Origin of the sequence: Stenotrophomonas sp. HMWF023, from assembly GCF_003060985.1 — a bacterium.
GTDB classification, from domain to species: domain Bacteria; phylum Pseudomonadota; class Gammaproteobacteria; order Xanthomonadales; family Xanthomonadaceae; genus Stenotrophomonas; species Stenotrophomonas lactitubi.
In genome coordinates, this window is record NZ_QAIJ01000234.1 from 1 (window position 1) to 42,831 (window position 42,831).

The 42,831-nt window shown below is 64.5% G+C and carries 27 protein-coding genes and 1 pseudogene; 11 read left to right on the forward strand and 17 right to left on the reverse strand.

Translation table 11 applies throughout. From position 1 onward, the window contains the following. From DBR20_RS12725 to DBR20_RS12770, 8 genes are all read right to left on the reverse strand, one after another. A partial coding sequence (locus DBR20_RS12725) for a hypothetical protein (protein WP_219927809.1) occupies positions 1-1,380 on the reverse strand: 1,380 nt, incomplete at its 3' end. A gap of 36 nt (positions 1,381-1,416) precedes the next feature. Beyond that, entirely contained in the window at positions 1,417-2,907 is a 1,491-nt protein-coding gene (locus DBR20_RS12730; RefSeq protein ID WP_108266424.1) for a hypothetical protein, read from the reverse strand. 17 nt (positions 2,908-2,924) lie between these two features. Next, positions 2,925-6,404, reverse strand: a complete 3,480-nt coding sequence (locus tag DBR20_RS12735) for a hypothetical protein (RefSeq protein ID WP_146187001.1) — start codon at positions 6,402-6,404, stop codon at positions 2,925-2,927. A 2-nt stretch (positions 6,405-6,406) separates the two neighbouring features. Then, positions 6,407-9,658 (reverse strand): hypothetical protein, encoded by a 3,252-nt coding sequence (locus DBR20_RS12740; protein WP_108266426.1) that lies wholly within the window; start codon positions 9,656-9,658, stop codon positions 6,407-6,409. Between the two features lie 75 nt (positions 9,659-9,733). After that, on the reverse strand, positions 9,734-11,560 hold the full coding sequence (locus DBR20_RS12745; protein WP_108266427.1) for a Hint domain-containing protein: 1,827 nt from the start codon (positions 11,558-11,560) through the stop codon (positions 9,734-9,736). 858 nt (positions 11,561-12,418) lie between these two features. Beyond that, positions 12,419-12,847 carry a DUF4124 domain-containing protein gene (locus DBR20_RS21900; protein WP_146187002.1) on the reverse strand — a complete coding sequence of 143 codons (429 nt, stop codon included), beginning with the start codon at positions 12,845-12,847 and terminating at the stop codon, positions 12,419-12,421. Between the two features lie 254 nt (positions 12,848-13,101). Beyond that, entirely contained in the window at positions 13,102-13,437 is a 336-nt protein-coding gene (locus tag DBR20_RS12760) for a hypothetical protein (protein WP_108266430.1), read from the reverse strand. Between the two features lie 616 nt (positions 13,438-14,053). After that, complete coding sequence (locus DBR20_RS12770; RefSeq protein ID WP_219927810.1) at positions 14,054-15,760, reverse strand: ABC transporter ATP-binding protein; 1,707 nt, start codon at positions 15,758-15,760, stop codon at positions 14,054-14,056. A gap of 172 nt (positions 15,761-15,932) precedes the next feature. Between DBR20_RS12770 and DBR20_RS12775 the strand changes: the two genes are divergently transcribed. From DBR20_RS12775 to DBR20_RS12790, 4 genes are read left to right on the forward strand one after another with little or no spacing between them, the layout of a single operon-like run. Next, complete coding sequence (locus tag DBR20_RS12775) at positions 15,933-18,317, forward strand: TonB-dependent receptor (protein WP_258223346.1); 2,385 nt, start codon at positions 15,933-15,935, stop codon at positions 18,315-18,317. Positions 18,318-18,327: 10 nt separating this feature from the next. Further along, on the forward strand, positions 18,328-19,791 hold the full coding sequence (locus tag DBR20_RS12780) for a DUF3526 domain-containing protein (RefSeq protein ID WP_108266432.1): 1,464 nt from the start codon (positions 18,328-18,330) through the stop codon (positions 19,789-19,791). Continuing rightward, positions 19,788-21,146 carry an ABC transporter permease subunit gene (locus DBR20_RS12785; RefSeq protein WP_108266433.1) on the forward strand — a complete coding sequence of 453 codons (1,359 nt, stop codon included), beginning with the start codon at positions 19,788-19,790 and terminating at the stop codon, positions 21,144-21,146. Before DBR20_RS12780 ends, DBR20_RS12785 begins: the two co-directional genes overlap by 4 nt. Positions 21,147-21,158: 12 nt before the next feature. Next, positions 21,159-21,869, forward strand: coding sequence for an ATP-binding cassette domain-containing protein (locus tag DBR20_RS12790; RefSeq protein WP_108266434.1), 711 nt, complete (start codon positions 21,159-21,161; stop codon positions 21,867-21,869). On the opposite strand, the gene DBR20_RS12795 is transcribed toward DBR20_RS12790, so the two are convergent. From DBR20_RS12795 to DBR20_RS22145, 3 genes are all read right to left on the reverse strand, one after another. Then, complete coding sequence (locus tag DBR20_RS12795; RefSeq protein ID WP_258223347.1) at positions 21,866-23,341, reverse strand: asparagine synthase-related protein; 1,476 nt, start codon at positions 23,339-23,341, stop codon at positions 21,866-21,868. The genes DBR20_RS12790 and DBR20_RS12795 overlap by 4 nt on opposite strands. A gap of 378 nt (positions 23,342-23,719) precedes the next feature. Then, positions 23,720-24,421: a lasso peptide biosynthesis B2 protein gene (locus DBR20_RS12800; protein ID WP_108266436.1), complete on the reverse strand. Its 702-nt coding sequence runs from the start codon at positions 24,419-24,421 to the stop codon at positions 23,720-23,722. 84 nt (positions 24,422-24,505) lie between these two features. Then, complete coding sequence (locus DBR20_RS22145) at positions 24,506-24,658, reverse strand: hypothetical protein (RefSeq protein WP_181393079.1); 153 nt, start codon at positions 24,656-24,658, stop codon at positions 24,506-24,508. Between the two features lie 192 nt (positions 24,659-24,850). Here DBR20_RS22145 and DBR20_RS12805 point away from each other — a divergent pair, with 192 nt between their 5' ends. Both DBR20_RS12805 and DBR20_RS12810 read left to right on the forward strand, forming a co-directional pair. Continuing rightward, positions 24,851-25,777 carry a hypothetical protein gene (locus DBR20_RS12805; protein WP_108266437.1) on the forward strand — a complete coding sequence of 309 codons (927 nt, stop codon included), beginning with the start codon at positions 24,851-24,853 and terminating at the stop codon, positions 25,775-25,777. An 889-nt stretch (positions 25,778-26,666) separates the two neighbouring features. After that, on the forward strand, positions 26,667-28,175 hold the full coding sequence (locus DBR20_RS12810) for a S1 family peptidase (protein WP_181393075.1): 1,509 nt from the start codon (positions 26,667-26,669) through the stop codon (positions 28,173-28,175). A gap of 124 nt (positions 28,176-28,299) precedes the next feature. Here DBR20_RS12810 and DBR20_RS12815 read toward each other — a convergent pair whose 3' ends face one another. Continuing rightward, positions 28,300-29,283, reverse strand: coding sequence for a LacI family DNA-binding transcriptional regulator (locus tag DBR20_RS12815; RefSeq protein WP_108266439.1), 984 nt, complete (start codon positions 29,281-29,283; stop codon positions 28,300-28,302). 123 nt (positions 29,284-29,406) lie between these two features. Here DBR20_RS12815 and ptsP point away from each other — a divergent pair, with 123 nt between their 5' ends. The 4 genes from ptsP (at position 29,407) to DBR20_RS12835 (ending at position 36,024) form a co-directional block, all read left to right on the forward strand. Continuing rightward, on the forward strand, positions 29,407-31,950 hold the full coding sequence (gene ptsP, locus DBR20_RS12820; RefSeq protein ID WP_181393076.1) for a phosphoenolpyruvate--protein phosphotransferase: 2,544 nt from the start codon (positions 29,407-29,409) through the stop codon (positions 31,948-31,950). Beyond that, positions 31,947-32,903, forward strand: a complete 957-nt coding sequence (locus DBR20_RS12825; RefSeq protein WP_108266440.1) for a 1-phosphofructokinase family hexose kinase — start codon at positions 31,947-31,949, stop codon at positions 32,901-32,903. Before ptsP ends, DBR20_RS12825 begins: the two co-directional genes overlap by 4 nt. An 85-nt stretch (positions 32,904-32,988) precedes the next feature. After that, the gene (locus DBR20_RS12830; RefSeq protein WP_108266441.1) at positions 32,989-34,689 is read left to right on the forward strand and encodes a fructose-specific PTS transporter subunit EIIC; all 1,701 of its coding nucleotides are present in this window, start codon (positions 32,989-32,991) and stop codon (positions 34,687-34,689) included. Between the two features lie 78 nt (positions 34,690-34,767). Then, positions 34,768-36,024, forward strand: coding sequence for a carbohydrate porin (locus DBR20_RS12835; protein ID WP_108266442.1), 1,257 nt, complete (start codon positions 34,768-34,770; stop codon positions 36,022-36,024). A 194-nt stretch (positions 36,025-36,218) separates the two neighbouring features. Here the strand turns inward: DBR20_RS12835 and DBR20_RS12840 are convergent, their stop codons facing one another. Beyond that, entirely contained in the window at positions 36,219-36,986 is a 768-nt protein-coding gene (locus DBR20_RS12840; protein ID WP_108266443.1) for a hypothetical protein, read from the reverse strand. Positions 36,987-37,243: 257 nt separating this feature from the next. On the opposite strand from DBR20_RS12840, the gene DBR20_RS12845 reads away from it, so the two are divergent. Next, a complete protein-coding gene (locus DBR20_RS12845) occupies positions 37,244-38,491 on the forward strand; it encodes an arsenic transporter (protein WP_108266444.1) in 1,248 nt (415 codons plus the stop codon). 24 nt (positions 38,492-38,515) lie between these two features. Here the strand turns inward: DBR20_RS12845 and DBR20_RS12850 are convergent, their stop codons facing one another. The 4 genes and pseudogenes from DBR20_RS12850 to DBR20_RS23155 all read right to left on the reverse strand — a co-directional run. Beyond that, the gene (locus DBR20_RS12850; protein ID WP_108266445.1) at positions 38,516-39,865 is read right to left on the reverse strand and encodes a chloride channel protein; all 1,350 of its coding nucleotides are present in this window, start codon (positions 39,863-39,865) and stop codon (positions 38,516-38,518) included. 231 nt (positions 39,866-40,096) lie between these two features. Further along, positions 40,097-40,594 carry a hypothetical protein gene (locus DBR20_RS12855; RefSeq protein ID WP_146187003.1) on the reverse strand — a complete coding sequence of 166 codons (498 nt, stop codon included), beginning with the start codon at positions 40,592-40,594 and terminating at the stop codon, positions 40,097-40,099. A gap of 306 nt (positions 40,595-40,900) precedes the next feature. Then, positions 40,901-41,236, reverse strand: coding sequence for a hypothetical protein (locus tag DBR20_RS21905; RefSeq protein ID WP_146187004.1), 336 nt, complete (start codon positions 41,234-41,236; stop codon positions 40,901-40,903). Between the two features lie 440 nt (positions 41,237-41,676). After that, positions 41,677-42,831: pseudogene (locus tag DBR20_RS23155) on the reverse strand (excinuclease ABC subunit A); the annotation flags it as partial.

Sequence of the window (42,831 nt, forward strand, 5' to 3'; positions counted from 1 at the left end):
GTAGAAGCTCGGGATCGACATGCTGATGTCGATGGTGACGCTGCCGTCGTCCGCCTGCACGCGCGGCAGCAGTTCCGCCATCAGCCGCGACGGCTGCTGTGGCGCAGGGGGCGGCAACCCCAACAACGCACTGTCGCCGCCGAACTGGATGGAGCCGAACACCGAGCCCGTCAGCAGGTAGCTGTTCACAAGCTGGTTGGTGACCGGGCTGATGGTCTGCGTCGAGCCCCATACCCAACGGATGCCGACGTCCTTGAACGTCACGTAAGGCACGGGAGGAACCCAGGGCCTGTTCGAGGTAATGGTGAGGGCGAAGGTGACCAGCGAGAACGAGGGTGTCCGGCCCGCTTCGGCATCGTTGCGGAACTCCGCGTCCACCTCGGCGAAGTGGAACTCGCTCAACAGCGGGAAGTCCATCGGAATCGGCAACTCGACGCCGAACATCCGGGTGAGTGATGCCAGGCCCTGGGTAAGCGACGATGTCTCCGGGTCGAACTGGGAACTGAACACCCAATGGGTCCATGCGGTCAGTATCTGCGTCTGGAGGATGCCCGCCAGGCCGCCACCAATGGTGAACTGGCCGCCGAAAGCCAGGGAGCTCTGCCCGGTATTGCCGAAGATGGGCTGGATGAGCCGCTGGACAGTAATCGTGAGGAACAGGCCATCCACACTCAGGGGGGCGGGCCCCTGAACCCCTGGCACCGTGCTTCCACTGAAGGCGTTGCTTGGACTGCCCTGTGCAGTCAGCGCCAACAACGGGAAGTCATCAGCGCTGGCAGGCATTACCACGGTGCCACCCAACCGGAGCGGCCACGGTGACAGCAGCCCCAGCTTGCCGTCGATGTCCGGGTCGGCGAACTCCGGCAGCAGGCCTTCCATGCGCAACAGTTCGTCTTTGCCGCTGCGCGCGGAGAAGGACACGGACTTGACCACCACCGCATACGCGGGCTTGGAGCCGATCAGGTAGGAGGTCGTCCAGCGGATGCCAAGTATCCCGCGCTGGTCGACTGTTGCGCGCTCGCTCGCGGGCAGCGTCGGAAAGAATGCGGCGAAGGTCCACGGTTTGGAGTCAACCACGCGCAGGTTGAGCGAGAACAGCGCGCCGCTCACATACGTAAGTGTCGCCGCTACGGTGTATACGCCATCGGGCGTGCCACCTGGCACGCCGAACCGGCCCGACGCCGTCATTAACACACGGCTGTTGTCGCCAGACAACGTGGCGTTGTTCAGCGTCCATGACTGTGTGATGCCGAACAGGGCCAGCACCGGACGCAGTGCTGCCAGCGACGCGGATCCCTGCGCGGCCTGCCAGAGATCGATGGACTTGTCGTCGCCGTTGATGGCGTCGTTCAGTGCGGAATAGACGTCGCTGGCGGCCATGTGCAGGTCACGATGGGAAGGAGGTCTGGAGCGGGCTCATCGGAAGGTGCGCAGTCGACGTGCTGCGCCTGCGCCGACGACGCGTGTTGACAGCACGGCTGCCGACAACACAGGCGGAGAGAGCGGGGTCGCTGGGTGCGCCGGCGTTGACATGTGCGGCGGCGCTGTCGACTGTGCTTCGCCGAACACAACGTCCGCGCTCCGCAACGATCTGGACTCTGTGTCGAGAATGGGCCCATGACCGGTCACATCCGCGGCGACGGTGGTAGGTATCGCGCCGGGGCCCGCGAAACGATTGTCGGACGTTCGGGGCATGTACTTGTAGCCCGACATGGAATTCCCGCCGGTCCCCGATGTGACGAAGGACCAGCAGGCGTGCTGACTGACCCACGATGCCCCAGTTCGAATGAACGATGCTGCTGCCGATACCGTCGTTCCGGTGAACTGATACGAGAAACCGGGCAGTCCTCCGTAGTAGTAGGTCGTATAGACATTGGCCTTGGTCGTGAACGTGTGGTACCCGCGCGGAACACTCGCGCTGGTCGCCGCGTGGATCAATCCGATGTCCACGTTGAAGAGTGAAAAGTGGCCATCCACAAGATTCTCGTCATCAACAACCTCGCCGGTTGCCAGTGTCGGAAGAAAGTAGTTCACAAGTTCAAGCGACGGATGAGAGTGCTTCTGGAACGAACTAATGGTCGCGGTTTTTGCATTCGCTACCTTCACGAAGTCCTTCACTACGTCGATTGCCCTGTCGTTGGCAGCATTTCCGGACGCCACAGACAATCCCGTGGAGCGACTGCCATGGTGCGGAACGGTCACCATCAGGTTCTTTGCAAGCATGCGTGTTCCGAACGCATCATTGACCCAGGCCATGGTTCGATTGGTGGCATCGCCGCAGATAAGCACGGACTGATCACCATGGATCAGTGCGCATACAATCGAGACGCGATTCTTCAATTCGGCAATGGTTCCGAATCCGGTTCTGAAAAAAAAGCCAGGCTCATCATCGATGACATTGCCAATTAGCATGCCTACGTAAATGTTGGGTGCTACAGGATCGTCGGTCCAGATGATGCTTTTCCAAGTGCCGTCGGCCTTGTTGAACTGTGTCCCGTTGAAGGCAGGCGTGGTGAAGCTGGTGCAATAATTGTGCAAGTAGTTGAGTATGTTGAAGGAGTTCTTGGTGTAGAAGAACGAGCTACCTGCATACCATGTGTCCTTGATGGCGAGGGGTACCGTGGTTCGTGCAGCGTAGGCCTTGAGCACGAAGTACATCAGGCTGATGTGATCTCTATCACTATGCGAGAACACCAGAAGGTCGAGCGTCGGAGTATCCATCAACGCCAGCCTGCTGGCGATGTAGTCGATGTTGGTCTCGGTGTTGACGCTTTCTTTGTCGGTTCCGCAGTCGAACAGCAACGTGTGGATGATCTTTGCCGGCGTGCTGTCGTCATAAACGCAGGTGAACGTCGACTGTCCCTGCCCCACATCCAGAACCGTGGTCACCACGTTCCCGATCGCCATGCTCTGCTTTCCTTCTCTCAGGCAACCGGCGGGGTACGCCGGCTGTTGGCCAGGTGCCGGTCCATGGGAATGGCCAGCGCATCGGCCGCTTCATGCTGCAGCGTGGCCGCGTCCGGCTTGGCGTCGTAGGCCGCGTACCAGCCCAGCGACCCCTTCGCATCGTTCGGTGCGCCAAACAGCACCAGGTCGGCGTTGCCGGGCGGAAAGCTCCAGCACAGCACCGACAGCGCAAAGCGCCGCATCCAGAACTGGAACCCCGGCACGCCACCGCCGGCGTCGTACTGGATGAACTCGAAGCCGCGGAAGCCCAGCTTCAGCACTCCCTGCAGAGGCAGGCTGCCCCCGCCTGGGACGAACGAGGGGAAGCGGATCCCCACATACACCGGCGGGCTGTCCCCTGGGCCCGTGGACCAGGCGGCCAGCACGGTCATGCTCATGCCGATGCTGCCGGACAACGCGCCCAGCGAGCCCAGGTCCACCGTGTAGGTCAGGCCGTACCAAGGGGCGTTCATGGGCGTCTGGTCGAGGGGGCAGCCAATCGATACGAAGCCCATCTGTTCGGGCGTCAGCCCCTTCCCGTCCGCGCCGACGGTCGCGATCTCCAGGCCGCCGATGCGCAGCGGAAAACCGGAGGCCACGGCGCCCGCACGCGGCACGCTGTTGGCTGGATCCAGCGTGGTGGCGCTCTCGAACGCCGTGAACACCTGCTCGGTGGGTGCCGACAGACGGAACTGCATGCGCACGGACAGCCCGGTGAAGCGCAGATAGCCATCGTTGCCCTGCATATCAGGACCGTAGCCGAAGATGTCGAACGCGGTGTATTCCCTGAAGCGCAGGTTGCCCTGCAGGGTGAAGCTCGAGGTCACCGCGTCATCGTCATCGGCCGTGACGGTGTCGATGCGGACCGACTGCACCTGCACGCTGGTCATCGCCGATCCCTGCGCGTTGAACAGGTTCTGGCCCACCAGCGCGAAGCTGTACGCAGGCACGCCTGCCACGCGCTGGCAGGTTCCGTCCATGATCAGGTTGTTGCCGCGCGTTGTGTTCTGCTTCCCCAGCGGCGCACCGAACAGCGTGTTGACCATCAACTGACACTGCGCAGCGAAGTCTGCGATGCGTGCATTCGCGAAACGAAGCTTCAACTGCAACGTCTTGAAGCCGAATGGCACCGTGGTGGAAGGAATCAGATCACTCGGATCTTCATAGTCGATCAGCCCGAACGCCGCTGTCTGGCCGGGTTCGATGGTGCCGCTGCCGCCGATGGGGGTCACCGAGAACCCCACATGATGTGCATAGAACTTCTTCGGGTCGATGCCGGCGGCGAGGAAGCGCAGCTCGCTGGGCATCTTGCCCAGATCGACCGGGGCGTTGAAGAACAGCACGCCATTCCACAGCGGATTGTTCACAACCTCGTTGTAGAAAATCACGTACGGGTCACCCGGCACCGGCGGCACCGCCGACGCGCGCGTACGCAGGTCGTTCAGCAGAGCCTGCAACTGCGCCTGGGTCTGCCGTACGTCTCCAGCGGCCTGGCGCCAGCCCCATGCGCTGGTGTCGTCCACCAGATCTGCCAGGCTGCGATCGCAGTACTTGAACAGCATCAGTGTCGGGTCGCCCTGCGCTCCCGTCCGCCAGTCGGCGGGGTCCAGCCGGAAGGTCCAGCCGTCCAGCGTGCAGTCCAGCCCGTCGGGACCGGCGCCGCTCTGCTCCAGGAACTCCTGTGTGTCGGCCACCACGAAGAACAGCTGGTTCGACTGCAGCGCCTGTGCGAAACGCTGCTTGACCGGCGTGAACGACAGCGCCTGCGACGATGCAGGCAGATTGGCGAACAGCACCCCTGACCAGGCGGCACCGTCCCCGGAGAGCTGTGCAAGCAGCCCTTGCGGAGTGACAGCAAGCGCAGGCGCTGGCGGTTCTGCAGCCGTGCCCGCAGGCCCAGGCTCGGGTCCGACTGAAGTCGCGTTGGCTGACGGTGCCCCCTGGATGACGGCGCGGCGCACCGGCGCGAGTACCGCAGCCTCCAGTTGTCTGGCGAGCTCGATGTCCCTCGGCGCCAGCCAGCGATACGCGCCTGCCGGAAGCCACTGGCTGGAAAGATCACTCGCCGGGTCGTTGACGGGCAGCGTGCCCGACGGCATGGCGTGGAAGTCCAGGAAGCCCGCGCCCAGGTCGCTGGCGGCGCGGAACAGCGGGGCCTGCAGTGGTTGCGCGAAGTAGGTCAGGCCCGGCGCGGCCGCTGCTGGCACCAGGGTCATGTAGGCCGTGGTGGCTGCGGTACGCAGCGGTGACGTGCCGTCGGTCGGCGCCGGCGGCACCCACGCAGGTTTGCCGGCGGCGAACACGGCGACCTGGCCACCGGGAGCGAGCGAGGCATACTCGGCACCCGAGTTGCCGAACATCCACAGGTCCTGCTCGGCAGCGGCAGCTGCGGACGTGGCGCTTTCGGAGGTGGCGCTTGCGGCGAGCAGCGCCGCGCGGCGCTGCTGGACGCGCACGGGCACCACGACGTTGACCGAGAAGCTTCCGTCCGGTGTCAGATGAAAGACCTCGTTGCCTGCGCTCGGGCCTTCCACCGCGTAGACCGGGCTCCTGCCGAAGGCCAGCCGGCCCGACGGTACGCCCATCACCCCGCTGCGCGGTGTCAGCGTGGTGGTGTAGCCCAACGTGGTCATGAAGGCGCTGGCCAGCGCGTAAGGGGCGCCGCCCGCTGGATTGAGGTCGAGGTACGTGCGGCGCGCGTCCAGCAGCGCCGAAGGATCGAAGCGCAGCGCCGTCGTCAGCGTGCCCGATGCCAGGCGCAGCACCGGCATGGACAGGTACCGTGCCAGGTTCTGTGCCACGGCCTCGGCGTCGTCCGCAGCGGGCGTGGTGGCATAGCGCATCATCGCGCCGAGGCGATCAAACGGATCGGGCTGCTGTGCCCGCAGCTGCAGCGGCACACCCAAGGCACCTGCCGTGGGGCCGGCGAGCGCGAGTGTGGGCGTACCGGACGCGGTGAGGCTGAAGTCGCCATGGCTGAAGTTCACGCCCGCGGCGGGCAGCGACATCCCATACCCACTGGCGGAATTCTGCAGCGTAAGCCGGCTGCCCGCCGGGATGCCGACGGCGTAGTCGCCCAGCCTCCAGCGCACAGGCGTCACCGTGGCCCACGGGCCCTCTTCGGCGCCCTGGGGCAGTGCCGTCAGCGTCGCGATGGTCCAGTAGTTCCAACTGGTGTCCGCATCATTGGCCAGCCACGCAACCTTGACCAGCCCGGTGGGCGAAATCCGGGGTGCCAGCTGGGCCAGTTGTGCGGCGAACTGGCCGAGGTCAGCGGGTACCACCTGGGTGAACACGTAGAACCCCCCCCTGTCGGCCCAGGTCTGCGCCAGCGTGGCAGTGCCCTCGAACGCGGCGGACGCGCTGCACCAGTAGCCTGCAAACCTGCCGTCGGGCGCGGCACTGGTGACGTAGAGCCGGGATCCGCTGGACACCGCTGTGTAGACCGGGGCATCCATGATCAGCACAGGGTAATGCGGTCGCCGGGCAGCAGCGGCAGCGCGCTGAAGCCCCATCCCGGTGCGTAGACGGCCGCCGACTTTGCCTGCCAGTCGAGCATCACGGGGGCCGACAGCGCGGGCGTGGCTGCAAGCGGATCAAGCACGGCGCCGCCGAGTCCACGATCGAGCCGCACGCCGGTCAACGGTGCGGGGGTGGCCGCACCCAGCCGTCCGTACTGCTCGAGCAGATTGCCCAGCGTCGTCCCCACCGGCACCACCCGCTCAACGCCATCGAAGGTCACGCGCAGGCAGGCCTTGAGCACGGCGCGGCCACGGAAGTAAGCAACGTTGGCACTGGCCGATGGCGCGCTGGTGGCACTGCTGATGCCTGCGTAGCTTGGCGCGGCGGCGAGGACGAAGTTGTCGGTTGCCACCACGCTGCCCGGCCCACTGGGGGAAAGCAGTGCCTGCGGCACGAACAGGCGGTAGAACGATTGGGCGAAGGTGGGAAAGTAGAGGTCCGCCGCTTCGGCAACGCCCTGCTCCAGTCCGTCGGTGGGCCTGGCCACGGGCGGCGTCACGCTCAATGCACCGTTGCCGACCAGTTGGCCGAGGAATGCATCGAAACCTGCACTCCACGCGCCGTTCGCGCTGATCACGCTGCCGATGTCGTAGTCGATGGAGGCAGCGCCGACGTAACCGCTCAGCCAGGAGGCCTGGGTCTGCCCGGGCACGCTCTGGTACGGATTGGGCACGACGCGGAGCACCATGCCGGGGCGCAGGTCCACATATCCCTGTGGCACGCCCGCCTGCGGGAACGCGAGGCCGAATGCGTAGTACAACTGCTCGGCGAACGTCTGCGGGAACGCCCTCCCCAGCACCTGCTGCAGCTGCACGATGCCCCATGGCACGGCACCTGCGGACTCCACCTCCTTGAGGAAGGCGGCGACGTCGCCGGCCAGGCCGGTGCGTACGGTCTGCGCGGGTGCGAATGCCCAGGGGTTGTTCGTGCCTGACGTGTTGGAAATCGTCAGTGTGTACGGATACGCAGCGCTGTTCCTCGCCGGGTCGGTATTGGCGCCGAGGGTGAATGCTCCCTTCTGCGGCAGCGGCGTGGTCAACGGCGTGCCTGCGCCGATATCGGGCAGGTAGAGCGTCACCTCCTCGCCGACCATCGGGAAGCCTGCGGTGGTCGTAGTGGTGACGGTGGTTGCTGTGGTGATGACGGTGGCCGGATAGACGAACGGCGGAGCGGTCGTGGCGGCGTCTGCCGACAGGTAGAACCCTGCGGAGAAGATCGGAGGATGATTTGCCTGCAGGCCACTGTCGCCGTTCCACAGCCCCTGCACGACCGCGCGATAGGTGGTCGTGCCGACCAGTTCGAAATCCGCCGGAAACGCGACCGTGCCGGTCGTCGCACCGGCCGGGGCGCTGGCATGGCTGACCTCGGTGCAGGTGCCACCGGCGTCGGCCATGATGGCGATGCGGTACCCGGTAGCACCTGCCAATGCAGCCCAGTTGACCGTGACCTGCATCGTCGCGGCGTCGAACTGCGCGCTGACGACGGTGGCGCGCTGTGTTGGCAGTCGGTGTGGCGCGGGCGTCGGACCTGCGATGCGGCTGCCCGCCGAGACGATCAGCGGCGTCACCGCCACGGCGAGGTCGGCACCTCCGGGCAGCGCGGAATCAAACGTGTAGGTGGTGCCCGCCTGGGTGATGGGCGCGCCGTTGCCGGAATCGATGCTGTAGCTGGTGGCGTTGGTCACCGCGCTCCACGATAGCGTGCAGCGCTGGGATACGGCATCGGTCACGGCGGTCAGGCCTGCAACCTGGGCGACCAGCACGGTGGTCGCGGCGCTGGACGGCCCCACCGCGCCCTCGGGCCCCACCGGCGACACGCTGGCCGTGCAGCTTTTGCCAGGGTCGGCCACAAGCACCCTGCCCTGCGCGGCCTGCCCGCCCGCCACCTGCACGCTCGCGACCACGCTGTCGGCCGATGACAGCGAGAGCACATAGGCAGCCGGTACAGGGGCGCCGGCGGCCAGTGTCCACGCGACGTCGAGTGCATTTCCCTCGCAGATGGCCGCCGTCACGGTGGCCGGCGCGACCGGAAGACGCCAGGGTGCGCCCAGCGCGGGTGCCGTGCCCTGCGTGCCGGTTGCGAGTACGCGGATGTTCCAGGCCTTCGTCGGATCCAGGCCTGCGGCAGGCAGTGCGCTGTAGGTCGCCTGACGCGCGCCTGCTCCGGCGAACGTCTGCGGATACGAGGTGGACGGGTTGGCCGCGTCGTACACCTCGACGGTGAACCCTGTAACGGCTGGGTCTGTCGCAGTGCTCCATGCCACCGCGATCGTCGCATTGCCCGGAGCGAAGGCTGCGCTGGTGAGCTGCGGCGGTGACACGACGACCGGGCTGGCGGGCGTGGCCACGCCTACACCCGCGTCGCTCAGGGCGAGGATGCGCAGGGTCGAGCCGGGCGCGAAACGATCCTCGAGGTACAGCACGCCGGACGTGCTTGCTGCGCCAGGCACGTCGACGTACCTGTCCGGATTGCCCTCGGGGTCGTAAGCCTGCACCCGATAGTGGGTGACGCCGGTGGACGCGGCCAGCGCCGTCCAGCCCGCACGGATGATCCCGCCCAGCGCGTCGCTTTCGTAGCTGGCCACCGCACCTGCCAGCGTCGGCTGGGGTGAGGCCAACAACGGTACGGCGGAGCGTGCCGCATACAGCGCATCGCCGTCGTCACTGGACACCGTCCCCGTCGCAGCGACCTGCAGGTTCCACTGCTGGCCAGTGGCCAGATCCACGCCGGGAATTTTCGTCCACCAGGTGGACGCATCCGGCACCGTCGCGGTGAATGGGCTGCCTGCGCTGCCATACACCTGCAGGAAGTAGCCCTGGCTGGCCTGGTCACTCGGCTCCCATTCCACCAGCATGTCCGTTCCATCGAAGTAAGCTGCCTGCAGGACCGGCACGCGGGTAATGAGCGGCACGAACTGGCTGGTCTGGCCCTGCCCCGGCGTGTTGCCCCACATCGTGGACACCTGCACGAAGTAGCTCGTGTTGGTGTCCAGCGCCCCGCCGGGCAGGTTCAGGCTGCCGGTCTGGGTTGGCGTCCCCGTCGGCGTGAAGCTCGCGGTGATGAACGGTGTCTGGGTTCCGAAATACACCGTCACGACGTAGGCCGTGATGGAGGCGTCGCTGACGCCTGACCAGGTCACTCTGAGCGTGGCGCCGTTGAGGTAGACGCTCTGGATAGTGGGTGCGGCCATGCTTCCGGTTCCTGCAGGTACGAGGAAAGAACGAAGGCCGCGCCCAGCACGGACGCGACCATGGCTGGCGTTACGTCACTTGCCGATGAATCGCCTGTATTCTGCGCGCCACTTGTCGTCGGGCAGCCGGCGCTCCACTTCGGCCTTGTCGGCCTTCAGGCGCTGGAGTTCATCACGCTCCATCTGCCACTGCGAGATCGAGTCGCCCACGAAGATGCCGCCGGCGGTATGGGTGCGACCGTCCGAGCGCGCTTCGTCGAACCACCCAAGGCGCAGGCTGTAGACCTTGCCCGTGTACTCTTCAGTGGTCGCCGATACGATCCGGGCTTCGCCCTTGTCGGTCCGCACGACATCGCCGACCCGCACATCGCGCGACATCACCAGGCCTTTGGTGGTGAGCACTGGGTGTGTGCCGGTGATCAGCAGGTCATGGCCGCTGCTGGTCTTCAGTCGCACCATCGGGCGCAGCTCGACACCGCTGGCCGTGCCGAGCACGGTGCGCACGTCGCCGGTGGCGGTCCTGATCTTCGGCTGGTTGTCCGCGGTGATGCTCTCTACCGGCACCTGTTGGCCATCGGCCAGTTGCACCAGGGTGCCTGCAGCCAGGCAGCTGTCTTCGAGGAAGATGCCGGGAATGCCGAGGTTGCCCGGTGCCATGGGCGGTGAGTAGGCGCTGCTGAAACTGAGGAAGCCGGTGTTCGGCCCGGAGGTCGTCTGCAGCGGCGTCTCGATGTAGAACATGTAGTTCATCGGGCGGCCGCCCGTGTACCGTGTGCAACTGCTGGGATCGACCATGGACAACTGGGCCAGATTCCACTGCAGGGTGGACTTGTCGGCCGATACAGACCAGCCGGTGCCAAGCGGTGCGTTGTTGCTGAACACGCAGCCACCGCCACCCACGGGGTCGTTGATGGTAGCCGTGAACCTGCCCTCCGTGGCGTAGGAATCGCCGACCGTGTTGCTGCCGAAGACCGCCGTGCCCGCCGATGGGAAGAACACCGTGCTCGCCGGGCGCAGCGTGTTGTTGTAGTAATCACAGGACTGAGCGCTGCCGCGCTGGAAGCAGATCTTGATCGGCTGCGGGTTGGGGACGAGCGTGGTGCTGCCCGTCAGATACTGGGTCGTACCGTCGCTGTTGAGGACGCAGCTGGAGTTGGGGTCGCTCTGGTTCGTGCGGACACAGTAGTTCGGCGCGGTCATTGTGCCGGTGGAGGCGGGCACCATCTTCGTGGTGGTGACCAGCGTCGTGTTGCTGGTGTCGCCCTGGCTGGTGACGAAGGTCGCCACGGCCGCCACGTTGGCGTTGGCTGGCAACTGGCCGGTTACTGACACGCTGAAGTCGGTGCCACCGGCATATTGTGCGTTCGTGTTGGTCGCATAGACGATGTTGTTGGCTGTATCCACCAACTGCATGGTGATCGTGGTCTGCGTGGTACCGCCGATGACGGACGAGTATCCGGTGGCGGTGTAGACGTTACTGCCTTCGCTGCCGAAGTTGCTGATGATCTCGATGTCCTGCGGGCCGCCAGCAACGGTCGCCAGCATGGGTTGGGCGAGCATGTCCACTGAGCGCGTGCCACGGAGCTGCTTTTTTGAGCGCACTGCCGCGGCGTTCACGGAAGACAGCGTCTGCGGCGCGGTGCTGGCGGTGCGGCCCGCTGTGGCGAGTGCCAATTGCGTGAAGGCAAGCTGCTGTGGGTCTGCGAGATTGAGCCTGTAGGGCTGGCCCGGCTTGACCATGCCCATTACGTGAGCAAAGGCTTTTGCCTCTTCGTCGCTCATCTTGCGCGGTGCTTGCGCGGCTGGCTGTTGTGCGGATGCGGGCTGCGCGGACGCGGAGCCCGCGGCGCAGAGCACGCCGAGCATGCCCAGCGCGAAGCAGGACTTCAGACTGATTCCCATCGTATTCCCTCCTGGATTCCCCTGAAGAAGGCGCTGCCGTACCTCGCGTGACGACGCATGGCGGCCTTCCGGCAAGCTGCTTGATTGCTGTCTAGACAACCCCTGGAACGCGATCCTTCGCGCACTGCCGTTACACCGCCCCTTGACGCGAGGTTATCGTGTGGTCAGCAGCAGGAAGGACAATGCCATCAAAGCCCGGAACGGTGTTTCAGCAGACCGCAATGACGACCCCTGGGCGGCGGACATCGCCCGTGACCCTCAGCTCTTCACGGACGCGCCAATCATTCTGGTGCCGATGAAGAGGCGGTTGGGATGACGAGGTACGAACAGCGTTGTGCAGCCCCAGCAACGAATCTCATCGCCCTTGCAATCTTCATGCCATGCACATGTTCCGGGGAAAGAACATTCCCGACTCTTGTGCGCGGGCGCCTGCTGCGCGGAATCCAATTAATAATGAAAATAATCTCAGCGTCAACCACTAAAACGTGGGCGCGTCACATTTCGAGTTTGTCATGCGGGTGTTTGATGTCATCTCGACGCCATCTATGGGGATGCAATTGGTCCTTGATGGACCGGCCCCGCGTGAGGCGGCGACGGGGTTCGGCTATGGATCATGCGAAGAGCGCGAGATCGAAGATCTGGCCCACCACATAAGGAACCGCGCTTGGGTGACCGTCTGATTCTGTCAGCCCCGCGCGCGAGCCCAGGACAGGAAGCCAATGATCTGTACTTCGGAAACACACTGCTTCATGTCCAATCTCTGTCCTCTTGGAGATCGAGCGCCAGATTGCCGCACTACTCAAAATCGGGGAGCGTCACCGCTTTCGTAGGGCCACCGCCGCTATGCACCCAGCAGGGTCATTTGCACGCTTCATAGACCATATCGTCCATTCGACGACTGAGCATGAAAGTGCGATGCAATCCGACCTGTCGGTAGACGCGCTCCCGCTCGACCTTGGCGTTCTCGCAGCGTTGACCGTCGCGGTACTGCGAAATGTGATGCAGCTGGCCGCCGCCGTTGCTACTACGATAGGTCTGCAGCGGCGGAGGCCGGGTGGTGGCGGCGTTTTGCTGCCGCATGGCATCTATGCGCCGCTCATTTGCGATGACCGCATCTGACCTGGGCGCAACTTCAGCATTCCACGTCTTGACCGGAGCACCATCGGCGCATGGCATGGACTGATATTCAGTCCCAGCCTTGGCGACGCACTTGTATATCTGCTGCTGAGCGCCGACTGAGCCAGCAGCCGCAGTTAGCAGCAAACCTGCTGAAACCCTTTTGAGCATGAGCTCCCCCTTGTAGCCGGGGAAAGCTTACCGCTTCCGCTGTGTCGCTGGCGAGCGAACGCCCGATCCCATGATCCCTGGTGGCCGCAATAGCGATTCTGGACCGACTCAGGGAGGTTTCCCATGGGGTGCGATGCCCTCCCCTGTCCGTTGGATCACGATCCGCTTCCGGCCAGGAGTGGACATCCAGAAATTTCGAATCAGCTGTATGCATAGCGCTATCACGTCACTTCTCTTCAGAAGCACACCACCCTTCACTCCTCCGGCCCCAAGTCATGCCTCCTGATTGCTTGTTTTTCAAACAACCCGGAAATCGCATCCGTCAGGTTTCCCAGGCAGTTACCAAGCCTCATTAGCGCGATTCTTAGATCTATGATCGCTGCCACTACTGAATCGTCGTCCTTGCTCTCCAAGGCTTTCTCAGTCCTTGACAATGCATCGACAAATCCACGGATGTCGGTCTCCAAGTCCGAGTTTGCTTCCTTGGCCTCATTCTCCAGATCGCCCACCTCCTGCTCTGTATACCTTGGGCACTTCTCGGCAAACTGCAAGACAATCTGGTAAGCGCGCGACACATTCAAGCTCATCATTTTATATTTATCCTTCGCCCTTCCTGAAGGGCGGTTTCCGTTTTCGATTGATTGAGTGAGCCATCCAGATTCAGGACGCCCTTTGCCTTGCCGTTGCGATCAAAAACCTCGAGATGATTCCTGTGCGCGGCATCGAGGCAAAGATAGTCATCCTAAACCGTTACCCGACTGCGCTGTCGCTCTTTCGTACATTCACCATTGAGGGGAACAAGAGCGCCTGTGCTGTGGCGATGACGGATGACGATGGTGAATTCGTAAAACCGCCCGCCGAGGCGGCCAGCACGGGTCACGCCACATCGCGCCGGGCCCGCTCATCAGCTTGGGACTGCGCCGCGTCTGCAGATGCATCAGTATCTCCTGCCCGGTGGTTGCCAGATTCACCAATGGCAGCGCCGGGCACAGCGCGGTGCCCAGCCACAATTGCTGGATCCAGGCCCGGCGCGGTGGACGCAATAGCGCGTGTACCACCGATCCACGTTGAAGGCTTCCAAGCACTGCTAGATGCCCGCCGTGGCAGCGCAAAACTCATGCTCACTGTACTGGCGCCGCTTGGGAGAGCGACAGCAGCGTGCCAATGGCGATCCGAGAGAGTATTTATACGCAACTGCATTGAGAGTCATTTGAGATTGGAGGCTGCATTCGCGCAGCCCTGTCGCCCCGACGAAACGTGAGTTCGATCGCTCGCGAGGTGGATGACATGGTCGGTGGCGGTCACGACGCTCCATCGATGTGTGATGGCCAGTACAGTCACCTCCTCGGCCAATTCGCGGATGTGGGCAATGATCTCTCGTTCGGTGACCTCATCCAGCGCCGAGCTCGCTTCATCCAGGAACAGGATCGCGGGCTCTCCATAGAGCGCACGCGCGATGGCGATGCGCTGCCGTTCACCGCCGGAGAGTTTCAGGCCGCGCTCGCCCACCGTGGTCTCAAAGCCTTCGGGAAGGGAGTCGATCAATGCCAGGATCGACGCCTTGTGGGTGGCGTGGCGCAACCGGGCGTCGTCACGCGGGCGCCCCAGCAGGATGTTGTCGGCCAGGCTCTCGTTGAGCAGGATCACATCCTGGGGAACGACGGCGACGGCGGCGTGCCACGCGGCACGATCGATGTGGGCCAGGTCAGTGCCATCAACCAGGATGCGACCTGCCTGGGGCTCGATCGACTTCAGTGCCAGCTTGAACAGCGTTGACTTCCCTGCCCCGGTCTCCCCCATCAGGAAGTTGATGCCACCGCGCTCTGCATGGAAGGATGCATCGCGGACACCGCGGCCATTGCCGTAGCGATGGCTGACATGCTGGAACTGGATCCGGCCGCATTCTCCCTGGAATCGGCCGGCGTTCGCTGCCTGCCGTTCTTCGGGTGCCGCCCACAAGGCCGACAGTGGCGCCAGCAGGGTCCAGGAACGGGCAACGTCATCGATCGAGCGCGCGATCATCTCGAAGGGCATGTTGAGCTGCAGCAGCAGCAGATTGAACAGCACGATGTCGCCGACACTCAGGTCACCGCTCTGGTAGCGCGGCAGCAGCAGCGCGAAGGTGACGATGAACTCGACCGCCAGGCCAATGCCCAGCAGCGCGATGAAGCCGATCCGCTGCAGCACATAGGCGCGCCAGCTGTCGCGGACCTCCTGGGCCTTCTGTTCGAAGCGCTGGATCATCCACGCGCTGCCGCCGAACTGCCGCAACGTCTCCATCGCGTTCATCGCATTGCCGACGAAGCGCGCATTCTGCTGGCCCGCCTCGACAGCCGCCTCACGATGGATCCGCGCACGGCGGGTGGCGATGGCCGAGAGCGTGACGGCAACAGAACCGTAGCCCAGCACGATCGCCATTACCTGCAGGTTGATCAGCGCGCCCAGCGTCACCAGGGTCAGCAGAATCTGTAGTGCGCTGGGAATGAACACGACCAGGCCGAGCTGGACCACGATCTTCAAGGCGTTGCGTCCCTTTTCCCCGGCGGCCTGCAGTTCTGCTGCGTTGTAATCCAGGAAGAAGCTGTGGGTCTTCTTCAACAGGCGCGCGAAGTAGCGGGTGCTGGTGATGAAACCAAGGTTCTCGCCACTGAGGAATGACAGGTACTGCACGGTGTTCTGCAGGACGCTGCCGGCGCCGAGCATCATCGCGTAGAGCAGGAACCATCCCGCCAGTTCACGGATGCCCTCCGCGCTGATGCGGTCGATCAGGCGCGAGAACAGATACGGCGCCGCCACCGTGGCCAGGCTGGAAAGCACGACGATGGCGGCGATCAGCAGCAGCAGCCTGCGGTCCGCCTTCCAGTACGCGGCGAGGATCTCGGTGACCGGCGGAGGCAGCGCGAACATTCTCATCAGCGTCGGTCCGGCATCGGTGCAATGACTCCCGTGTGGCGGTGCGCCTGCCCTCACCTCTCGGCGCAGCAAGGGGCATCACGCGCTCTGAATGATATGATATAACATCGCCAATGAAGGCGCGATGGCTCGTGCCGTAGACCAGCATCCGATGAGATCGATGGACCGGGGCATGAACAACGCATCCACCGCCAGGCCGGCGGCACTGGTGGTCGCCAGCCTGGCCGCTGCACTGCAGCTCAACGCTCCGGCAATGGCGCAGGACGCCAGCGCTCCCGGCAGCCCTGCCCAGGGCGAGCGGCGATCCGATACCACCACGCTGGACAAGGTGATGGTCGTTGGCAGCAACATCCGCGATGCCATCGGCAGCGGCGCCTCCCCGGTCATCGTGATCGACAGGGAAGCCATTGATCGAACCGGGGTAGCCTCTTTGCAGCAGCTCTTCGAGAAGCTGCCGCAGAACTTCGGTGGCGGTGCCAACGGCGCCAATGTCGGCAACCTCGGCGTCGACCGCGATACCGGCAACAACTTCGGCCAGGGCACGGCCATCAACCTGCGTGGCCTCGGCACCGGCACCACGCTGACGCTGATCAACGGCCACCGTGTGACCTCCTCGAACCGCTATCAGTACGTCGACATCTCGCTGATTCCGCTGAGTGCCATCGAGCGTGTGGAGATCCTCACTGATGGCGCCTCTGCCATCTACGGCACCGATGCCGTCGGCGGTGTGGTCAACATCGTCCTGCGCCGGGATTTCACCGGCTACGAGACGTCCTTGCGCTATGGCAGCGTCACCACGGGCAACATGGACGAATACCAGGCATCACAGTCGGCCGGCTGGTCCTGGGATGGCGGCCATCTGATGGCCAGCTACGAGTTCCTGAAACAGGCCAATCTTGCGGCAGTCGACAAGGATTTTTCCAGGAACGTTACGGTCAGGCCGTACGACATCTATCCCGGCTCGAAGCGGCACAGCCTGTATCTGGACGGTGTGCAGGAGCTCAGCGATGTGCTGACGCTCAACCTGACCGGGTCCTTTGCCAAGCGCGAGATGGACACCACCATTTCCGGGACTGCCGACGAGACCCGCCTGTTCCCGCACACGCGGCAGTTCGATGTGTTCGCCGGCCTTACCCTCGAGCTTCCGCGCCAGTGGCAGGCCCGCCTGAATTCCGGATTCGGCAGGAGCGACGTCTCCTACGAAAGAACCACCATCACCGGCAGCTCGGTCAGCACCGCACCGCCGACGGATACGAACTCCGAATCGCGCTATCTGGAAGTGATCGCCGATGGCGAGCTATTCAATCTTCCGGCCGGCGGCGTACGCGCTGCATTCGGTGCCGCCTACCGCCGCGATGGCTATGAACTGCTCGACCACCGTGGGCTTGAGAAGCCGCTGGACCTGCAGCGCACGATCCGTTCCGCCTTCGCTGAGCTCAACATTCCGCTGCTGGCGGACAAGCCTGCTGTTCGCCGCCTTTCGCTGACCGCGGCCGCACGCTACGACGACTACAGCGATTTCGGTTCCACCCTCAATCCCAAGCTCGGCCTGCTGTGGGAAGCGACAGAAGGACTTTCGTTCCGCACCAGCTACGGCCGCTCCTACCGGGCGCCGGTGTACCAGGACATGCAGCTGAACAACACCGTGGTGGTGGCCAAGGTCCCCAACCCGACCGCGGCGAACGGAAGCACGGTGCTGATGATGCTCTCCAACGGCAACCCGGACCTGGGGCCTGAACACGCCAAGACCTGGACCGGCGGATTCTCGTTTGCGCCCCCGTCCCTGCCCGGGCTCAAGATCGACGCGAACTACTATCACATCGACTATGCCGACCGGATCGGCAGCGGCTTCGGCGGCAGCTTCCCATCGCTGTTCCTTCAGTCCACCGCCCCCTATGCAGACCTGCTGACCGTCAATCCGACCCCGCAGCAGATCCAGCAGGCGCGCCAGCTCGGCGCCTCCGGTCTGGGCCTGTTCGTATCGCGGGTGGGTCCATACGCCCTGCCTCCCGGAACTGATGAGACCGGCAGCCAGGTCATCCTCGACAACCGCTTCCGCAACAACGCATCTACTTCGCAGCGCGGTGTCGATTTCAGTACCTCCTACGATTTCGACGCCGGCCAGACCCGCATCGCATTCAACCTTGCCGGCCAGTACATCATCGATTCCAAGCGCCGCGTGACCACCACCTCGCCCGAGGTCGATGCCGTGAACACGGTGTACTTCCCGGTTGACCTGAAGGTCCGCGGTGGTCTCGCCTTGAGCCGCCGGCAGGCGGCGGGCGGGTTGTTCGTCAACTACGTGGACAGCTATCGCGATCCGGCCAACCGCATCGACTCCCATGTCAGCTCGTGGACGACGGTCGACCTCAATCTCAGGTATGACTTCAGCGGGTCTGCAGGCGCCGGACAGGGCACCTCGCTTGCCTTCAACGTGCAGAACCTGTTCGACAGGAATCCACCCTTCATCGTCAACAGCATCAACACCGGTTTCGATCCCACCAATGCGACCGCGCTGGGCCGCTTCCTGTCCATGACACTGACCCATCGCTGGTAGGACGCCCGCCATGAGCGACGCCTCCCCCGCCCTCTCTGGATCCATATCGGCCCTGCGCCAGACGCTCGTTGTTGCCGCGACGCAGTTGAAGCTGATGTGGCGCGAGCGGCGCTTGCTGTGGCTCGCGCTGACCCTGCTGCTGCTTGCTGGAGCGTCGGTTACCACGGGTGCAGCACGGTTGGTCCAGCAGGCCCAGGAACGCCAGGCCGTCGCGGAGCAGGAGGCGGGAATGTGGGACAGCCAGGGCACGATAGATCCGCATGCAGCCGCACACGTCGGCCGTGCCATTCCCGCGCCGGTGCGGCCGCTGGCGGCGCTCGACCCGGGCATCTCGGATTTCGTCGGGACGTCGGTGTTCATCGAAGGCCATGCACAGAACCCGGCCCGGCACCGCCCCATCGACGCCGGCACCGCGCTCAGCCGGTTCGATGGATTCTCTGCGGCATGGGCGCTGCAGGTCGTGGCGCCGCTGCTCATCATCCTCGCCGGGTTCGCCAGCCTCTCCGGCGATGTCGCGCGCGAGACCCTCCGCCAGGAGCTCGGTAGTGGCGCATCGGCCCACGTACTGATCGGCGGGCGACTGATCGCACTGGTGACGGCATCCCTGCTGTTGATCCCTGCCCTGCTGGTCGTCAGCCTCGCGGGGATGACCGGACCGGGCCTGGGCATGGCCGACATCATGGCGCTCGTTGCGATGCTCTCCGCGTATGCGCTCTATCTCCTGGTGTTCTGCGCCATTACGATCGGTGTCTCGGCGCGCTTCAGCGCAGCCCGCACGTCCCTGGTGGTGCTGCTCGGCTTCTGGGTGGTGGCCACCCTGCTCGTGCCGCGGGTGGCCCCCGCGCTGGCGGAATCGTTGGACCCAACACCCTCCGCTCCCTCGTTCCGTGCGGCGGTTACCGAGGACGCAGAGAACGGTGCTGATGGCCACGACCCGGCGGACAAGCGGCTGGATGCGCTGAGAGAGGAGATGCTGGCGCGCTACCATGTGGACGATGTGGATGATCTTCCGATCAATTTCCGCGGTGTCGCGCTGGAGTTCGCCGAGGCGAATTCCACGGATACCTACAACCGTCACTTCGAACGCATCTACGCCACCTACCGGCGGCAGGAGATCACGCAGCGTGCCTTCGCGGCGATGTCCCCCACCATCGCGCTGCAGGCTACGTCACGGGGTCTGGCCCGCACTGATTTCCCGGCGCATCTGGCGTTCCTGCGCGGCGTCGAAGACTATCGCTACCGGCTGATCCAGGCACTCAACCTGGAGGTGAAACAGCACAAGGCCACGAAAGGCAGCAAGCATCTGGCCGATATCGCGACCCTCACCCGTTCCGTGGTGTACCGCCCTCGGCAGCCGCAACTGACCGACATCGCTGCGGCGCAGTCGGTGAACGTCGCCATTCTGCTCGCATGGATGCTGTTGGCTTTGGGGCTGGTGTTCACTTCGGCGCGGCATCTCGGGAGTGCACCATGAGCAGCCTGTCGATCGCAGGGCATGAGATCCGCCGCCTGCTGCGTGACCGGGCGCTGGCGGTGCTGCTTGGCCTGCTGGTGGTACTGGCGGCCTACGCAGCATGGAATGGCAGTGCGTGGGTCGGGCAGCGCGAGGCAGCCATCGGCCTGATCGATGCAGAAGAACAGGATGCCAGGGATCGCAGCCGGGGTTTCGTTGGCAAGGCGCCCTCGGTACTGCCCCGCATCCAGCCGGTGCTCCCTCCCGGCGCGATGGCGGCGCTGTCCATTGGACAGGCAGAAGCCTACCCCTACACCGCCGACGTGGTTGCGCTAGGTGACCGCACCCAGCTGCTCAGGCATGTGTGGTCCGACATCGGCAATCCCGCAGCGCAGGCCGCCGGCCGTTTTGATCTGGCATTCGTCATCGTGTTCCTGCTGCCCTTGGTCATCCTGGCCGCCACCTTCGACCTCTGGTCGCGCGAGCGCGAGCGCGGCATTGCAGCGTTGGTGTTGTCACAGCCCATCTCGGCGGGACGGCTGATCGCGGTGAAGGCATTCGCCCGCGGCATCATCGTGCTGCTGCCTGCGCTGGTGATCATCATCGGCGTCGCCGCCAGTTCGCGGGCAGCAAGCCCTTTCGGCCTGGCGGTGCTTGCCCTGATCGTGTTCGCCTACGGCAGCTTCTGGCTGGCGCTGGCGGTGCTTATCGGCTGCTTCGCCCGGCGCACCACCGAGGCCGCCATCGCCGCCGGTGCGTTGTGGTTGCTGATTGTGGTCATGGCCCCGTCGCTGGCCCTGGCGGCAGTGAACCTGCTGGTTCCATCACCATCACAGATGCAGCTGGCGACCGAATTGAAGGCGCAGCTGGCTGACACCGCCAGGCAGCAGATGCTGCGCCATGCGGCAGAACCACCGGCCACGCGTTCTCCAGCGCCGCGTATTGCTGACGCCGCACGCGTGGCGTATGCCGATCTTGTCCAGGCCGACCAGGCCATCGCGCCCTTGATCGCCGCGCATGCAGAGGCCGAGGATGCGCGTCGCCTGGCACTCGACCGGGTGCGCCTGCTGCTGCCGTCGGTGGTGGTGCAGGATGCACTGGACCGCCTCGCCGGATCCGACGCCGACCGGGCGCTGGCTTTCCAGCAGCAGGTCCTCGCGTACTGGCAGGCGCGTCGGCAGTTGCACGAAGGCTATCTGGACCGTGACGCGCCACAGACGCTGGCCGAGTACGACGCCCTGCCCCGTTTTGAGTTCCAGGAAACGGCTGGCGCCCTGCAACGCGGTGTATTGACCGACCTGGCGGCGTTGGCCGTCGCCATCCTGCTTCTGCTGATCGCGGCGTGGTCGATGCGGCGTCGACTGGCCATCCCCTGAGGTACATCACACATGCTGACTGCAACGCATCTGGTCAAGGAACACGGCACGCATCGGGTGCTGGATGATGTGAACTTCACGGTGCGCCCCGGCGAGATATTCTGCCTGTTGGGCGCCAACGGGGCCGGCAAGTCGACCACGATCAAGCTGTTCCTGGGCTTCCTGAAACCCACATCCGGATCGGCCGAGGTCGACGGGCTCAGTGCCTGGCAGCGGCCACAGGAGGTGCGCCGGCGCCTGTTGTACATCCCGGAGAACGTGGCGCTCTATGATGAGCTGACCGGCTATGAGAATCTGGATTACTTCGCACGCCTTGCCGCTGTGGAACAGCGCTCGCCTGCACGCCTGAAGGATGCGCTCAGGTCCGCCGGGCTGGCGCCCGAGGCGTTCGGGCGGCGCGTAGGCCTCTACTCCAAGGGCATGCGCCAGAAGGTGGGCATCGCGCTGGCCATCATCAAGGAAGCCAGGGCACTGCTCCTCGATGAGCCTACGTCCGGGCTCGACCCGACGGCATCGGCCGAATTCCATGAGCTGATCGTGCGCCAGCGCGACCGCGGTACGGCGATCCTGATGGCCACCCATGATCTGTTCCGTGCCCGCGAAGTGGCGACGACCATCGGCCTGATGCAGGCCGGCAGGCTGCGCAGGACGTTGGATGCCAGCGCGATCACCGCGAACGACCTTGAAAGCCTCTACCTTGAAGAAATGAGCCGGAGCGCCTAGGCCACGCCAGCCGTGGGCACGCCAGGCCGGCCCGTCCAGCGCCTGAGCCAGGCTTCGATGTTGACCTGCGGGCCGAAGATGCCCAGCACCTGGGATGAGTGATCCGGGCTGACCCTGCGGATGCCCGCGTCGGCCGATGCGCTGTCGATGTAGCCCCGCCGCGCCAGCAGGCCATCCACCAGCAGTTCCCTGATGAATTGCTGATGCCGTTGGGTGACGGCAACCGAGTGATCGTCGAGGTAGGACTTCACCTTGCGCGAAAGCAGCGCCTGAGGCAGCAGCCCCTGCAGCGCACGACGTGCGATCGTCCTGTCTTCCGCGCCGGCCATCAGCAGGTTCAGGGGCAAGCGGGCGAACAGTTCCACCACAGGCTGTGCACTGATCGGCGATACGCCGTGCCAGCGTCCTGCGCCCTCAAAGGGATCGAGCACGCTGGTCGGGAAGATCATCCGGCCGATATGCGCCAACTTGTGCGGAGAGACATTGTGCCCCTGTGCGCGAGCATGCCGCAGCCAGGCAGGCGCAATGCCGTCCTGTTCGAAGGCATCCACCTTCACCCATTCGCAGGGGTTTCCCCAGCGGCCGTTGATGTTGCCTGGCTTCTTGAGCACGCCATGGAGGATGGCATCCTTGAATACCCCGTACAGCGAATCGCCCGACTGCGCGGTTTCGAACGCGACGCGGAAAAAGTCACGGTCGATCCCACGTCGCCACGCATAGTCGATTGCAGCGGCATTGCCCTTGAAGCGCAGGAAAACCGCATCGCCGCCGACACCGGTGAACTGCACCGTGTCTCCGTCGAAATCCACGTCGCGCCGATGCAGCAGGTAGCCCGAGCAATGCGCAGGACGGGCGGTTCGCGGGAAGTCCATGATCTCTTCCAGCGAGCAATGCGGCTGCCGCTGGTACTCGACGAACTCGCAGCTTCTTCCGGAAGACTCACGGGCACCTGCAACGGCCATGCGCGCGAACATGCGCTCATCGGCACCAATGCCGGCATCGTAGTGGTGGACGCATTTCACCTCCGGTGCAGAGGGCGCATGCAGCAGGCCGGCGAGGACAATGGAGGAGTCCAGCCCGCCGGACAGCTGAAGCTGGATGCAACGATGCTGGCTCGCCAGCGCGCCAATACAGCCCAGCAACGTTGCACGTGCCAGCTGCACGGCTTCCTCGATATCTTCGATGGGCGCTTCACTGGCCAGCCGCACCACATCCCACTGGTAGTGCCGGTCGATCGGCCGGCCATCGCGGATCTCCGCCGCCTCGCCCGCCTCGAGGGCGGTGACTTCTTCAAAGCCTGTCTGCAGGCCGTCACGGAACGGAAACAGCAGCGAGTAAGACAGGAACGACCAGTCGACGTTGAAATCACCCAATCCCAGCAGCAGGCAGTCTTCCATGCTCGAAAAGACCACCGTCAACTGATCGACCGTGGTCATGTAGCACGGTATCTCTGCGGTCGGGTCGCGCAGCACGAACCAGCTGGCGGTATCCGGCTGGTAGCCCACGGCAACGTAGCGGCCCCAGTACTGCTCTACGAGGCTCCTGCCCTGCGTGCTGCAGGCGGTCTCTGCCGAGGCAGCATCGGGAAATGCCTGTGCGGGAACGGTATCGGCGCCGAACACCTTGTGGAACAGCTTGCCGAGTACCACCAGCGAGCCGGACCGGCTGTATTCGAAGTAGCCGGGGTTGTCACTCTGGGCATAGATGGCGCCGCCGCTGCCCTTCATCACGCAGGCGATTCCGGAGCGGCTCTCTTCGATCCGTTGCATGGCCTGCAGGGCCTGCGCATGGGCGGATTCGGAATGGTCGTTCCAGAACACAGCAATATATCGATACATGGGTCAGGCCGGCTACAGCACCAGGATGGGAGTCATCCGGCGCAGGTTGAAGGGGATGTCGGTCAGGACCTGGTCGCCGTGCTGCAACCAGCAATGCGCTGCGAACGGCTGGGTGCGCACCGCGAAGACCCACGCGGGAACGATGCCGTACCGCGACAGGAACTCGCGCATTGCCAAGCAATAGAGGAAGCATTCGTCGGTCTTCCTGAAGGCAATCGGTCGCAGCCAATCGAACACCCGCACCAGCAGGGCCAGTTGCTGCAGGTCCACCTCGCCCGGTGTGGTTGCCTGGCCGCGCCTGCGTGCTGCCGAGACCGTGTAGCTGAAAGGCAGGAACGTCCTGCTGCACGCCGCGCGCGTGACCGAGACCAGGAAGCGCCTCACATCCCTGGCCGTAATCCGCGGACATCCCCTGGATTCCCCCTCGCGCACCCAGTGCCTGGGCAACGCGATTGCGGCGCTCGCTGCGGATTTGCCACGCAGTGGATCCTGCGTGATCAGGCGTCGATCAAGCAGCGACTGAAGCATCCTGGGTGTCGGCGTTCCATTGGAAGCCAAGGGCCAGTCCAGAACCAGCCCGCCAAGCCCTGCCGCACCGCGCCGATCGATGGAGAGATAGCTGCCGGAGGCCTGGTCGAGAATGACCATCGCGTCGCCGGTCACACAGACATGTGCGTGCTTTGAAAGGAAATACAGAGCCTCAGGCTGGTCCATCGCGTGCGTGATCTCATGCTGCTGCAGGCATCAGAGCGGTGCATGCGGGGGGCATGCACCGCAGGTCATGCAAGGTGCGATGGATCAGGGCGAGGTGGTCGGGAAGACACCACCCCACAACGTGCCGTGGTTATGCGCCTTCGTTTCGGAAACCACCGAGCCCAGCTCGATCAGTACACCCTGGTCTTCGTGATTCTGCTCTCCAGCCACTACGCCCAGCTCAATCAGTTCGTTCATGAACATCTCCTCTAGTCAGTGGATGCATCCACGCGATGCAGTGAATGCACAGCAGCCCAGCCAGCGTCGCCCTGCTTGTTCCAGGGCGATTGCCGCCAAGGCATGCAAATGTTACGATATAACATATTATTTTGGTGTGACGACCGACCACGATCGGACGTCGCCGCAGCGACTCCCCAGAGAGCGAAATGGATGCCCACCGAGATCAAAGACGATGGCCTTGATCCCACCCTTCTGCTGAAGGGCCTGTTTCCGCTGCCGAAGTTCATCCGCTTCGTCAGGGAGCGCTGCCCGCCTGGAAGCTTTGATGAAGCGGTACTGGTGGAGGAATGGCGGAACGCACGCGATGTTGTGCGTGGCCTTCATCGGGACGAGGCGGATGAGGCCGACGCAATCACCGTCCGTCCATTGCCGGAAGACATGCTGCCCCTGGCCGAGCAAGCCCTGCGGCAGCCCTCGATGCATCGTATGACGAGCGTGGTGCCCCGCAACTGGCAGATGGTGGAGATCGACCGGCTGGTGGTCTTCCAGGAATGCATCAACCTGCGCCATATCGATCAGCTTGCGGCAGCCACAGCCGATTCACCCGATGCGGAGGAGATCATGGAGCTGGTGGCACGAAGTGGTCGCCACGCACATCCGGATGTGCGCTTTACCCAGTCCGATGGCAGTTACACCTTCGCATCTGCGTCCAACGATCTGCGGTTCCTGGACGTGGCGACGATCGACCCTGGCACCATCGCCGGTTACGAACCATTTGGTGCGGCCAGCCACGCCATCGTCATCTATCTGGGTTTCAGTGACAACCTGATCAGCGCAACCCGTATTGGCAACCGGATGATCCTGACCAATGGGTCGCACCGCTTGTATCTCTTGCGCAGGCTCGGCTTCCGCCATGCTCCCTGTCTGGTGACCGATGCGTCCGACAGTGACCTGTCCGACGTGCTGTTGCCGGCAGCGATCAAGCAGGATCGACAGTTCTACCTGGGTGCTGCGCGCCCACCGCTGTTCAAGGATTACCTGGATCCACGCCTGACCTGCACCGTACCGGTCACCCGCAAGCACTACGCGCTTAGGGCAAAGCTTGATCTACAGAGGATCACGGTGCCCTCTCTCTAGCGGAGTTGATGCCCGCGCCAGGAGGAGCGCGAACCAGTGGGCGGCCAGCGCCTACAGTTACCGCCATTCGGTCACTGCGCGGGCGCGGGGCCTGCCGGACTTCATCCGGGCCCGGCTCCAAGGCGTCGGAGATAGTTCTGGCTGATGCCAGAACCGCAGTCCTTGGCGGTGATCCTGTTCCAGTGAACCCATCGCGGCCGCGATGTCGAATCGGAAGCTCTGCGGGGATCGTTTGGATTTCAGGCCTCCCTCCGCTCCGCATAAACATTCAGCTTTGCAGGGGTGGAGGGGGTGATCTGAAAATACGCCTTGTGAAGGTGGTCACGGATATTGATGGGGAAAGTAAATAATGTTGAGTCTACGGCAACTATATTGCAGATAATGCGAGCGGATTCCATTCGGACCAACAATCGGTTGTGACATGGAGGTGGGAGATGTGCATGGTATCTGGCAGGTCCTCAGCGACGCTCGCGGCTCTTCTTTTCTTGATGATTGCCTCCTGCATCTCCGCGATCATGCCGGTTGGCGCCAGGGAGGATCGATCACTTGTGCTTGTCAGGCTCTCGCCTGCGCAGGGGGCGGTCCTTGCAACCGGGCTGCTCAGGGGGCAGCTGAGGCCAATCAATGGCTGTGTCTACTTCGTGGATCCAGATGGCGCGGCGTATCTAGCAGCATGGCCCGATGGTTACTCGCTGACCATGAAGGGAGACGTTCCCATAGGGGTGCAGGACGTACGATCGGGGAAAATGATGCAATTCGGAATCGCCGCATCATTCGGAGGGGGGCATGGAAGCGAACTGCTCCGTTCGAGTCTTGCCGCGACCATCCCGCCGGGCTGTACGGGCCCCATCATGACGATTCATTTGATACGCCAGGCAAAGGAGCAGCCATGATCCATTTGTGCGCGAAGACATCCATCCGCACCCTGGCATTTTCCGCCCTCGGTACGATCGCATTCTCTCTGCATGGCCAGCCGATAGCTGGCAACCCCACTGCATACACCTACTCGCGGGTTTTCAATGTATCTGAGGCCGAGGCAAAATACAGGTCGATGAAATCGATCTCCGCGGCAGCGCTGGAAGCCAGGATTCAGGCCTCTGAGCCGGATACATTTGGTGGCTTGTACGTTGAGCATCAGCCCGACTTCAAGATCGTAGTACTGTTCACGAAGAAGCCGACAGAGACCCTGGCGAAGTACACACAGGATCCTGTGTTTACCGGCCGCGTTTCCGCTCAATCGCTCGAGATGCTCCTGGCCACCCAGGCCGAGGCGGAGGCCCAGCTTCTTGCAAAGAAGGTTGAGTTCGAGTCGGGCGTTGATATCAAGCAGTCCATTGTGACCTTTTACGTGAAGGACGAGGCGGCCGCCAGACGCGCGCTCCGGCCACTGCTGGGCGCTGTTGATTTCATGGTGATCAAGCAAGTGAAAGGCTTTACGGTCACTACCGCGATCTCGGGCGGCCATAAACTGTCCGGCACTGTCTTCAATTGCACCACCGGCTTCAACGTCTTCGACGCAGATCGTGAGCTTGGCGTCCTCACGGCAGGCCACTGTGACAACACGCTGACCTATCAGGGCATTGCCGCGCCTCTCGTTTTCCAGAGCGAGCAGAACGTAGGCGACTATGATGTCCAGTGGCATAAAGAGCCGTCCAGAGGCCCACGCCAGGCGCAGGCAAATGAAATCACCCTGATCAATGGTCCGTCGCAGACGCTCGAAATTACCAGCGCACTTCCCTCCAGTTCGACACATGTGGGGGATGTGATCTGCAAGAGTGGAATTCATGGCCACTATGCATGCGGGACCATCGAGGATATGAACTCAAGGTCCGATCATAATGGAGCCATAGGCAGATACATTCGTGCGCGCAAGCTCTCCCCAGGCCCTCTCAGCGTCGAAGGTGACAGTGGTGGGCCGGTCTTTTCGAACAATGCGGCCGTCGGCGTCATTCATGGCAGGGGCGGTGAAGACACGGGATTTGAAGACGACCTGTTCTACATGCCCATCGAACGCGTATCAGCCCTTGGTCTTTCCATTTTGACCGAGGCGTTTGAAATTACGGGCATCGCAGATCGCACAGAGAACTACTTCAGGCCATTTTCCGTTCCGGTTGCATACAAGGGAATTCCGAAGTTCCCGATAGAGTTGACGCTGGAGCGCCCCGTGTGCCCGAGTGGGCCCTGCGAAGCTGCGACGGAAATGGTGCCGGACAAGGCACCTTCCCCGCTCAACTACACATGGACCTGTTTCTATCCCATCGTGTTCTACCCGCCGCCCGTCATCCCACCGCCGCCCTTGACCTGGAGGGAGCGGGTCACACTGAAGGACGCTTCAGGAATCACAGCCGCTCCAGTTGAGTACAACCTGCACTGCAGTGGGTGCCCGGATTGCCCGTAGATCGCAACTGCTGACGAGGGCTCCGCTCGATGCATTGATGCTGGGCCCTTCGCCGGCCAAAGGACCAAAGGCCACAGCGGCGCGTCGACATCCATTCCATGGACGCCCGCAAACGGCCGCCGGTTCATCGCAAGGCCGTTGATCCCCTCACCACGCACCGTCCCGTCATCACCAGTCGGCGCACCGGCAACTCCGGCGTGTGCAGGCGCTCAAGCAACAGCGACATCGCCGCTCGTCCCATCTCTTCGACCGGCTGCTCGATCACGGTGATGCCCGGTTCGACCAGCTCGGTCCAGCGTTCGTTGTCGAAGCCCGCCAACGCCAGCGCTTCCGGAATTGCCAGGCCCGCGCTGCGGGCGGCCTTCAACGCCCCCATGAGCAGCAGGCTGTTGCTGGCCACCAGCGCCTCCGGCCGCGATGGGTCGGCCAGCCACTGTCCGACCGTCGAAATGGCCGCTTCAGCCGTGGGTTCAACCTCGCGGTAATCCGGCTCCAACCCATGTGCACGCATTGCCGCGAGATAGCCGTCACGACGCTCCGCCGCCGTGGTGCTGGTGCTCCCGAACAGGCCGCCGATGCGGCGATAGCCGCGCTCGACCAGATGCTCGACCAGACCCGCCATCGCGGCCGGATTGTCGAGGACCACGCTGTCGATCGACCCGCCGGGCGCGGCGCGGTCCACCAGCACCGTTGGATAGTCCAGTGCGAGCCGCTCCAGCCGCCCCACCGTGGTCCGGGTGGGCGCAAAGATCAACCCACTGATGCGCTCCTCGTGCATCAACTGCAGATACAGCGCCTCGCGCTCGGGGTCCTCGTCGGTGTTGCAGAGGGTGACGCGTAGACCTTCACGATAGGCGACCTCCTCCACCGCGCGGATCAGCGCAGTGAAGAACGGATTGCGGATGTCCGCCACGATCAGCCCGATGATGCCGGTGTGCCGGGCGCGCAGGCGTCTTGCCTGCAGGTTGGGGTGATAGCCGGTCTGGCGGATCGCCGCCTCCACCCGGCCTCGCACGCCCTCGCTGACCGGGCCGCCACCCAGCACCCGCGACACCGTGGATTTGGACACCCCCGCCACGCGCGCGACGTCATTGATGCTGATGCTCATTGGAACCGTTCCCGGAAACTGTTGCTGTTCATGGCCGTATGGCCATTCAGGACAATGCTAACCCCAAAGGACTATTGGCTTTTTGTGCAGTGCACATTGAAATAATGACTGGGAACGTTCCCAATGCGCCACAGCACCCCCTTCCTGGAGCCCGCCTTGCAGCCTTTGACCACCCCTGCCCCCGTCAGCCGGGAACTGATCCGCCTGCAGGCGCGGGCGCATGACAAAGCCGGCGCCATCGCCCAAGTGGCACAGATGCTGGTCGCCGCCGGCTGCGTTGCGCCGGGCTACGAGGCCAGCATGGGCCGCCGCGAGCAGCTGGCGGATACTTTCCTCGGGCACGGCGTGGCCATTCCGCACGGGCTTGGCGAAGACCGTCACCTGGTGCGCCGCGATGGCATTGCCGTGCTGCAGTTCCCGGAAGGCGTGGAGTGGAATCCGGGCCAGGTCACCCGTCTGGTGGTCGGCATCGCTGCCCAGTCCGATACGCACATCACCCTGCTGCGCCGGCTGACCCGGTTGATCCAGGATGACGCCACGCTGCAGCGCCTGTTCACTACGACCGATGCGAGCGAGATCGTCAACGCGTTGGCCGGCGATGGTGCGACCACGGCTGCCCATGCGCCAGTGACTGACTTGGCCGAGCATTTCGACTGGACCATCGCCTACCCCAACGGGCTGCATGCGCGCCCGGCCACGCGCTGGGCCGAGACCGCGCGCGGCTTTGCTGCCCGCGCCCAGGTACGAGCGGGTAATCTGGCTGCTGATGCCAAAAGTCTGGTCGCGCTGCTGCAACTCGGGCTGCGCCATGGCGACGCGGTCAGCGTGTCTGCCGAAGGGAGCGACGCGCCCGCGCTGCTGACGGCGCTGCGCAAGGTCATGGAGGGGCTGGTGGCCCAGGAAAAGGCCGATGCGGAGCGCGCAGCGCAGCGCAAGGCCACGCCGGTTGCGGGCTGGAATCCGCCCGACGCACAGGCTGCGATCATCGGCATCGGCGCCAGCCCCGGGCTGGCGATCGGCCCGGTGCATGTGCTTGCCAGCACGCATGCCGACGTTGCCGACCACCCCACCCCGCTCGGCGAAGGCGGCGCGCGCCTGCAGGATGCGCTCAGCCGCACCCGCCAGCAGTTGATTGCGCTGCAGGACGATACCCAGCGCCGGCTCGGCGCCTCGGATGCGGCAATCTTCAACGCGCAGGCCGCGCTGCTCGACGACACCGATCTGATTACCCGCACCTGCCAGTTGATGGTTGAAGGACATGGTGTCGCGTGGTCTTGGCACCACGCCATCGAGCAGATCGCCTCCGGCCTGGCAGCGCTGGGCAACCCGGTGCTGGCCGGGCGCGCCGCCGATCTGCGTGATGTGGGCCGGCGCGTGCTGGCGCAGCTTGATCCGTCCGCGGCGGGTGGCGGCCTTGCCGACCTGCCAGCGCAACCGTGCATCCTGCTCGCCGCCGACCTGTCGCCGTCCGACACGGCCAACCTCGACATCGGTCACGTGCTCGGCCTCGCCACCGCACAGGGCGGGCCGACTTCGCACACCGCGATCCTCTCGCGCACGCTGGGCCTGCCGGCGTTGGTCGCCGCTGGCGCGGAACTGCTCTCGATCAACACGGGGCAGGAGGCGATCATCGACGGCAGCAGCGGGCGGCTTTATCTGTCTCCCTCCGAAGCCGATCTCGCCTCGGCACGCGCCTGGATCGCCGAACAGCAGCAGATCCGCGAGCGTGAAGCGGGGCAACGCGCGCAGCCGGCACAGACCACCGATGGCCACCGCATCGACATCGGCGCCAACGTCAACCTGCCCGAGCAGGTGCCGCTTGCGCTGGAACAGGGCGCGGAGGGCGTCGGCCTGATGCGCACCGAGTTCCTGTTCCTCGAACGTGGCAGTACGCCCAGCGAGGACGAGCAGTACGCCACTTATGTGGCGATGGCCAAGGCACTCGACGGCCGCCCGCTGATCGTGCGTGCGCTCGATATCGGCGGCGACAAGCAGGTTTCACACCTGGAGCTGCCGCGCGAGGAAAACCCGTTCCTCGGCGTGCGTGGCGCGCGCCTGCTGCTGCGCCGCCCCGACCTGCTGGAACCGCAGCTGCGTGCGCTGTATCGCGCTGCGAAGGACGGCGCGCGGCTGTCGATCATGTTCCCGATGATCACCTCGGTGCCTGAGCTGATCAGTCTGCGCGCCATCTGCGAGCGGTTGCGCACCGAGCTTGATGCGCCGGAAGTGCCGGTCGGCATCATGATCGAAGTACCGGCTGCGGCTGCCCAGAGCGACGCACTGGCACGCCATGCCGATTTCTTCTCGATCGGCACCAACGACCTGACCCAGTACGTGCTGGCGATCGACCGCCAGAACCCGGAACTCGCTGCCGAGGCCGACAGCCTGCACCCCGCCGTGCTGCGCGCGATCCGCGCCACGGTGGAAGGTGCACGCATGCACGGGCGCTGGGTCGGCGTCTGCGGCGGCCTGGCAGGCGATCCCTTCGGTGCAATGCTGCTGGCCGGCCTGGGTGTGGACGAACTGTCGATGACCCCGAACGACATCCCGGCAGTGAAGGCACGCCTGCGTGGCAACGCGCTGACCGATCTGCAAGCGCTGGCCGACACCGCGCTGGACTGCGAAACCGCCGAGCAGGTGCGTGCCCTCGACGGAGCGCGCGCATGAGCGCCCGCGCCGTCACCGTTACCCTGAACCCGGCGATCGACCAGACCGTGCGATTGGCGCACCTGCAACCGGGCCACGTGCATCGTGCCCGCAGCTGCCGCGACGACGCCGGCGGCAAAGGCGTCAACGTAGCCGCCTGCCTGGCCGATTGGGGCGTGCCGACCACCGCACTGGGCGTGCTCGGCGATGGCAACGACGGCGTGTTCAGCGCACTGTTCGCTGAGCGCCGCATCGCAGACGGGTGCCTGCGTATTCCGGGCCACACCCGCACCAACATCAAGCTGGTCGAAGACGCCAGCGGCGAGACCACCGACATCAACCTGCCCGGCCTGTCGTTGTGTGACGCCGATCTGGATGCGGTATCCCGCCGACTCGCCCGCCTGCTCCAGCCCGGCCTGCCGGTGGTGCTGTCCGGCAGCCTGCCGGCCGGGCTGCCAGCCGATGCATGGGCGCAACTGCAGGCGCAGGCTGGCGCCGCCGGCGCACACATACTGCTGGACACCAGTGGCGACGCACTTGTCGCCGCGTTGAGCGGCGCGCAGGGCGCACTGCCCTACGCGGTCAAGCCCAACCGCCACGAACTGGAGGCCTGGACCGGCACGCCGCTGCCGGATCGCGGCGCTCTGCGGGCCGCTGGTCAGGCCCTGGTCGAACGCGGAGTCGCGCTTGTAGCGATCTCGATGGGCACCGACGGCGCGCTTTTCATTGATCGCAGCGGCGCCCTGGTCGCGCGACCGGCGCGACTGGCCCAGGGCAGCACGGTCGGTGCGGGGGACGCCATGGTCGCCGGCATCGCCGCCGCATTGCTGGAGCCCTCCCTTGATCTGGCCGGCGGTGCACGCCTGGCGACGGCGTTCTCGATGAGCCGGCTGGAGAGCGGCGACGCGCGACGGCTGGACCCGGCGCAGGTGCGCGAGTGGACCGGCGATGTACTGATCGAGCGGTTGGATTGAAACCCCTGCAGAGGGAGCTGCGGCCGGCCTCCGGCCACCCCCGCCCCTCCTGCAAGGACGAACCCGAAGAATTCCAGGAGTTCCCATGCAAGCTTCCACCGTAGTCATCGCCGCTGGCGAACGCAGCATCGAGGCGGTTCTTGCCGCCGAAGCGCTGCGCCGCGCCGCCCGCCAGCAAGGGGTTGAACTGGCGATCGAAATCCGCAGCGACCAGGGCGTAACCGGTGCACTGCCCGCCGCGCAGGCCGCCGCGAAACAGCTGCTGCTGGTCGGTGATGGCGAGGCAGACGCGCCCCGCTTTGGCAGTGCCCGGATCGTGCGCGCGAGTCTTGGCGAAGTGCTGGACGATCCACTTGCCGCGCTGGCGCTGCTCGCCGCGACATCAGCAACCGCTTCCACTGCAAACGACGGCAAGCACATCGTCGCCGTCACTTCCTGCCCGACCGGGATTGCCCACACCTTCATGGCAGCCGAAGGTCTGCAGCAGGCCGCCAAAGCACTCGGCCACGCGATCCGGGTGGAAACCCAGGGCTCGGTCGGCGCGCAGGACGCATTGAGTGACGACGAAATCGCCGCCGCCGACCTGGTGCTGATCGCTGCTGACCGCGAAGTGGATCTGTCGCGCTTCGCTGGCAAACGCCTGTTCAAGAGCGGTACCAAGCCGGCGATCAACGACGGCCAGAACCTGATCCGCAAGGCACTGGCCGAGGCCAACGTGCAGGCCGGTGCGGCCGCAGCCGGTCGCACAATCGAAAAGACCAAGGCCACCGGCCCGTACAAGCACCTGATGACCGGCGTGTCGTTCATGCTGCCGTTCGTCACTGCCGGCGGTCTGCTGATCGCGTTGGCGTTCGCGCTCGGCGGCATCTACGCCTTTGATGATGCACACAAGGGCACACTGGCCTGGTCGCTGTTCCAGATCGGCGCCAAGTCCGGCTTCATGTTGATGGTGCCGGCACTGGCCGGTTACATCGCCTACTCCATCGCTGACCGTCCCGGCATCGCGCCCGGCATGATCGGTGGACTGGTTGCGGTCAACATGGACGCAGGCTTCATCGGCGGCATCCTGGCCGGCTTCATCGCCGGCTACGGCGTTTACTGGATCAACCGTGCGCTGCGCCTGCCGCGCAGCCTGGAAGGTCTCAAGCCCGTGCTGATCCTGCCGGTGCTGGGCACGCTGTTGGTCGGCCTGTTGATGATGTACGTGATCGGCACGCCGGTCGCCGGGCTGTTGGCCTGGCTGACCGACTGGCTGCGCGGCATGCAGGGCAGCAGCGCGATCCTGCTGGGGCTGCTGCTGGGCGGGATGATGGCGGTGGACATGGGCGGGCCGGTCAACAAGGCGTCCTACGCCTTCTCCACCGCGCTGATCTCCAGCCAGGTCTACACGCCGATGGCGGCGACGATGATCGGTGGCATGACGCCGCCATTGGGCATCGCCCTGGCAACATGGCTGTTCAGCAACCGCTTCACTGCCGAGGAGCGCGGTACGGCCGGTGCAGCCGGCGTGCTCGGCCTCAGCTTCGTTACCGAAGGTGCGATTCCCTACGCGGCGCGCGATCCGCTGCGCACCATCCCGGCACTGATCCTCGGCTCTGCCGTAGCCGGCGCGATCTCGATGGCTGCGGGGGTTGAACTGAAGGTGCCGCACGGAGGTGTGTTCGTGCTGCCGATCCCGAACGCGGTCACCCACCTGGGCATTTACTTGGTGGCGCTGCTGGCCGGTGTCGCGGTCACTGCGGTCGCGCTGCGCGTGCTCAAAAAGCCGGTCACGTCCCCGGCCTGACCCGTCCTCCCACACCTATCCGCTGGCCCCTGCTGCTGCAGGGGCCAGGCGACCTACGCCCTGCACAAGGAGCCCCGCATGACCTGCCCTTCCCGCCGACGCCTGTTGCTGGTCGCCATCCTGCTGGCCCTGCCGTCGCTGGCTACCGCCGCCGACGCAAGCGAAGTCTTCGCCCCCAAACTTGCCTACACCGGTGAAGCTGCCGCCACGCTCGACGGGGGCAAGAGCAGCGGCACGGCCTATGCCGGCCAGTTGATGTTTGGTGCCGACGTGAATCTTGATGCCGCGTTCGGTTGGCGAGGCGCGACCATCAAGGCTTATGGCATCAACCGTCATGGCACCAACCTCGCCAGGAGCAGCACCGGCAACAGCACCTCGGTGCAGGAAATCTACGGTGGCCAGGGCACCCGCCTGGCCAACCTGACCCTCGAGCAGAAACTGCTGAACGACCGATTGGTGCTGGAAGCCGGCCGCAGCGTGGCCAACATCCACCATCTCGGCTCCGAGCTGTGCCAGTACTTCCAGGGCAACTCGGCCTGCGGCAACCCGACCTACGTGTTCCGTACCAGCAACTTCACCTGGTGGCCGGTATCGAGCTGGATGGCCGATGCCACCGCCTGGGTGACGCCCGATGTCTACGTGCGCGTCGGCGCCTATCAGGTCGATCCGAGCCAGGCCGAAGATGGTCAGCACGGCCTGAAGTGGAGTGCGAACCAGGCCACGGGCTGGGTCGTGCCCTACACGATCGGTTGGCGCAGCCCGGCTTCGGCACGATTGAAAGCCAAGTATGAAGTCGGCGGCTGGCAGGACAACTCGACCTACCGCGATCCGCTACGCGATGCCAACGGCAATCCGGCGCTGCTCAGCGGCCAGGCGCCTGCGTCCCGCCACGACCGCTCCGGCGCGTTCGTGCGCTTCGAACAGCAGGTCAGCAGCGATGGCAACGGCTGTGGGCTGACCGTGTTCGGCGCGGCGCTCAAGGGCACCTCCGGCCAGTTGATCGAAGACCACTTCCTGCAGGCCGGCCTGGTGCAGAAAGGCACGTTTGCCAGCCGACCGCAGGACAGCATCGCCTTTGTTGTCACCCAGCAGAAGTACAGCGACATCGCACTGGAGAACCTGCGCCTTGCCCGTGCCGCGGCCGGCGGCAGCGGCACCCCGCACGACAGCCAGGTGATGATGGAGTTGAGCTATGGCATCCAGCTCACCCCGCAGCTTCGCATCGCGCCGAACCTGCACTACATCGTGCATCCTGACCAGTTCGACGAGCCGGCACGCCAGCGCGACCTGCCCAATGCGCTGATCGCGGGCCTTCGCATCGATTGGAGTCTGTAAAGCGGCGCCACGCCGCACACATGCCCTCCATATTCACGAAGGGCATGAATTTTTCGCGGAAGAAGCCGTAGCGCAGACCCGGCGTGGTCTCCCGCGAAGTCGGATCCAGGCGCATCTTCAGTCTACGCTGCAGGATCGACTGTCACTGATGGTTGCTGAAGAGTGGTGGATGAGTGCGGCTGAGACGCTGGACGCTACACACAGGATGGCTGCGTGACCTGCAGCGTCGACGGGGATGGCGCCTGCTCCGGTTCGGGCTCTTGGATGGAAGCTTCCAGCAGTGCCACGTAGGTATCCAACCGGATGCGCTGACCGATAAGTACCCAGCCCATCAGATAGAAGAACGCCATTCCAAAGATGAGCAGCGCGCCTGCCCAGCCAACATCAAAGACAGCGCCCCAATCGCCCCATTTCCAGCTGCGAAACTGAAGGTAGAGTGCGATAAGCAGTGGAAACGGGCCAAGACGCTGCAGTCCTCCGTACATCAAGCCCATGCGGTCGATCATATTGGTCCGCAGGTTGCTGACGTACTTGAGACGTTGCTCGCGCTGGCCCCTCGGAAAGCTGCGGAGGTCTGTAATCACCGCCCGCCAATGAGTGAACTCGCTGTCCATTTCCCTGGCATGCGACAACCTGGGCTGGATGTACTGGTGAAGCTCTCTCTGTGCCATAAGCACGACACTGAGAACGAAACCTGCGATCTCAACAACCAGACAAACCACGACAAGCACCACCGCGACATTGACAGGCAGCCATCGGGCAGGGGCGAGGCCGATCAGAACACCGATGACGGCTGCGAGCATGCCCACCCAGAACGACCACTTCTCCAATCGGCCCGCCTTCGGGTAGATGCTGTGATCGACCAGTCCCTGCACACGCCCATAAAGCCACTGGAAGGTCAGTTCCTCCCGCGGTTCGGCCTGCGCGGGTGAATCGAATGCGATGCCTGCCTGCATGTCCATCGCGCCCCCTGTCCCATCGACGTTTGTGTCGGTCAGCGAATCGTAGCCGAGGCGGGTTTCAGATGGCGCCTTGCCGGTCAGCGGCCGGCACCGCCCTCGAATCGCGGGAGTCCGGAATCGGAATTACCGTGACGCGTCACGCGTGAATTGCGTGAACCATCTACCGGGTATGATGCCGGCTTTCTCGCACTTGCCGCGATGCAGCGTGCGCGTTGCTGTTGGCTACGCGCCGGTGCAGCTGAGACCCCACTTACTCCATGCTTGCTTCCTATTCCCCCTTCATCATCTGGGCGGCCGTGGCCGTTGCCACCGTTGGCCTGCTGTTCCGGCCGTTCCGTATTCCGGAATACGTGTGGGCGCTGGGCGCGGCCGCGCTGCTTCCGCTGCTCGGGGCGGTGTCGCTCGGCACGACCTGGCATGCGGTCGCCGAAGGGCGGGATGTCTACCTGTTCCTGATCGGCATGATGGTGCTGGCCGAGCTGGCACGGCGCGAGGGCCTGTTCGACTGGCTGGCGCTGTATGCGGTGCGGCATGCCGGCGGTTCGGGGCGGCGCCTGTTCGATCTGGTGTTCCTGGTTGGCACGGTGGTAACGGTGTTCCTGTCCAACGATGCCACGGCGGTGGTGCTGACGCCCGCGGTCTACGCGGCATGCAAGGCGGCCCGCGCCAATCCCCTGCCCTATCTGTTCGTCTGCGCGTTCATCGCCAACGCGGCCAGCTTCGTGCTGCCCATTTCCAACCCGGCCAACCTGGTGGTGTACGGCAACCACATGCCCTCGCTGCTGCAATGGCTGGCGCAGTTCGCGCTGCCTTCGTTGGCTGCGATTGGCGCCACTTATCTGGTGCTGCGCTGGGTGCACCGCCGCGAGATCGCACAGCCGCTGGCCGCCGCGCCCGCGCATCGCCCGCTTACCGAGGGTGGCCGGCTGAGTGCGTTGGGCGTGTTGTTCACCGGCACCGTGTTGCTGGTGACCTCTGCACTGAATGGCCCGCTGGGCCTGGCCACCTTCTGTGCGGGTGCATTGAGCGTAGCGGTGGTGGCGATCCGCCAGCGCCGCGGCCCGCTGCCGCTGATGCGCCACGTGTCGTGGGGCGTGCTGCCGCTGGTGGCCGGCCTGTTCGTGCTGGTTGAAGCGGTGTCGCAGACCGGTGTCATCCAGACGGCGGCCAGCGCCCTGCAGACGCTGGCACAGACCTCGCCGCACCAGGCGGGCGGGCTTGCCGGCGCCGCAGCCGCACTGCTCAGCAACGTGGCCAACAACCTACCGGTGGGCCTGGCGGCCGGCTCGCTGGGGCAGATGGCCGAGCTGCCGGCGCAGACGCGCGCGGCGTTGCTGATCGGCGTGGACCTGGGCCCGAACCTGTCGGTGACCGGCTCGCTCGCCACCATGCTGTGGCTGGTAGCGCTGCGTCGCGAAGGCGAGCACGTCAGCGCGCTCGACTTCCTGCGGGTCGGCGCGCTGGTGATGCCGCCCGCGCTGATCGGCGCGTTGCTGCTGCTCTGATCAGCACGCGGGCTGGAACGGCACTTAGTCCGTAGGGCGTGGTGCAGCTGTGACTTTCTGGCCGCCATCAACTGCGCTGCTGGCCAGCAGCTGTTCGGCCAGCCCGCGGTAGATCGGCACCCGGCAGACCATGCCGGACACGCCCCGGGCAATCAGTACGGTGGCCAGGATCGGCAGCAGCAGATCGCCGCTGTCGGTCAGTTCCAGCGAGATCACTGCCGAGGTCAGTGGCGCCTGGGTTACGCCTGTCAGGTAGGCGCACATGCCCAGCAGCACGAACGCCTTCGGGTCCACCGCCGGCATCAGCACCGCCAGGTTGTGCCCCAGCCCGGCCCCCACCGCCAAGGCGGGTGAGAACAGCCCGCCGGGTATGCCCGCCACGTAGGACGCCAGGTTGGCGAGCAGCTTCATCAGGCCGAACTCGTGACCGACGATGGCCTGGCCCTGCACGAGACTGCGCGCCTGCTCGTAGCCGGTACCGAACGCGCCGTCGCCGAAGATCAGCGCCAGTACCACCACGATCAAGCCACAGGCCGCGGCCAGTAGCACCGGATGGTCCCGCTTGAGGCTGCCCAGCCAGCGCGGATGACCGGACATGGTCAGCAGTACCACCCGGGCGAACAGTCCGCCCAGCAGGCCGGCGACCACGCCGCACAACACAATGGCGCCCCACGCCTGGCCCAGGGGCAGCAGCGTCGAGACGTGGCCGAAGTAGGTGTAGTTGCCCAGCAGGCCCAAGGACACCACGCCGCCCACGATGACCGCGGTGAGCAAGGTGCCCGAGAAGCGGTGCTCGAAGCGCCCGCTCAACTCTTCGATGGCGAACACGATGCCCGCCAGCGGCGTATTGAAGGCCGCGGCGATGCCGGCCGCGCCACCTGCCAGCAGGAAGTGCGACAGCTCGCGGGGATCCTTGAACCCGAACCAGCGCCCGAACAGGTACATCAGGCTGGCCCCCACGTGCACGGTGGGGCCTTCGCGGCCAACCGACGCGCCGCCAAGCAGGGACAGCGAGGTCAGCAGCAGTTTGCCCGCCGAAACCGCAGGCGAGAGGTTGACCTGCCGGAATTCCGGGTCCGGCTGTTCCAGCGATGCGATGACCTGCGGAATGCCGCTGCCCCGGGTGGGCTTGAGCGCACCGGCGGTCAGCCAGGCCAGCAGCGCGAAGATGCCCGGCGTGAGCAGCAACGCCCACCAGGGGGAATGGGCAATGACGCGCTGGAAGACATGGAAGGCGGCATCGCTGGCCTTGGCGAACACGATGGCAACCAACGCCACCGCCACCGCGCCGGTCCACAATGCCGCGCGCCGGCGCCATCCTTCGGTCAGCACCATCGCTGAAATACGGGTGCGGAGACGTTGAAGATCGAACATCGGGCGATTCTGCGAGCGTCGGTGGTTCCAAGGAAGTGGCGAGTGTGGCGGCTGAGCCTGCTGCATCCGGTGAAATGGCAGGCTGCTTCCCAGGCACTGCTGCCGGAGGCAGGAATACACGCAGTCGGCCCGTTCCTGGGGAGGATTGCGTCCGAGCCTGCCTGGTTTCCTCTGCCAGCCCGGCGGTGGTGCGTCGCGCTTGTGGGGCCACCTGCATGGGGCGATGGTCCGTTAGACACCAGTCAACGGCGTTTCCGACCAGATCGGGAAGTACTGCCTGCAATTCCAGGCTTTCGAGAACCAACAGGCCCGGACGGCCACATAGGTTTCCGGCCTGGAACAAGCACCACCCTTGGTGCACTTGCCCGAAAGGACCGCAGACTGGCCTGGGGCAAGCTTTGTGCTGTGAACCATAAGCACCATTCCTTCCGGCGACTCCGGGAACGGCTCTGGATCTGGCAAGCGAATGGTGTCGAACGTCAGATACGGATTGAGATACAGGATCGGCCGCGCCGTGTCGTTGCGCAGCTCTATGGCGTAGTCCCCTGTAGCGGGGTCGTAGGAGCGAATCGAAAGCGTGACGCCGTCGGAGAGCTGAGGCAACGTAGTACAGCCTGCCAGCAGACATGCTGCCATGAAGGATAGATACCCCTTCATGGCGCTTATCCGTCCAAGCGGTGGTCCCTCGGAATTGCTTTCGGGTGCCTTGGATTCGCTGCGATCACGCATGCTCGGCATCCCGTCCAGTGGACATTATGGGTCTGAAGCGGAGGCTGGCATCGACCACGCCGCAAAGGTATCCGCAAGGCCTGCTTTCTGCCAGAAGCGGACATTTGGAACTCCCGCGTCAATCGGACCCGCGATGCTGAGCTGCTTTTGGTTGGTCTACGCGCTGGGCAGAGATCCCCAGCTGCCGCTCCCGCTATCCCAGGAACTCTTGTTCCGAAATTGGATCGGGAGGGTGGTTACACTCGATTCAATAGCAATCAACCATATCAGCGGTTCGTCCATGACAATGACTGAGGATCACTGAATTCAGCTCGAAGTTAGCAAGTATGTTCGGACTCCGATAGAACCCACGTCTTCACCCGCCAGATAGAGTGCGCCGGTCACGCCATCAGGTAGCGCCTGTACTCGCCTCCTGCCTGTATCTATTGCATCCACATGAATAGAGGTGGCACGGACGTTGACTGGAGCGGTGCGCGGGCGTCCCAGCTGGATATCTTCCAGTGTCCTTGGAACTTCATACATCGAGACAAACTTGTCACCGACGCATATAGGGCCGCCTGTGACGACAAATCCTACGTACACCGACTTCCCAGTGCGATCTTTGGTGATCGCCTCAACAAAGAACTCAACGTTCGAAGTCATGACTGGCTTCCAGCTATGGTGATGCGATGGACTTCTGCGATTTGTTCCAGGGCCAAGTTTTGTTGCTGCGTTCGGCAAATGCAATCAGCGTTGCCCGGCGCCCCATTCCGCGAGGAGCGGTTGTGTGGCTCAGGCCAACCGAATCAGGCTACTCACGGGGACGTATCGGATGCACCTCTATGATCTTCACGTTCCCCGCGCCCGGAGCCGCAGTCAGCACCTGAAGTAGCTCTCTGCGCTCCGCGTCGGTGTGTTGAGTCGAATTCTGGCGTCGCAGCAATCGATGGTACTGGCTTACGTCATCTCTCGGCGCGGTCATGTCCGCACTGTCTCGCAAATGGATAGTTGCACTTCTATCGGAATCTCAGCTAGACCGCGGGTCCGCTCTCGGCCAGTAGCGGACGATGCCCTGACGGCCACAGCTCAGATCCTAACTCGACTCAGTCGCCCTGCCCCAGCTCCCGCGCAAGGAACGGCGCCGTCCTACTTCCCCTGGCGCGAGCGACCTGATGTGGCGTTCCCTTCGCCACGATGGTGCCACCCGCACTGCCAGCGCCGGGCCCTAGGTCGATCACCCAATCCGCCTGCGCGACGGCACGCATGTCATGCTCGATCATCACCACCGTATTTCCGGCTTCAACCAGCCGCTGCAGCTGGACCAGCAGCCTGTCCACGTCCGATGCATGCAGGCCGGTAGTGGGTTCGTCCAGTACGTAAAGCGTGCGCCCGCGCTGGCTGCGCTGCAACTCGGTCGCCAGCTTGATGCGTTGTGCTTCACCGCCTGACAGTTCCGTGGCCGGCTGGCCCAGCCTCAGGTAGCCCAAACCGATTTCCTTCAGCAGCTGCAGCGGGCGGGCAATGGCATCCTCCTCGATGAAGAACGCATGCGCCTGGTCTACCGTCATCTGCAGGACCTCGGCGATGTTGCGGTCGTTCCACAGCACCTTCAGCGTGGCCTCGTTGTAGCGGGCGCCGTGGCAAGTGGGGCACGGTGCATAGACGCTGGGCATGAACAGCAGTTCGACGCTGACGAATCCTTCGCCCTCGCAGGTCTCGCATCGGCCCTTGGCAACGTTGAACGAGAAGCGGCCCGCATCGAAACGCCGGCGGCGTGCCGCCGGCGTCGCGGCGAACAACTTGCGCACGTGGTCGAACAACCCGGTATAGGTGGCCAGATTGGACCGTGGCGTGCGGCCGATGGGCTTCTGATCCACCTGCACCACCCGCTGGATGGCGTCCACATCGCCTGCCAACCGACCTCGCGTCACTTCGATCACTGTTGGCCCGTCCGTAGACGCGCCCTCGGCGCCATCGTCCGCGGGCTCATGCCCAAGATGCAGCAGCATCAGCTCAGGCAGTGCCTGTGCCATCAGGCTGGACTTGCCCGATCCCGAAATGCCGGTCACTGCGGTCAGCAGCCCCAGCGGCAGCTGCGCATCCACGCCCTGCAGGTTGTGGCGGTGGATGCCCTTCAGTTCCAGCCAGTTCCCGGCGCTGCGCTGCCGGCTGGCAGGCGCAGACACCTGGTCGAACAGATACAGGGCCGTGCGTGAATCCTGTACGTGCCGCAGACCATCCGGCTCGCCGCTGTAGAG

What these genes read in the sequence shown, in the direction of transcription:
- DBR20_RS12730 (WP_108266424.1), bottom strand. Translation starts at nt 2,907, where the DNA reads ATGGCGATCGGGAACGTGGTGACCACGGTTCTGGATGTGGGGCAGGGA.
- DBR20_RS12735 (WP_146187001.1), bottom strand. Translation starts at nt 6,404, where the DNA reads ATGGATGCCCCGGTCTACACAGCGGTGTCCAGCGGATCCCGGCTCTAC.
- DBR20_RS12740 (WP_108266426.1), bottom strand. Translation starts at nt 9,658, where the DNA reads ATGGCCGCACCCACTATCCAGAGCGTCTACCTCAACGGCGCCACGCTC.
- DBR20_RS12745 (WP_108266427.1), bottom strand. Translation starts at nt 11,560, where the DNA reads ATGGGAATCAGTCTGAAGTCCTGCTTCGCGCTGGGCATGCTCGGCGTG.
- DBR20_RS21900 (WP_146187002.1), bottom strand. Translation starts at nt 12,847, where the DNA reads ATGCTCAAAAGGGTTTCAGCAGGTTTGCTGCTAACTGCGGCTGCTGGC.
- DBR20_RS12760 (WP_108266430.1), bottom strand. Translation starts at nt 13,437, where the DNA reads ATGATGAGCTTGAATGTGTCGCGCGCTTACCAGATTGTCTTGCAGTTT.
- DBR20_RS12770 (WP_219927810.1), bottom strand. Translation starts at nt 15,760, where the DNA reads ATGAGAATGTTCGCGCTGCCTCCGCCGGTCACCGAGATCCTCGCCGCG.
- DBR20_RS12775 (WP_258223346.1), top strand. Translation starts at nt 15,933, where the DNA reads ATGAACAACGCATCCACCGCCAGGCCGGCGGCACTGGTGGTCGCCAGC.
- DBR20_RS12780 (WP_108266432.1), top strand. Translation starts at nt 18,328, where the DNA reads ATGAGCGACGCCTCCCCCGCCCTCTCTGGATCCATATCGGCCCTGCGC.
- DBR20_RS12785 (WP_108266433.1), top strand. Translation starts at nt 19,788, where the DNA reads ATGAGCAGCCTGTCGATCGCAGGGCATGAGATCCGCCGCCTGCTGCGT.
- DBR20_RS12790 (WP_108266434.1), top strand. Translation starts at nt 21,159, where the DNA reads ATGCTGACTGCAACGCATCTGGTCAAGGAACACGGCACGCATCGGGTG.
- DBR20_RS12800 (WP_108266436.1), bottom strand. Translation starts at nt 24,421, where the DNA reads ATGGACCAGCCTGAGGCTCTGTATTTCCTTTCAAAGCACGCACATGTC.
- DBR20_RS22145 (WP_181393079.1), bottom strand. Translation starts at nt 24,658, where the DNA reads ATGAACGAACTGATTGAGCTGGGCGTAGTGGCTGGAGAGCAGAATCAC.
- DBR20_RS12805 (WP_108266437.1), top strand. Translation starts at nt 24,851, where the DNA reads ATGCCCACCGAGATCAAAGACGATGGCCTTGATCCCACCCTTCTGCTG.
- DBR20_RS12810 (WP_181393075.1), top strand. Translation starts at nt 26,667, where the DNA reads ATGATCCATTTGTGCGCGAAGACATCCATCCGCACCCTGGCATTTTCC.
- DBR20_RS12815 (WP_108266439.1), bottom strand. Translation starts at nt 29,283, where the DNA reads ATGAGCATCAGCATCAATGACGTCGCGCGCGTGGCGGGGGTGTCCAAA.
- ptsP (WP_181393076.1), top strand. Translation starts at nt 29,407, where the DNA reads ATGCGCCACAGCACCCCCTTCCTGGAGCCCGCCTTGCAGCCTTTGACC.
- DBR20_RS12825 (WP_108266440.1), top strand. Translation starts at nt 31,947, where the DNA reads ATGAGCGCCCGCGCCGTCACCGTTACCCTGAACCCGGCGATCGACCAG.
- DBR20_RS12830 (WP_108266441.1), top strand. Translation starts at nt 32,989, where the DNA reads ATGCAAGCTTCCACCGTAGTCATCGCCGCTGGCGAACGCAGCATCGAG.
- DBR20_RS12835 (WP_108266442.1), top strand. Translation starts at nt 34,768, where the DNA reads ATGACCTGCCCTTCCCGCCGACGCCTGTTGCTGGTCGCCATCCTGCTG.
- DBR20_RS12840 (WP_108266443.1), bottom strand. Translation starts at nt 36,986, where the DNA reads ATGGACATGCAGGCAGGCATCGCATTCGATTCACCCGCGCAGGCCGAA.
- DBR20_RS12845 (WP_108266444.1), top strand. Translation starts at nt 37,244, where the DNA reads ATGCTTGCTTCCTATTCCCCCTTCATCATCTGGGCGGCCGTGGCCGTT.
- DBR20_RS12850 (WP_108266445.1), bottom strand. Translation starts at nt 39,865, where the DNA reads ATGTTCGATCTTCAACGTCTCCGCACCCGTATTTCAGCGATGGTGCTG.
- DBR20_RS12855 (WP_146187003.1), bottom strand. Translation starts at nt 40,594, where the DNA reads ATGCGTGATCGCAGCGAATCCAAGGCACCCGAAAGCAATTCCGAGGGA.
- DBR20_RS21905 (WP_146187004.1), bottom strand. Translation starts at nt 41,236, where the DNA reads ATGACTTCGAACGTTGAGTTCTTTGTTGAGGCGATCACCAAAGATCGC.